Annotated in this window: 32 protein-coding genes and 2 pseudogenes (2 of these 34 only partly in view); 20 read left to right on the top strand and 14 right to left on the bottom strand. The window is 38.4% G+C overall.

Features of this window, described 5'->3' with window-relative positions:
• The 3 genes from murJ to csaB all read right to left on the bottom strand — a co-directional run.
• Positions 1 to 459, bottom strand: the 5' portion of a protein-coding gene (gene murJ, locus ACIQZI_RS18770; protein WP_403075893.1) for a murein biosynthesis integral membrane protein MurJ. It extends 1065 nt beyond the left edge of the window; only the first 459 of its 1524 coding nucleotides appear in the window; it begins with the start codon at positions 457 to 459; its stop codon lies beyond the left edge, outside the window.
• A 143-nt stretch (positions 460 to 602) separates the two neighbouring features.
• Positions 603 to 1772 (bottom strand): glycosyltransferase family 4 protein, encoded by a 1170-nt coding sequence (locus tag ACIQZI_RS18765; RefSeq protein WP_403075890.1) that lies wholly within the window; start codon positions 1770 to 1772, stop codon positions 603 to 605.
• Between the two features lie 24 nt (positions 1773 to 1796).
• Positions 1797 to 2897, bottom strand: a complete 1101-nt coding sequence (gene csaB / locus ACIQZI_RS18760; protein ID WP_062185503.1) for a polysaccharide pyruvyl transferase CsaB — start codon at positions 2895 to 2897, stop codon at positions 1797 to 1799.
• Between the two features lie 212 nt (positions 2898 to 3109).
• Between csaB and ACIQZI_RS18755 the strand changes: the two genes are divergently transcribed.
• The 5 genes from ACIQZI_RS18755 (at position 3110) to ACIQZI_RS18735 (ending at position 11636) form a co-directional block, all read left to right on the top strand.
• Complete coding sequence (locus ACIQZI_RS18755; RefSeq protein WP_403075886.1) at positions 3110 to 4405, top strand: nucleotide sugar dehydrogenase; 1296 nt, start codon at positions 3110 to 3112, stop codon at positions 4403 to 4405.
• A 14-nt stretch (positions 4406 to 4419) separates the two neighbouring features.
• Positions 4420 to 5133 (top strand): WecB/TagA/CpsF family glycosyltransferase, encoded by a 714-nt coding sequence (locus ACIQZI_RS18750; RefSeq protein WP_403075883.1) that lies wholly within the window; start codon positions 4420 to 4422, stop codon positions 5131 to 5133.
• Positions 5134 to 5234: 101 nt separating this feature from the next.
• Positions 5235 to 6371 (top strand): glycosyltransferase, encoded by a 1137-nt coding sequence (locus ACIQZI_RS18745; RefSeq protein ID WP_403075880.1) that lies wholly within the window; start codon positions 5235 to 5237, stop codon positions 6369 to 6371.
• 159 nt (positions 6372 to 6530) lie between these two features.
• Positions 6531 to 7925 carry an O-antigen ligase family protein gene (locus ACIQZI_RS18740; RefSeq protein WP_403075877.1) on the top strand — a complete coding sequence of 465 codons (1395 nt, stop codon included), beginning with the start codon at positions 6531 to 6533 and terminating at the stop codon, positions 7923 to 7925.
• Positions 7926 to 8861: 936 nt separating this feature from the next.
• Positions 8862 to 11636: an S-layer homology domain-containing protein gene (locus ACIQZI_RS18735; RefSeq protein WP_403075874.1), complete on the top strand. Its 2775-nt coding sequence runs from the start codon at positions 8862 to 8864 to the stop codon at positions 11634 to 11636.
• A gap of 879 nt (positions 11637 to 12515) precedes the next feature.
• Here the strand turns inward: ACIQZI_RS18735 and ACIQZI_RS18730 are convergent.
• Positions 12516 to 12791 (bottom strand): annotated as a pseudogene (locus ACIQZI_RS18730) (IS3 family transposase); the annotation flags it as partial.
• Between the two features lie 854 nt (positions 12792 to 13645).
• Here ACIQZI_RS18730 and ACIQZI_RS18725 point away from each other — a divergent pair.
• Together ACIQZI_RS18725 and ACIQZI_RS18720 are read left to right on the top strand one after the other, a co-directional pair.
• A complete protein-coding gene (locus ACIQZI_RS18725) occupies positions 13646 to 16288 on the top strand; it encodes a bifunctional metallophosphatase/5'-nucleotidase (RefSeq protein WP_403075872.1) in 2643 nt (880 codons plus the stop codon).
• An 85-nt stretch (positions 16289 to 16373) separates the two neighbouring features.
• Positions 16374 to 21131: an endonuclease gene (locus ACIQZI_RS18720; RefSeq protein WP_403075870.1), complete on the top strand. Its 4758-nt coding sequence runs from the start codon at positions 16374 to 16376 to the stop codon at positions 21129 to 21131.
• A gap of 390 nt (positions 21132 to 21521) precedes the next feature.
• Here the strand turns inward: ACIQZI_RS18720 and ACIQZI_RS18715 are convergent, their stop codons facing one another.
• Positions 21522 to 22220: an SGNH/GDSL hydrolase family protein gene (locus ACIQZI_RS18715; RefSeq protein ID WP_403075867.1), complete on the bottom strand. Its 699-nt coding sequence runs from the start codon at positions 22218 to 22220 to the stop codon at positions 21522 to 21524.
• A gap of 346 nt (positions 22221 to 22566) precedes the next feature.
• On the opposite strand from ACIQZI_RS18715, the gene ACIQZI_RS18710 reads away from it, so the two are divergent.
• The 9 genes and pseudogenes from ACIQZI_RS18710 (at position 22567) to ACIQZI_RS18670 (ending at position 36634) form a co-directional block, all read left to right on the top strand.
• Positions 22567 to 24318, top strand: coding sequence for a sigma 54-interacting transcriptional regulator (locus tag ACIQZI_RS18710; protein WP_403076217.1), 1752 nt, complete (start codon positions 22567 to 22569; stop codon positions 24316 to 24318).
• Positions 24319 to 24473: 155 nt separating this feature from the next.
• Positions 24474 to 25673 carry an iron-containing alcohol dehydrogenase gene (locus ACIQZI_RS18705; RefSeq protein WP_403075865.1) on the top strand — a complete coding sequence of 400 codons (1200 nt, stop codon included), beginning with the start codon at positions 24474 to 24476 and terminating at the stop codon, positions 25671 to 25673.
• A gap of 28 nt (positions 25674 to 25701) precedes the next feature.
• Positions 25702 to 25857, top strand: a pseudogene (locus ACIQZI_RS18700) (GntP family permease); the annotation flags it as partial.
• 30 nt (positions 25858 to 25887) lie between these two features.
• On the top strand, positions 25888 to 27345 hold the full coding sequence (locus ACIQZI_RS18695) for a CoA-acylating methylmalonate-semialdehyde dehydrogenase (protein ID WP_403075863.1): 1458 nt from the start codon (positions 25888 to 25890) through the stop codon (positions 27343 to 27345).
• Positions 27346 to 27712: 367 nt separating this feature from the next.
• Entirely contained in the window at positions 27713 to 28993 is a 1281-nt protein-coding gene (locus tag ACIQZI_RS18690) for an S-layer homology domain-containing protein (RefSeq protein WP_403075861.1), read from the top strand.
• A gap of 324 nt (positions 28994 to 29317) precedes the next feature.
• Complete coding sequence (locus ACIQZI_RS18685) at positions 29318 to 30973, top strand: hypothetical protein (protein ID WP_403075858.1); 1656 nt, start codon at positions 29318 to 29320, stop codon at positions 30971 to 30973.
• Between the two features lie 258 nt (positions 30974 to 31231).
• Complete coding sequence (locus ACIQZI_RS18680; protein ID WP_403075855.1) at positions 31232 to 32497, top strand: polysaccharide deacetylase family protein; 1266 nt, start codon at positions 31232 to 31234, stop codon at positions 32495 to 32497.
• Positions 32498 to 33012: 515 nt separating this feature from the next.
• Positions 33013 to 35436 (top strand): S-layer homology domain-containing protein, encoded by a 2424-nt coding sequence (locus ACIQZI_RS18675; RefSeq protein WP_403075853.1) that lies wholly within the window; start codon positions 33013 to 33015, stop codon positions 35434 to 35436.
• 274 nt (positions 35437 to 35710) lie between these two features.
• Positions 35711 to 36634 (top strand): S-layer homology domain-containing protein, encoded by a 924-nt coding sequence (locus tag ACIQZI_RS18670; protein WP_403075850.1) that lies wholly within the window; start codon positions 35711 to 35713, stop codon positions 36632 to 36634.
• A gap of 186 nt (positions 36635 to 36820) precedes the next feature.
• On the opposite strand, the gene ACIQZI_RS18665 is transcribed toward ACIQZI_RS18670, so the two are convergent.
• From ACIQZI_RS18665 to ACIQZI_RS18655, 3 genes are all read right to left on the bottom strand, one after another.
• Positions 36821 to 37414 (bottom strand): hypothetical protein, encoded by a 594-nt coding sequence (locus ACIQZI_RS18665; RefSeq protein WP_403075848.1) that lies wholly within the window; start codon positions 37412 to 37414, stop codon positions 36821 to 36823.
• A 14-nt stretch (positions 37415 to 37428) separates the two neighbouring features.
• Complete coding sequence (locus ACIQZI_RS18660; RefSeq protein WP_403075846.1) at positions 37429 to 37767, bottom strand: nuclease-related domain-containing protein; 339 nt, start codon at positions 37765 to 37767, stop codon at positions 37429 to 37431.
• Between the two features lie 225 nt (positions 37768 to 37992).
• Complete coding sequence (locus ACIQZI_RS18655) at positions 37993 to 40158, bottom strand: bifunctional metallophosphatase/5'-nucleotidase (RefSeq protein ID WP_403075843.1); 2166 nt, start codon at positions 40156 to 40158, stop codon at positions 37993 to 37995.
• Between the two features lie 276 nt (positions 40159 to 40434).
• On the opposite strand from ACIQZI_RS18655, the gene ACIQZI_RS18650 reads away from it, so the two are divergent.
• Positions 40435 to 43953, top strand: a complete 3519-nt coding sequence (locus tag ACIQZI_RS18650) for a S8 family peptidase (protein WP_403075840.1) — start codon at positions 40435 to 40437, stop codon at positions 43951 to 43953.
• Positions 43954 to 44078: 125 nt separating this feature from the next.
• Here the strand turns inward: ACIQZI_RS18650 and ACIQZI_RS18645 are convergent, their stop codons facing one another.
• Complete coding sequence (locus ACIQZI_RS18645) at positions 44079 to 45134, bottom strand: hypothetical protein (RefSeq protein WP_403075837.1); 1056 nt, start codon at positions 45132 to 45134, stop codon at positions 44079 to 44081.
• Positions 45135 to 45145: 11 nt separating this feature from the next.
• Entirely contained in the window at positions 45146 to 46588 is a 1443-nt protein-coding gene (locus tag ACIQZI_RS18640; protein ID WP_062185540.1) for an MBOAT family O-acyltransferase, read from the bottom strand.
• An 846-nt stretch (positions 46589 to 47434) separates the two neighbouring features.
• Between ACIQZI_RS18640 and ACIQZI_RS18635 the strand changes: the two genes are divergently transcribed.
• Positions 47435 to 48829 carry a phosphodiester glycosidase family protein gene (locus ACIQZI_RS18635; RefSeq protein ID WP_403075834.1) on the top strand — a complete coding sequence of 465 codons (1395 nt, stop codon included), beginning with the start codon at positions 47435 to 47437 and terminating at the stop codon, positions 48827 to 48829.
• Between the two features lie 51 nt (positions 48830 to 48880).
• Here ACIQZI_RS18635 and ACIQZI_RS18630 read toward each other — a convergent pair whose 3' ends face one another.
• Together ACIQZI_RS18630 and secA2 are read right to left on the bottom strand one after the other, a co-directional pair.
• Positions 48881 to 49765, bottom strand: coding sequence for an accessory Sec system S-layer assembly protein (locus ACIQZI_RS18630; protein WP_403075831.1), 885 nt, complete (start codon positions 49763 to 49765; stop codon positions 48881 to 48883).
• Between the two features lie 117 nt (positions 49766 to 49882).
• Complete coding sequence (gene secA2 / locus ACIQZI_RS18625; protein ID WP_403075828.1) at positions 49883 to 52249, bottom strand: accessory Sec system translocase SecA2; 2367 nt, start codon at positions 52247 to 52249, stop codon at positions 49883 to 49885.
• A 340-nt stretch (positions 52250 to 52589) separates the two neighbouring features.
• Here secA2 and ACIQZI_RS18620 point away from each other — a divergent pair, with 340 nt between their 5' ends.
• Positions 52590 to 53654 (top strand): glycosyltransferase family 4 protein, encoded by a 1065-nt coding sequence (locus ACIQZI_RS18620; protein WP_062185549.1) that lies wholly within the window; start codon positions 52590 to 52592, stop codon positions 53652 to 53654.
• Between the two features lie 258 nt (positions 53655 to 53912).
• Here ACIQZI_RS18620 and ACIQZI_RS18615 read toward each other — a convergent pair whose 3' ends face one another.
• Both ACIQZI_RS18615 and ACIQZI_RS18610 read right to left on the bottom strand, forming a co-directional pair.
• Entirely contained in the window at positions 53913 to 54929 is a 1017-nt protein-coding gene (locus ACIQZI_RS18615) for an LCP family protein (protein ID WP_403075825.1), read from the bottom strand.
• 136 nt (positions 54930 to 55065) lie between these two features.
• Positions 55066 to 55698, bottom strand: a complete 633-nt coding sequence (locus tag ACIQZI_RS18610) for a YigZ family protein (protein ID WP_403075823.1) — start codon at positions 55696 to 55698, stop codon at positions 55066 to 55068.
• Between the two features lie 863 nt (positions 55699 to 56561).
• Here ACIQZI_RS18610 and ACIQZI_RS18605 point away from each other — a divergent pair.
• Positions 56562 to 57671 carry the 5' portion of a sensor histidine kinase gene (locus ACIQZI_RS18605; RefSeq protein WP_403075821.1) on the top strand. 45 nt of this gene lie beyond the right edge of the window, so 1110 of the gene's 1155 nt are visible here — the first part of the coding sequence; the start codon lies at positions 56562 to 56564; its stop codon lies beyond the right edge, outside the window.

Genomic DNA, 57671 nt, shown 5'->3' with positions numbered 1-57671 from the left:
GATTCGACGCCCTTGCAAATAGGACTCAAGAATTCCATTTAACGCAATCAAACTTATGAATATGAAGAATAGTTGCGAGAGTTTAATCGTAATAACTTCAGCAGCGGGATTCATATTTGGAAAAATAAGTGGAACGAAATAAGGAGCCAGCCAAACTGCAAATGCTGAAATTACTAGGAAAATCAGGACGGTTGAGTTCATGATGCCATTGGCGGCTTTTTCCGCTACTTGTGATTCTGTCTTTTTATATTTCACATAAAGCGGTAGGAAGACATTATTAAATCCGCCTGAAATCATCGCCAAAACTAGCGTAATGAATCCAAATGCGGCGAAGTAAGCGTCTGTGTCAATGCCAGCGCCGAATTGCCTGGAGATAATACTTTCCCTCAAAAAGCCAGATAGCTTCAAGAAAATCGCAAGCAAAGTAAGCCAGACAGCCGTTTTTTTTAGTGATGTCATTATGAAACCCCTTTTTGTAAACAGAATGATAAAAAAAGTAAGGCAAAAGTAGCCGCCTTACTTCAATAACCCGCTTTGACGGACAGTCATAATCAAATTGTTACCACAAAGTGAAGTGGAAACGATTTGATTGAAGGCTCACTTTAACGCAATGCGCTTTCATATACCTCTAAATACTTTTTAGCTGCGGCGATATGAGAGTAGTCCTTTTCGATCTTTGCACGAGCCTTATCTGCCATTTCTTGGCCTTTGTCAGGATTTTGCAATAGATAAGCCGTTGCTTCTGCGAGTTCTTCTACATTTTTTTCTTCTACTAATATACCGTCTTCACCGTTAATGACGATTTCTTTCAAGCCGCCGACAGCGCAAGCGACAAGTGGGGAACCAGAGCCCATAGCTTCCAATGCGGAAATAGAAGTGGCTTCCTCCACGCCTGCTGAATGAACACTTGGAACGAGCACGACATCTGATAGCGCATAATAATCCTTCACTGTATCGTGGGATACTGCACCAAGTAAAGTCACATGTTTTTCCAGTTTATGTTCAGCGACGATTTCTTTAATATTGGCTAAAGCTTCTCCACTGCCAGCATAAATAAGTTGAGCATTTGGCACGCTCTTTAATACTTGTGGCAAAGCAAGTGCCGGGTAGATAACACCGTTTTTCTTTGTTAATCTTCTTGGAACAAAAATGACAGGAGCGTTAACGTCGACATTGTACGTCTTACGCAATTCAGCCTTTTTTGTCTTCTTAGGTTCGAACCCGTGGATATCAATAAAATTACTGACTGCAGTACCCTGGACACCTGACAAATCCTTCACATAATCACGAAGACGTTGATCAACCGTAATGATTTTTCTAGTGCCTTGATAGGCTTGGATTTCGATATCCTGCATGATTTTCGCTTCAGTACTGCCTTCATCCATGGAACCTTTACTAACAGATTCAAATGTCATATAGCCATGCACGGTTGAAACGGTTGGAATGCCACTTTCGATCGCAGCAAGCGTTGTAAATGGATCTTGGGCATTCACGACGTCATATTGCTTGTCTTTATTTTTTTCAATGAGTGCTTTAAGGAATCTTTGGCGCATCTTATGGCTCCAGATGATGCCTTTCCCTTTTTTAAATTTATTTAACAGAAAGCTTGGACCTTGGGCCAATAATTTTCTTGATACTGGCGATACATCAGAAAACGACAGCACATCCACTTCATGGCCAAGTGCCTCAAGGCCTGCTTGAAGGGTTGCAACATGTGTCGATAGTCCTCCTGCATGAGGGTAATCATAGGCAGTAGCAATTAAAATTTTCATGAATAGACTCCTCTAACGTTAGACTTAGAATTTCTCTTTCAGTAAATCAATATTGCGTAATGCATCTGTACGCATCGCTTTGGCGTTCGTTGTAACAATCTCGCTGTAATGAGCACGCTCATCTAATAGCATGAGTGCGTTCGTTGTTAATTGCGGGACATCAATTTCATGTAAATCAGCCGAGTATTCCCACATCCCACTTCGTTTCAATAGGCTTTCTACCTTTTTATCATAGCTAAAGCCGATATGTGGAACCCCCATCAAGGTTGAGAAAATTAACGCATGAAGTCTCATCCCAATTGTCATCGAACATTCGCCGATAAAATTCAAATACTGATTGGGCGTGAAATCAGTTCCGAGCATCAAGCATTGATCCGCAGACTTCATATGAGCCATGACTTGCTCGCTTGCGTTTTTATCATGATGACCTTCCATCGGTACGAATACAGGTGTAATCCCGCGCTCTGCAATCAGTGTATCAAGAATGGCAGCCATTTGCTCGAATTGCTTCACATGCTCGAACCAAGGCCGGACCGAAACAGCTACTAATTTCTCAGATCCCTTTAAAGGAAGAGACTCGATGCAACTGTTGTCTTCTTTCTTTTTAAATGCAAACACAATATCTGATGTCACAACGGTTTCCGGCTTCTTGATGCCTAAATTCTCTAAATAATCCTTTGAATACTGATCACGGACGGTAATGAAGTCAGCGAGGTTGGACAGCTTCATTAAGATCTTGCCCCAGCGTGAAGTAACAGGACCAATTCCTTGTGAAAAAAACATGACCTTTGTCCCGCAGAGCTTAGCTAGCAAAACAATGAGTAAATAATAAGGAAGCGGACCGAACAGGAATTTAGTCGGATAAGCATCCTGGAGTAAACCGCCGCCGCCTGAAATCAATAAATCTGCGTCCTTCAGTGCTCGTACTTTTTCCTTAAATTCATGACGCCAGCCGCGATACACACTTTTTACTTGGAAAGTATTGGACGTTTGCTCGGGTGAAAGCGAAAAGACAGTGAGATCTGGCTTGTCTAATCCGTCACGTAAGTTATCTATAATCGATTCAAGAATGGCCTCGTCACCCGTGTTGCCAAGCCCATAGAATCCTGATATAACAATTTTCAAAAATATTTTCCTCCTCTATAGAGAGCTGCATGAAGTATGTAAAGAACCGGGTTAATAGGAAACATACTTCCAGTAAACCACCCATGTATTTTACCATTCATACGCACACCTATCAATCTTATTAATGCAAGCGCTCTGTACTTCTGATATACTATTTTAGAAATAAAAAGAAGTTTGACATGAATTACTAAAATAAGTGAGGTCCTTGTCACATGGAAAAAATTTGTGTTATCGGATTAGGATATATTGGTTTACCAACTGCATCCGTATTTGCCAAGGCAGGATATGAAGTCGTTGGAATTGATGTAAATGAAAAAGTCGTAGATTCTTTAAATAAAGGAAACATACACATTGAAGAAGTGGGTCTTCCAGAATTAGTGAAAGAAGTTGTAGCAACAGGAAAGCTTAGAGCTTCTGTGACAGCTGAGAAAGCAGATGTCTTCATCATTGCGGTGCCAACACCGATTCATGAGGATTTTTCAGCGAATGTGGATTATGTGATCCATGCAACAAAAGGGATCGTGCCGTTTTTGGAAAAAGGAAGCGTCGTAATTGTTGAATCCACGATCCCACCGCGTACGATGGATGATGTGGTGGCACCGATCATTAAAGAAGCTGGATTCGATCCATTAAAGGATGTGTATCTTGCTCATTGTCCAGAACGCGTTCTTCCTGGCCGAATTTTAATCGAATTAATCGAGAATACACGTATTGTCGGCGGTCTTACGCCAATTGCTGCGAAAAAAGCGGCTGACGTATACCGTGCTGTCGTTACAGGTGATGTCATTGAAACAGAAGCCGTTACAGCAGAAATGTCTAAGTTGATGGAGAATACATTCCGTGACGTAAACATTGCCTTAGCCAATGAGCTGGCGAAGATTTCTGCGCGTCTGGGCGTGAATGCACATAACGTAATTGAACTAGCGAATCGACATCCCCGCGTAAACATTCACCTACCAGGACCTGGTGTTGGTGGTCATTGTTTAGCAGTGGATCCCTATTTCATTATTGAAAAGGCAAAAGAAGAATCACCGCTTATTACGGAAAGCCGACGCATCAACAATTCGATGCCAGACTTCGTTGTCGAACAAATTGACAGAATGACTGCTGAATTGGACAACCCTGTCCTTGCGGTATGCGGTTTAACGTATAAAGGAAACATCGATGATATTCGTGAAAGTCCAGCGATCGAAATTGCTGAGAAATTACTTGGAAATTCAAGATACGATGTCAGAGTTCATGATCCACATGTGAGAGATGAACAAGTGTCATTCCCACTCGTCTCTCTAGAAGAAGCGACAAAAGATGCTCATTTACTCGTAATTCTCGTGGACCATAATGAATTCAAAACGGTGGATGAAAAAGCCTTGCTAGAAAATATGAAAACACCAGTGGTTTTCGATACAAGAAATTGCTTGAAAGTTTCTGATCGTACAGATTTAATGGTGTACCGTATTGGAGACTTAACGAAATTATCAGCGATTCAGGAAGAGTCTGTAGCTGAATAATAAGGAAGATGAATATGAAAAAAGAATCATACTTCGGAGTTGACGTTTCACCATTAAGCTACGAAGAAATTATCGCCGACCTCCAAATGAGAATGGAACAAAATGAGAAATCGACAATCATCGCCGTAAATCCGGAGAAAGTGATGAAAGCGGAGAAAAATACAGAATTAAGAGAGTTGATTAATTCGTCTACGTACCAGATCCCTGATGGAATTGGTGTGCTACTCGCCTCAAAATTAAAAGGCGGCAGCATTACATCACGGGTGACAGGTGTCGATATGATGGATCGATTACTCCAGTTTGCCGCAGAATCCGGATACCGAGTGTTTTTATATGGAGCAAAGGAAGAAGTAGTGTCCCAAGCAAAACAGAATATCGAGGCAAAATATCCGAACATCCACATTTCTGGCTACGAAAATGGCTATGTCCAGGATGCGAAGCTTGTCGTTGATAAAATCAATCAAGCAAACGCTGATTTATTATTTGTGGCGATGGGGAGCCCGAAGCAAGAGCTTTGGATTCAAGAAAATATGAATAAGACGAATGTACGCGTCTTTCAAGGCGTTGGTGGTAGCTTTGACGTATTCGCAGGCCATGTGAAGCGTGCGCCATTATTTTTTAGAAAATTAGGGATCGAATGGTTATACCGATTACTGAAAGAGCCCAAGCGTCTCAAACGCCAGCTCGCCTTACCAAAGTTCTTGATGAGAGTGTTGTTTTCTAAATAAGTTGAATCCACCCTTTGGTGCAAAAACGTGCCAGAGGGGTTTTCTTGGGCTTAGACTGTTTCTTTCTTAATAGTAGGGAAAGCTATATCGGAGGTTTTTAAATGAAAGTATTGCATGTAATCAGCGGTGGAGAAACAGGTGGCTCCCGTAAGCACGTGAATACATTGCTTAAGAAATTTCCAGCCGGACAAGTTTGTCTGCTTGTTTTTCAGGAAGGAATCTTAGCTGAAGAAGCGAGACTTGCGGGCATTCGAGTCGAATTGATAAACCAGTCATCCCGTTATGATCTCTCTGTCTTAAAGAAATTGACTCGCTTCATTCATGAAGAAGCATTTGATATTGTTCATTCACATGGTCCAAGAGCAAACCTGTATCTTTCTCTAATTAAAAAGAACATGAAGGCAGCCTGGGTGACAACGATACATAGTGATCCAAAGCTTGATTTCATGAAGGGTGGAGTCAAAGGGTTTCTGTTTACGAAGCTGAATTTGTCTACTCTTAAAAAGATTGATTACTTTTTCGCTGTGTCCGATCGTTTTAAAGCAAATTTGATGGAACTCGGAATTAACGGAGATAAGATTCAATCGATCTATAATGGAATAGATTTCACGGAGCCACTTCAGAAACAGTTGGAAATGCGACACAAGTTAAACCTGAACAAGGATGATATGGTTCTCACAATGGTTGCGCGTCTGCACCCGATTAAAGGGCATGATCTCGTCTTACAAGCACTTAAGAAGCTCAATAACCCGAAGATCCATCTTCTGTTAGTTGGCGACGGTCCAATTAAATTGGAGATTGAACGCATGGTTTCTGACCTAGGTTTGGAAAAGCAAGTTCAATTCTTAGGCTTCAGGAAAGATGTGGACGAGCTTTATAGCCTATCGGATATTGCGTTACTGGCATCACATAGTGAGAGCTTTCCACTCGCTTTATTGGAAGCCGCGAATCAACAAATCCCAATCCTGACAACAGATGTTGGCGGAGTACGACAGCTTGTAACGGATAAGCGGTACGGCTGGGTGACGGATGTTAATGATGTCGATGCGTATTATGAAGCGATAAAGGAAGCGTATCAGCTACATACAGAGAACAAGCTACAAGAACGTGGTTTGAATCTATATGAGCATGCCAAAGTAAATTTTTCACTCGACCAATTGTTTGAATTAACAAGTCAAACCTATGAAAAAGTCGTGGGGAAAAAGGATTCACATAAAAAAAGTAATTGCAAGAAATAAGCTCAGAAATCGAATAGTTACTATTGTTATTTACAGTCTCATCATGTAATGTATAGTAGGATAATTTGTTAACAAATTTACTTAAAAAAAAAGGTTACTCAGCGGATGTGAAAATGGGCCTAAAGCGGACCATCAGCGAGTAAATGAGGGGAGACGAAGATGAATCAGAAGCACAGTCTAACGTATATTCTGGTGTTATTACACCTGTTTCTAATACCACTCGTATATTTCAAAACAGATGTAGGGCCTTTGCCTTTATCCATAGAGATTATTTTAATTCCATTATTGGTCATCATAGCAGCTTGGGAATATATGAAGGGAACCATTAAACTAAATAATGTCCCAGCTAAGCCATTTGTGATTACCTTTGCCTTGTTTGTACTGGCATCACTTATTTCATTAGTAAAAGCAGAATCGCTCACACCGGCGATTATGGAAATTGCACGATTCTTATCGTATGTGTTCTTATTCCTAATTGTCGTGAAAGTTGATTTCACAAAAAAGCAATATATCAACTTCGCAAAAGTGTTTGCTCTAGCTGCTCTATTAGTTGGTGTATACGGACTCTTCACATATGTATTTAACTTCAAGCTGAACGTAGCTGGGTTATATGCATTGAAAGAAGCGAAGGGCCGAGTGTATTCGACGATCACGAATCCGAACTACTACTCAGCTTTCCTTAACTTTATTATCCCATCGCTACTACTATTTGCAGTGGTCTATTTCAAAGATAAGAAAGTACAGTTGTTTTTCTTTGCCTTCTATGGCATATATGTCATTAACCTAATCTTAACGTATACAAGAGCTGCATGGGTAACGATGGCATGTGCGCTCGTGTTAGTCATTATTATTATGCCAAAGAAATTTATTAAGAATATTCTAAAGCCACATCTTTTAATCGCGACTGTCGTGCTTTTTGCTATCGTGTATTTCTTGCCTGATTTCCAATCAAGAACAAACTCAGCAATCTACGCAATTCAGACGCTTGTCTTCCCGAATTCGCCGAACTTAATACCTGGTGGTACGGATACGGATATAGATCTGGCTGGGGACGAACCATTAGATGATGCTGATATTGATAAGATAAAAGATGATGCGACAACGAATCGTGCAGTCGTATCACGGACGACGCTTTGGAAAACTGGCTGGGTGATGTTTAAGGATAATCCTATTATCGGTGTCGGTACAGGGAACTACTTAGTCCGCTACAAGGAATTCGTCACGAAATATCCAGATCTGGATATCGGACATGATGAATATTCTGTTCATAATTCCTATTTGAAAGTAATGGCTGAATCAGGGATCATCGGGATCCTCACATTCCTAAGTATCTACATTACCTACTTCTTATATCTTGCTCGTTTGTATTTTAAACAAGATTTACTTGGACAGGTTGTAGCACTTGGTGTTTTCGCAGGCAGCGTAACATTTATGGTACAAAATCTATCTAACAACTTGATCTTCATCCCGCAGCTTAACATTATTTTCTGGCTAATCGCCGGACTTGCGATTGCCTTCTTATATAAGAATGGCGAGAAGAACAGTTCATATTGATTAAATGAAATGGCTTCAGAGGCAATTTGCCTTTGAGGCCATTTTTGTTTACTGAAAGTATAGGTTCTTTCAATGGGTTTTGATATTTAGCACAAGCAGCTAACTCCTCAAAGTCAGAGTCAAAAGAGGACCATTCCTCATACAGTTTGTTTGTCGTCTTATGCTAGGCTTAAGATTGAACAGGGATCTTGGGCTATTCTTATCTTCCATAAGGTTTTGTAGGGAAAAAACTTATGAGAAAATTCAGTGATATTTTATCTTGAACAGAGTGGTACAGTGAACTTAATAGCTCCTAAATAATAAAACGCCTAAAGTGATGCTTGCTTAACTGAAACTACATATCGAAATTCAGGAGTTTGGGTGATAGCGATAAGAATAACTTAAGATGAAATACAGGAAAGTCTAGTGAATTTTCAAGGAATTAGAATGATAGCCCTTCTTGAAAATTATCAGGTCTTATCTACTAGTGTAAGAGAATGACAAAATGGTATATGTTTATAAAAATGGAAATTAAAAATGATTAATTCTGGTAATAATTATATGTAATTGAGTGTGATTCACGCTTTTCTTAAAAGGAAAATAGAATAAAAGGTGTTAAAAGCACTATAGAATTGGATAAATTTAAAATACTATAAATGAACACTACCATTTTTTCTTTTTAGTAGGTATAATGTAAAAGTGTGGTAATTAAATCGTGTTACATAGGTTTTATTCTTCACATATTTACCAAAGCGAGGATTTTGTAATAAATAGTTGAAAAAATTGTTAGTTTTGGTAAAATAGAATATAAGATTGTTTTTCCTCTTAAACCATATAATTATTTGATTGACAAGTTTTTCTATGGTAGATTAAGAGCTGGACATTCATTTTGTTTATTTCGATGGTTAAACATCGTTAATATTAAATTTTTTTTCAAAACGGGGAGGATTTTATTACATGGCTTACCAACCAAAGTCTTATCGTAAATTCGTTGCTACTGCAGCAACAGCTACTTTAGTAGCAGGAGCAATTGCTCCAATAGCATCTGCAGCATCATTCACAGATGTATCGGCTAAATACAAAGAAGCTGTAGATTTCGTAGTATCTAAAGGTGCTAACGGTCTTACTTCTACAACATTTGGCGTAGGTAGCGACATCAAACGTGTTGATGCAGCTGTTCTACTTGTAAACGTATTAGGTCTTGATATTGAAAAAGCACCAGCTTCAGGCTTCACAGATGTACCTGCTCGTGCTGCTAAACATGTTAATGCACTTAAAGCAGCTGGTATTACTAATGGTAAATCGGCTACAAAATTTGATGCAGAAAGCAAAATCACTCGTGGTGAATTAGCTCTTTGGATCCAAAAAGGTTTCGAACTTAAAGGTGAAGGAAACGTTACATTCACAGACGTATCTGATCGTTATAAAGAAGCAGTATCTGCTTTGGTAGCTAATGAGATTACTAACGGAATTTCAGCTACACAATTCGGAACAGATAAAACTGCGAAACGTGGCGATTATGCAATCTTCTTGCAAAAAGCTGCAGCTCCTGTTTCTCCTGTTTCTATTGCTAGTGTAAGTGCGATTAACGCTAAAACAATTGAAGTTAAATTCAATAAAGCAGTAGACACAGATAAAGCACAATTAGAGCTTTTACGTGGTACTTTTAAACAAAACTTTACTGCTACATGGTCTGAAGACAAAAAATCAGTTCAATTAGCAGGTGCTACAAACTTCCAAGCTGCTGATTATACAGTTAATATAACTGGTCTAGGTAAAGATGTATTAACTGGAACAGTTAAAATCGAAGCTCAAAAAGTAGCTTCTATCCAAATTTTAGATGAAGTAGCTGTAGTTGATAAAGCAGTTGATGCTAATGGTGTACTCCCAGCTTTAACTACTGCAACAGTTGGCTATGTGGTTAAAGACCAATATGGTACAGACATTACAAAAACAACTACTTTAACAACAAATGATGCAGCTAATATCACTGCTGCTAATGGTGTAGTTAAACTATCATCTGGGTTAGTAGTTGGTAAAAAAGTAAATGACTTAGTACCAGTTGTATTAATCGACCAAGCTACAGGTACATCAGCAGCTAAAACTGTAAAATTATCAGCTGAATCAACAGTATCTTCTATTGAAGTAGCTGGTATTTATAATGCTAAAGGTGAAGCAGTAGCACTAACTGATAAATCTAAAGCAAATGAAGCATTTATCGTGTTAAACCTTAAAGATCAGTACGGTAAAGAAATTACAGACGCTGCTAAAGCAACTGGATTAGTAATTACAAATACTAACCCAACAAATTTAACAATCGCTTCAAGTGCTACTAAAGTTAAAATTGGCGACAAGGATAAGTTAGTAATTGCATTGTCAGCTATTTTAAAAGCTGGTGATACTGATGTATTATTAATTTCTACAACAAACGGCCAATCAGCTAAATATACTGTGAAAGTTTCTGAAACTTCAACAACTGATGCCATTTCTGTTTCTCAACCAGAGATTGCTGTAGCTGGAGAAAGTACATTAATTCCATTAACAGTTACTGATAAAGAAGGCAATGTAATTACAGATAAAAAATTATTAGCTGATGCTAACAAAGGTATCAAAGTTGGTAATACAACAGTATCTGAATCTGAGCTAGAAGTAAAAGATGGACAAGTGTACTATAAAAAGTCACTTTCAGCAGGAACACAGGCGCTAGTATTCCAAACTTCAACTTACAAAGTAGCTACTATTACTATTAATGTAAAAGCTGCTGCAGTACCAACTGTTGTTCGTGGAGTAAAAAATCCATTAGTTATTTCAACTGCTCAAAACCCTGTTACAATTACAGCGAAAGATCACTTAATCATTGAAGACCAATATGGTCGCGTAATGAAAGATTCTACTGCTCCTGTAACAGTTTCATTAGTAGGTACATCTGATGTAGTATCTTTAACTGGAAATGTAGTTTCTCCTGCTAAAAAAGGAACAGCAACATTACAAGTAGCACTTGCAACTCAAAACGGAACAATTGATTCAGCAGTAGAAGTGAAAGTGCAAGTAACTGATGGTACTGAATATAATGGATATGAAATTGCTGAAATCGGTAAGACTAAAGTAGCAACCGCTAAAGCAATTAAAGTTAATGGTTTACTAAATGGTGGAAAAGTAGCACTTGAATCAGGTGAATATACAGCTACAATTTCTGGTGGTAAATTAGCTTCTCCACAAGCAGTAACTGGAGGATCATTTACTCTTGCTGATGGAGCATTAAATACTGATAGTTCTTCAAACAAAGTAGATACTGAATTTACTTTAACAGTTACAATTAACGCAACAGGTAAAGTTTTAGAACAAAAATTTGTTGTTTCTGCGCAAGCTGAGAAAGTACAAGATTTCTTCTTCACATCAACAGCTGTAAATGGTGATTATAATTCTGCAAAAGCTATTACTGAAGCAACGTTAGCAGCAGGTAGTACAGTAGCAGATTTAAAAACAGGTGAAACTCCTGTAGCTGTTAACGTGGCAACTGTAGATCAATATGGTAACAAAGCTGTTACAGCAATCGTAGCTGAAACAGTAACAATTGTACCTGAGAAAGTAGCAGATGTTACAATTTCTAACAATGGTACACCTGCTGCTTCTGTAACATTAAAAAATGGCGTTACTGAGTCAAATGTTACTTTAAATATTAAGATTGGTAACACTACTAAAGAATTGAAAGTAAAAGTAGTAACTCCTTAATAAAACTAAACGAAACGTTACTTTATAAGCTAGTTATCTAGTGAAAAAAGTGAAAGAAATATCTCATGCTTTGACTTCATGGTTAGACCCATGAGGTATTTCCTTTAACTATTGTTATCTTATTGTAGGTGAAATTCCTACACTTGCTAAATAGTCAGGAGCAAGTACCTAATCCTCCTGCATCCAGTAAGGTTCTAACACAACCGAAGGGGTGAAGTCAGGTGAAGTCGTACTCATGAAGTTGAGGCGGGGTTCCATAAAAGGTGACTATGGTTAGGAGACGAATCCATGCTTAGGCAGGGTGAGGTAGTGAATACTAAGAATTGCTAGGAGTTTAGTATTCATCCTTAAATCTGAAATGATTTAATGGAGATCAGTAAATTGACTATTAAACTGGTCTTTCTCATACCTGAATAGTGGAGACCTACGGTCATCAAAAAGAGGGATGGTAACAATGGAACGTTTGAAGTCTTGCTAGAAGAGGTGGGTTAGCACCAATGAGACTAGTAAGATGGCTGCGGGTTCATAGTAGTGTGGATCGCTGGCCGTTTGGACTTGTATGGTAACATACGAGAAGGATAAAACCAGCAGGAGCGAAGGAACCCAGTCAGTAGTAGAATTCTATGAAAAGCTTATTTCCCCAAAATAATGCTTTTACACTTAATAGGTCCAATCATGTAATGTGATTGGACCTATTTTTAGATAGTATATAGGTATAATGATTCATGTTGTATTACTTATAGAATGTCTATTGATAGCACACCGTATGCACTGAAAGGTGCTCGTACGGTGTAGGATCGAAACGAAAGCCATGATATGTGGTATAAGATGATCTGTCCCAATAAAGTTAGACATAAAATTTTATGCAACTTCCAAGACCTAAGTTCGGTATTCTACTGGACTTAGGTCTTTTAATTTTACCCTCATTCGTTTGTGATTGTAATAATAGATATAGTCCTCCAACTCCTGCTCGAAATGCTTCATACTTTCAAACTCTTGCAGGTAGAGTAGCTCAGATTTTAATAAGCCAAAGAAATTTTCCATGACCGCATTATCCAAACAATTGCCTTTCCGTGACATACTTTGCTTAATATTGTGTTGCTCTAATGATTTTTGATACCTCTTCATCTGATAATGCGATCCTTGATCCGGGTGATAGCTGGTATAGTAAAGATCGATTTAACAGTGAACTGTGGCCACGAGATGAATGGTCACAGTTTTTTTCATTGTATTGGTAGAAGTATTTAGGAATTAGAGTGGGTTTTCTAGGCTGAATAGAATGGATGAAAATGCGGTGCCGGATATTTATATTAGGCACTACATATATAAGTTACGACTGGTTTCTCATGTTGAATAAGAGTTTTATCGTGTTTAGACAAATTCCCCATTATTGCGACTGATTTAGCTAATATTTACAAAACGTAAACAATTTCTATACATTGGATTAATATACCAATGATTAAATAGGAGTGGGGAAATAAGTTGCGGGATTATAGTACTACTGATGGCACGCCGTATGCGATGAAAGTCGCCCGTACGGTGTAGGCCCGAACCGAAAGCCACAGGATTGTGGTATAAGACGGGAATAGCTTAACAACTGTAACAAATGTAACTGATTTTAATGCTGCTATTGCACAAGGAGTAGATGCTATTACGATTTCTGGGGATATTGCTTCAAATTCAACATTTAATCTTACAGCAAAAACGGTGACTAATTTAACCATTGATTTAACAGGTATGGTTAATGGGGAAAAGCTGACTTTAACAAATGGAACTGTAAAGAATCTAATAGTTAAAGATAAACAGGGTGTTCTATTAGACATTAATGGTATAACAGTCGAAAACACTACGAAACTTAACTAAGTTTGATAGATGGAGAAATGGGAGAAGTCTAAACTTCTCCCGATTCTTAAGTTTATATTTCCATGTTCGGAAGATATGCTATGTGAAATGTTGCTTTATGAATTCTTTATCTTTAAATAGTATAGACATTGAAGGAGCGAGAATGTATGGAAAATAAAAAAAGACTTTCTTTTAAGAAACCTGCAGCTTATGCAGCTTTATCTACAGCAGCGTTTGCAGCACTAATAACCATACCAGCAGCAGTAGCTCACGCTGATGTGAAATTTTCTGGGACAACTACTTTTAAAGGCGAAGTGGTTATTACAACACAAGTTCAGCTTAATGATGCAACTGCAGATGGTTCATTAAAAAATGCTAAAGTAATCATTGATCCCGCTACTCCAGGAATGGAAATTGATTTAGGATCAGTAAAAGCTAATGATATTGAAATAAAAAAATCAGTTAAGCTAAAAGGCGACAATCTTCACGATGCAAAGATTGTATTGAATCCTGACAATGGCAATAGCAACATCGATTTAAGTGGTGTTAATGCAACTAATATCATTATTGGGAACGACAATGTAAAAGAAATTACAGTTGCAGATGATGTAACGAATATCACAGTTGCGGATGGGGTAACAGCAGAATCGCCAATAATTTTGGATAAAAAAGGCGAGGTTAAAGGAGATGTAACAGTAACTCCAGAAACTCCAGCAGTAGATAAGAACGTACTAAAAGGAAAAATTGCAAATGCTAAAACAGCTCTTGAAGGTGCAGTAGAGGGAACTGAAGTTGGACAGTATAAAATAGGTTCTATCAAAATACTTCAAGATGCGATTACAGCAGCAGAAGCAATAGTAGCGGATACAAAAGCGAATCAGAAGACTGTAAATACAGCAATCGTAACATTAAACACTGCAGTAGAGAATTTCCAAGCAGGTAAAGTTAGCAATGGGAATTTTAATCTATCCATCATGCACGTAAATGATATACATGCGAATACGGACAAAGCACCAAAGCTTGTTACAGCAGTTAAAGAAGTGCGTAATCAAAAACCGGATGCACTGTTACTAAATGCAGGGGATGTTTTCTCTGGTACTTTATATTTTAATGAATTCCTAGGCCAAGCAGACTTGGAATTTATGAATTTAATGAAAGTTGACGCTATGACATTCGGTAACCATGAGTTTGACCTTGGTTCATCACCTGAAGGTCATAAAGCATTAGTTGATTTCATTAAAGCAGCAAAATTCCCGTTTGTATCCGCAAACGTAGATTTTTCAAAAGATGACAAATTCACTGGTTTATTTAATACGAAAATACCTACAACTCCTGACAATGGGAATATTTACACAGGAATTGTCAAAGAAGTGAATGGAGAAAAAGTAGGGATTTTTGGTCTTACGACAGCTGAAACAGAAGGTATTTCAAGTCCAGGGAAAATTACATTCTCTAACTATATTGAAGATGCAAAAAAAATGGTTGCTGAATTTGAAGCAATGGGAATTAACAAGGTCGTAGCACTTACACATATTGGGTACGATGATAATGCAGCTGTAGACAATGATCTAGAACTAGCTGCAAACGTACCTGGAATTGACGTAATTGTTGGAGGACACAGCCATACACAATTAAATGCACCTGTAGTTATAGACAAAGATAAAAAAGGTGAAGCGAAAGATAAAACAATTATTGTACAAGCTTATCAGTATTCCGATTATCTTGGTACTTTAGATGTTGAGTTTGATAAAAATGGTGTAGTAGTAGGACATGCAGGAGAGTTAATTAAGACTGCTGATAAAGCCGAGGATGCTGAGGCAGTTGAGCTATTAAAACCTTATAAAGATCAAATCAAAGCTGTAAATGAAGAAGAAATTGGAGTAACACTTGATCATGCACTTTTAAATCCAAGAACAACTGATGTAGGTTATGTACCGGGCACAAGTGTAAGAGCTAGTGAAACTATTCTAGGGAACTTAATTACTGATGGCATGCTTGCAAAAGCGCAAGAATATGTAAAAGATAAACAAGTAATTATGTCATTCCAAAATGGTGGAGGAATTCGCGCTGCTATTGGAGCGGGCCCAATCACAGTAGGTGAAGTAATCACAGTGCTTCCATTTGGTAACACACTAGCGACTATGGATGTTACTGGTGCGGAATTAAAAGCGGCATTTGAAATTAGCTTTAAAGAGTATCCAAAAGAAAATGGTGGTTTCCTCCATGTATCTGGAGCGAAAGTAGAATTCGATTCTTCAAAACCTGCCGGAGAGCGTGTAGTTTCAATTTCATATAAAAATGCAGATGGTACTTACACTAAAATCGAAGACGCTAAGACTTATACAGTAGCAACAAACGCATTCACTGCTAAAGGTGGAGACGGCTATACCGTTCTTGAAAAAGCTTATAAAGAAGGTCGTGTAACGGATCTTGGTCTTTCGGATTGGGAGAACTTAAGAGAACATTTAGGATCATTAGACAAAATTCCAACTAAAATTGAAGGTCGTATTGTAGACGTTGCAGGTGAAGAATCTGATACTGAACTACCAGGAGGTAGTGTAGCAGCTGGTGAATTCTCAGGAACAGCTGAAAATCCAAAAGTTTACAAAGGTGACGTAACCATTTCTGTAACAGACGTAGCTTCTTTTAAACATGCGGTTGTCAAAGGTAATCTGATTCTTACAGGAACTCTGACAGAAGATGTATCTTTTACAAACATTAAAGTTGAAGGTAATTTAGATATTTCAGGTCTTGAAGGAGATAACTATGGTTTCGACGGAATCACAGTAACAGGAGAAACAACTCTTTAATTCTTTTTGCCAAGCCGTTTGCTAATCGGCTGAATGCTTAGCGTTTTTTTGTCAAAAACCGTATATAAAAAGGAGAATTGTTTAGATGAGGAAAAGGAATTGGAAGAAGCCTGTAAATACTTTTTTATCTGCTAGTTTAGTAGCAAGTTTAGTAGCACCTGTGATCCCGACAGTGACTCATGCTGCTACGAATCCCACGGATTTAATTATTTCTGAGTATATCGAGGGAAGTAGTTTTAACAAGGCAATTGAGCTTTACAATGGGACAGGGAAATCGATTAATTTAAGTGAGTATTCATTAGAAATGCACACAAATGGAGCAGATACAGCTAGTAATAAATTGACATTAAATGGTATATTGGAAAGTGGCAAGACGTTTGTGGTTCATCATAAAGACGCGAGTGCAGCGATTCAAAGCAAAGGTAATTTAGTGAATACTACTGTCATTAATTTTAATGGTGATGATCCAATCGTTCTAAAGAAATCAGGTGAAGTCATCGATTCTATTGGACAAGCTGGTGTAAAGGTAAACTTTGGGGCAGACGTCACTTTAGTTCGTAACAGCTCTATTACATCTGGTGACAAAGTGATAAATGACCCCTTTGACCCTAATAAAGAGTGGACGACTCACCCAAAAGATACATTTACAAACCTAGGCTCGCATGAAATGGATGGTGGCGAAACGACACCAGTAGAAAGTAAAGTCGAAGCAGTAACGGTTTCTACTCCATCATCGAATGTCCAAGCGGGTACAGAAATCACATTATCAACAGCCACTGAGGGAGCAACAATCTATTATACAACTAATGGATCAGAACCAACGATGTCTAGTACGAAATATACAGCACCAATCGTTATTGACAAAGATATGACAATCAAAGCTTTTGCTGTCGCTGATGGTCTCACTAATAGTGACATTAAATCGTTTGATTACAAACTAGTAAGTGAATCTGGAATCCTTTCAATTGCAGATGCACGTGCGCAGAAAACTGGTGAAGTAACAGTGAAAGGAATCGTAACAGCAAAATTAAAAAATACGATTCATATCCAAGATGGAACGGCTGCAATTGCGGTTCGTCCAGCCTCTCTGAATGTTCAACTTGGTGATGAAATTACTGTTGATGGTTCATTAAGTGAGTATAATGGATTATTACAATTAACTGGAACACTTGTAGGTACACCTGTCTCTAAAGTAGTACCAAGTCCAGAAGTACTTACAGGTGCACAACTGAACGAAACGAACGAATCAAAATTAGCAACAGTAAATAATGTAACGATCTCTGGAGCTGCTCAGAACTATACAGGTACGGATGAAGCTGGGACAAAATTTACTGTTCGTGATGAGAATAATAACTTAGGCTTAATAGCTGGTTCAACATACGAGTCAATCACAGGTATCATTCAAGAGTTTAATGGGACTTATCAAATCATTCCACGCTCTGAACAAGATGTAATTACTGATAGCTCTATTATTCAACCCGTGTTTGCGAATCCAGGCAGTGGAACATTTGTTGGAAACAAAACAGTAGAACTATCTACAACTACAGAAAAAGCGGAGATTTATTACACTTTAGATGATAAAGATCCAAAAGTAGATGGTCAAAAATATGTAACTCCGATTGAAATTACTAAAGATACAACACTAAAAGCAGTTGTAAAAGCAGAAAACGGTGACTTTAGTGAAGTAAAGACTTTCGAATATAAAATTACAGATGGTCTACAAATTCATGATATTCAAGGAGCAGGTCATACAACTTCCTTTAATAATCAAACAGTGGAAGGTATCGAAGGTGTAGTTACATATGCTTTCACATTGAATGGTTCATACTATTATCACATTCAAACTCCTGACGAGTTAGCGGATAATAATCCAAATACTTCAGAAGCAATTTTACTTTATAGCGGTAATAAAGCGTTGAATATCAAAGTTGGTAATCTAGTATCAGTTACTGGTAAAGTAAATGAATACGCATATGATGGTTATTCTGATGCGAATACAACAGACTTGAAAACTACACAAATCAATGTTCGTGATGATCAAGGTGGCAAAGTAAACGTAATTAAGAGTGGCGTTGCTTTACCAGCTCCAATCATCATTGATGAAGAAAAAATGTCATTAAAGAAAATCGACAGCGATAATTTAACCATTTTCAATCCAACAGTAGACGCGATTGATTTCTGGGAAAGTATTGAAGGAATGCGCGTAGAAGTTGGAAATGTGAAAGCAGTAGCACCGCAAGAGCATGGCGATCTTATTACGGTTCTTGAAAATGCACCAACAAATTCTCTACATGGTGGACTATTGTATGAAGAAGGTAACCAAAATCCAAATCGTGTCCAATTTCGGATGGAGCCAAACGGTCCCGCAAGAGATTTTGAAGTAGCGACAGGTGATACATTTAAAGGCCCGATTACCGGCGTTGTCGGTTATTCATTCCAAAATTACAAAATCTATGCATCTCTAGATGATATGAAATCAGCTCATTCAAAAGGAACTGCAAAACCAGAAAAAACAACGATTGTAAAAGCAGATGATAAGTTAACAATTGCTTCTTATAACTTAGAGAACTTCTCTAACAATACAAAGTCAACCTCCAATGATAAAGCTAAAAAACTAGCAAGAGCAATTGGTACAGATATGGAAAGTCCTGATATCGTTGGTGTTACAGAAGTACAAGATAATAATGGTGAAGACACAGGAAATTCCGCAGCAGACCAAAGTTACGGAAGATTGATTGCAGCAATTAAAGCTGAAAGCGGAGTCCAATATAAATATGTAAATATCGACCCTGTAAACAATCAAGACGGCGGTGCACCAAATGCGAATATCCGAGTTGGATTCTTATACAATCCAGAACGTGTTAAATTAACGGAAGGTGCTACACCAGGTTCCCCTACAACTGCTGTTGGGTATGAAGATGGCAAGTTAACACTTAACCCAGGTCGTATTGATCCGAACAATACTGCATTTAACAGTAGCCGTAAACCATTAGCAGCACAATTTGATTTCCAAGGGGAAAGCGTCGTTGTTATTGCGAACCACTGGAATTCAAAAACTGGGGATACTCCATTATTCGGATCTATCCAACCACCAAAATATGATAGCGAAAAACAACGTCATAAAATTGCACAAATCGTATATAACTTTGTAGACGATATTAAAACAAAAAATCCGGGTGCAAATGTTGTTTCTCTAGGAGACTTTAACGATTATCAATTCTCTGAGTCTCTTAAAATTCATGAAGGTAACCTGATGACAAATATGATCAACAAAGTAGATCCTAAAGATCGCTACACGTATTTATACCAAGGTAACTCACAAGTATTAGATCATATTTTAGTGACTAAAAACCTAGAAAGCAAAACGAAAATCGACATTCTTCACATCAATGCAGACTTTACGGACATGGCAGGACGAGCAAGTGACCATGACCCTGTGCTCGTTCAAATTGATTTATCAAAAGAAGAGGTAGTAGCACCGATTGAGGCTGAGAAATTCTACAATTTCAAAAACCTTAATACGAAGAAATTGATAATTACTAAACCAAGCGTATCCATTACACTTGATGATCAATCTGTGATCACAGAAGGCATCTTATTCACAGGAGCGTATGCAGAATTCCACGGTGCTGGATTTGAGAAAACGAAAGTGACCATCAAGCCAGAAAAAGATGGTGCAATTATTGATTTGAAAGGTATAAAAGCTATTGAAGTTACGATTGACGGAACACATGTAAAAGAAATTAGAGGCGCTGAAAATATTCAAACGATTAAATATGAAAACGGTGCAAAAGAAAATGACATTAAGATTACAAATAAGGAAGGGGAGCCAATTGGCTCTCCTTCTTCCCCTGATGAAAATAGGGCACCTATTCTAAAGAAAAACTTTTCGAATCAAACTGTCAAAGCAGGAGAAGGGCTATCGCTTCTGCTAACAGATTATTTTTCTGATCCTGATAACGATCCACTAAACTACACAGCAACAAAAGGAACGATTAACCAGAATTCATCTATACTCACACTTAATCTAGAAGAAGGTAGCCATATCGTAGCAGTAACGGCAACTGACGGAAAGAAGAGTGTGACAAGCAGCTTCACTGTTACTGTTAAGGCACCTGACGCAACACCTACTGATACTTATTATAAAGATGCAATTGGCAAAGAAGGACAAGCATTAAAAGCTGCACTTCATGAAATTATCGATGACCACAAGGAACTTTCTTATGATCAAGCATGGGAAGCTTTGAAAGAAACAGATGAAGATCCTAATAACCCGAACAATGTTATTTTGTTTTACTCCGGAATTTCACGTTCTAAAAGCAGTAATGGTGGAAATGTTGGTCAATGGAATCGTGAACACACATGGGCAAAATCTCACGGAAACTTCGGTACAAGTAAGGGACCAGGTACAGACATCCATCATTTGCGCCCAACAGATGTACAAGTGAATAGTTCTAGAGGCAACCTAGACTTTGATAACGGCGGAAGTCCAGTTAGTGGATGTAATGGATGCTTAAAATCAGCAACTTCTTTTGAACCACCAGATCGTGTAAAAGGTGATGTTGCACGAATTCTATTCTACATGGCAACACGCTATGAACAAGGTGACAAAGTAGATTTAGAATTAAACGAAAAATTGAATAATGGAAGTGCACCATACCATGGCAAACTTTCAGTACTCCTAAAATGGAATGAGCAAGACCCAGTAGATGAATTTGAACTTAATAGAAACAACATCATTCAAAAATGGCAAGGCAACCGTAATCCTTTCATCGATCATCCAGAGTGGGTCAACCTAATTTGGAACAACTCAAGCTCGGCCAATATTCAAAAAGCTTCATAAAAGGGACGGGAAAGCAAGCTAAGAAAACGTAGCGCTTTTCATTGGACGAGTACCCCAAAACCTACTAATAGAAACAAATGCTTGTAAGACCATCGTGTATATAATGACCAATAGCCCTAGTACCTTTCAATCCAAGGTGTTAGGGCTATTGCTATTTGAGGATATATAAAATGAGCATAGCTCCTGATTCAGTACAAGTATGCGAATATCAAATACCTTTTCATTATGTATGAAAGGAGCCTTTTCTATTGTTAACACCATTAAATATGACAAGAACATGTAGCGAGTATGTTCGAGTTAAGTGATGCTTTTTTAGATCTATTATTTAATTGAAGAAGCCAAAGCCCATCAACCTTCTTAGAAGAATCGGACAAGGAACCTGTCCCCTAATTATCTTAAATAATAATTAATAGAGTAAGTCATCATATTATGCCCTTTTGGAGTCCAATGAAATCCATCCGGTGCAATTAAGCCACTTGCCGAAAGTTGAGCGTCTGAACCTGCTCCCCCGCCTGCTTTAATCCAAGTGTTCGCATAATGGTCTACTAGTTGGACCTTTTGTGTCTTAGCGACTTTGCGAATAATCTCGTTATAGCTGTTCAGCCATAATCGTATTCCGCCTTTATCAGTATACAAGTGTTTTTTTTCTGGATATCTACTGTAGTAAAGTGTTTGTTGTACCGGTAGGCTAGTCATTAGCAAGACTTTAATATTTTTACTTTTTAATTGAGTGACCATGCGCGTGATGTTTTGTTCAAATGTCACTTTATCAACCTGTGGTTTACCGTTGTCCAGTAACAAACCATCATTTTGACCGAACATAATCGACACGCTTGTGGGTTTCTTTTCCAATACATCAGTATTGAAACGTTTCATTGCTTGACTTGTGTCGTTGCCACTTATTCCTGCATTCATCGCACCAGTTTGAATGACCCATCGTGTATTTAAGTCGTATCCATATTGTGAGAAATACGTCCCAGCAGTATTGCTGTCCCCAAACCCAACAAATCCAGACGCATCAGCCTTTACAGAACCAACCGAGAATAAAAAAATAGATGCAACAACAAGACACATCACCACTTTTTTCATTTTTCCACCCCTTATTCTACTCTTTACCTTTTCAATTGAAGGAATAATCCAATCTGCATGGTACTTTTAGTATATATGAAAAATGAAGGCTCTGTGGAGAAAACCTAAGGGTTTTTTCCTTTTTATCCTAATAAGGAGCAGGTTGTTAGATCCCCTCCGGAAATATACAAAGTAGGCTGGTCCCCTTTACTCTATTCACTATAGCGGGTATGCTTTTTATATATCTGATTATTAAGAGTATTTAAATGAATTTGGTTAGGGGAGGTTTCTTGTGTCTATAGAAGAGTTGGTTAACAGAAACGTTAACGAGTTTCAGATAGAAGAGTTTCTCGAAGTGAAAAATTGGATGACGCCGAATCCTTCTTGTATTCGACTGGGGCAGACACTGAAAGAGGCGAGTGAGATGATCGTTAAGCTTCGGGTGGATATTTTACCAGTTGTCGATGAAAAGGAGAAGCTGGTTGGCATGTTGACGGTAAGGAAATTGCTTTCTCATTTTACTCAAGGAAATCATGGTGAAGCATTGATTAGTAGGATCACACAACGGAATTTTGCAACAGTCCGTCCAAACGAATCCATTTTACATGTTTATACGTTGCCTTATGATCAGTTGGTAGTTGTGGATGATCAAGAAAAAGTGGTGGGCATTTTAACACTAAGAGATATGGTGGATGGCATCTCCAAGTTCATTCATAAGCTGGAACAGAGAGAAAATACAGCCGATGTTTTGTCGGTTATTTTAGAGAGTGCCTATGAGGGGATCGCTGTCGTTGATGAGTATGGGACTTTATTAGAATTTAACGACGCATATAGTCGCTTTACAGGAATCGAGCGGAAGGATGCTATCGGCCGTCACGTTACAGAAGTGATTGATAATACGAATCTTCATGTAACAGTCAAAACTGGGATTCCTGAAAGAGGGGTGGTTCAAAATATTCAAGGCCAGGATATGGTCGTTCACCGAATTCCCATTTGGAAAGAAGGCAAGGTTGCTGGCGCAATCGGGATGCTGATCTTTGAGGGCGTTACAGAAGTATATAAAATTTACGAAACCTTACAAAAGACCCATATGGCCCAACATATAGTAGACCAACCATTGACCGTGAAGCTGGAAGAAGACAGCCGAATGACGCTGGACCAGATTTTAGGGGTGAGCGTGGAAATTACGGATGTTAAACGTGTAGCCCGTAGAGCAGCGAGAACAGCTGCGTCAGTATTGATTACTGGAGAGAGCGGTACAGGGAAAGAGATGTTCGCGAAAAGTATCCACCATTTAAGTCCTTTTGCAAAAGGTCCGTTTATTAGTGTCAATTGTGGGGCGATTCCAGAGGCATTGTTTGAGTCCGAGTTATTCGGCTATGAAGAAGGAGCATTTACCGGGGCTAAAAAGGGAGGCAAGCCAGGGAAGTTCGAGCTGGCTCATAATGGAACCCTCTTTTTGGACGAGATTGGCGAGATGCCGTTAATTATGCAGACAAAATTGCTGCGTGTTCTTCAGGAAAAAGAAGCAGAGCGAGTCGGTGGGGTAAAGAAGTATCAAATAGAGGCAAGAATTATTGCAGCGACAAACCGAAATCTTAAAGACATGCTAAAGCGAGGAGAATTTCGCGAAGATCTCTATTACCGACTCGATATTATCCAACTCCATATTCCACCACTCCGAGAGCGAAAAAAAGACATTCCGATTCTGCTCTCCTACTATGTGAAAAAAGTGTGTGAAACCTATCATACGCCTATCAAAACCTTTACTGCAGAAGCTGTTTCTTGCTTTATTCAATACGAATGGAAGGGAAATATCCGTGAACTGGTTAATACGATTGAACGATTAGTTACTCTTATGGACGGATCAACCATTGAAATTTATCATCTGCCTGAATCTATGAAAATAAAAGACTATGGCCCTACATCTGAAAAGGTACTGACAAGCGCTGATAAACGGTTCTTCATTCAAGAAGCTAAGAAAATAGGAGATGAAAAAGAAAAAGAGCTGATCCTTCAGATTTTAGGAGAAACTGGTGGAAACAAGACAAAGGCAGCCAAGCTCTTAGGCATTCATCGGACGACTCTTTATCAGAAATTAAAAAAGTATCAAATCTAATAATCGATGATATGTAGCGGTATCACTACAAATAATCTACACTTGTCGTGTTATGCCTACACAAACAGATTGTTCCTTGCTGATATACCGCATTTCAAAGCTTGGCATACTTCTTGCATCGTATCTATAGTATAAATACAAGAGGAGTGGTCTAAGTGGAGGGATTTGCGGTATTTAGAACGCCACAAACGATGATTTATGGAAGACAATCCTTCGAGAAAGTGGGCGAGGAAGCGGCGGCATTACGAGGTAAGAAAGCGCTCGTTATCAGCGATCAGGTAATGGAGGGCATCGGATATGTCCGTCAATGTTGTCAGTATCTCGAAGATTCTGGAGTTGAACATGCCATTTATCTCGGCGTAGCTTCAGAGCCTACTGATCAATATGTGTCAGAATCACTTGAGGTTTTTAAAAAAGAGTCATGTGATCTGATCATTTCCCTCGGTGGTGGGAGCTGTATCGATACAGCCAAAGCGATTGCGGTACTTGCAACGAATGGCGGCTATATTGGTGAATATATGGGGGGCAGAAAAGTAGCGGACTATGCGCCAATTCCGCATATTTCCATTCCTACGACCGCTGGAACCGGTTCAGAAGCAACAGATGTTACCGTTATTACAAACACGACGGATGATGTAAAAATGATGATTAAGCAGCCGGCCTTTATGCCTTTAGTAGCGATTGTCGATCCGTTGCTGTCCGTATCATCTCCACCACATATAACAGCTGCAACAGGTGTGGATGCTTTAAGTCATGCAATTGAGGCCTATTTGTCCAAGCGGTCACATCCGATGACAGACATGATGGCATTGTCGGCGATGAAATGGATTGTGGAGAATATTGAAATCGCATACAATGATGGCGAGAACATTGATGCCCGTGAAGCGATGTCATTAGGAGCCCTACAAGCAGGAATCGCTTTCTCGAATGCTTCCGTTTGTTTAGTTCATGGCATGTCAAGGCCAATTGGAGCGTTGTTCCATGTGCCTCACGGGTATTCAAATGCGATGCTATTGCCAGCCGTATTGGAATTCAGCAAGGAAGCTTGTATCGAGAGGCTAGCGGATTTGGGAAGAATTTTTCATGATAAAAATGAAAGCCTTTCCAATGGAGAAGCTGCTGAAGTTGCGGTAAGGTCTGTCAAGGCACTTTGCCTCACGTTAAACATTCCAAATCTCAAACAATGGGGAATTGATGAAGGAGCGTTTAATCAGGCCGTTCAGAAAATGACAAAGGACGCGATTGCGAGTGGTAGCCCGGCCAATAACCCTAGAGTACCAAGCGAACAAGAGTTAGCAGAGCTGTATCACACTTGCTATCAGTATCAGTTTGCGACGGAAGAGAGGGTACAGTGAAGCATGTAAGTATGGGAAAAAGGGATGATTGGATTCACTTCGGCATAATGGCTATGTCGTAACAACAATCCGAGCGATATGTGGAGAAACACATAAGCGCTCATATGGACCGATTTTTCTGCTAAGTGTCGTTTTGCCAACGGCTGTATTATTGCTAGCGGTTATCCTTTATTCCATTTTTTAATAGAATTCTAAATTTGAGAGGAGATTTAACATGACAACAACAATAACGAATGTATTAAAAAACTATATAAACGGTGAATGGGTAGAAGCGAAAACAAATCAATATCAAACGGTACCGAATCCAGCGACAGGAGAAGAATTAGCACAAGTACCGATTTCGTCCAAAGAAGATGTAGAAGCGGCAGTAAAAGCTGCTAAAGAAGCATTTAAAATGTGGAGTAAAATACCAGTGCCAAAGCGCGCCCGGATTTTATTTAAATATCAGCAATTATTAGTAGATAACTGGGAAGATCTAGCGAAATTGATTACGCAAGAAAACGGAAAGAGCTACAAAGAAGCATACGGCGAAGTACTACGTGGGATTGAATGTGTCGAGTTTGCTGCTGGTGCTCCTTCATTAATGATGGGAAAACAGCTTCCAGACATTGCATCAAACATCGAGTCAGGCATGTATCGTTATCCAGTTGGCGTAATTGGTGGGATTACCCCATTTAATTTCCCAATGATGGTTCCGTGCTGGATGTTCCCACTTGCGATTGCAGTCGGCAATACATTTGTCCTAAAGCCTTCAGAAAGAACGCCACTGTTAGCCAATCGTCTGGTAGAGCTGTTTAAAGAAGCAGGACTACCGGATGGCGTCTTGAATATCGTTCATGGTGCACATGATGTAGTAAATGGCCTTCTTGAACATAAAGACGTACCAGCGATTTCATTCGTTGGCTCTCAACCTGTAGCAGAGTATATCTATAAAACTGCTTCTGCGCATGGTAAACGTGTTCAGGCATTAGCAGGTGCCAAAAACCATTCCATCGTTATGCCTGGTGCTGACTTAGATGTGGCTGTGAAAGAGATTATCGGAGCAGCTTACGGTTCAGCTGGGGAAAGATGTATGGCTTGTTCTGTTGTCGTTGCGGTAGATGAAGTCGTAGAACCTCTAATCAAAAGGCTAACAGAAGCAGCAGACGAAATTAAGATTGGTAATGGACTAGAAGAAGATGTTTTTTTAGGACCTGTCATTCGCAAGGAACATAAAGAACGAACTGCCGGTTATATCGAGAGTGGGATCGAAGAAGGAGCTATCCTCATTCGAGATGGCCGTAAAGATGAATTGTATCATGAAAGTGGCTACTTCATTGGACCTACTATTTTTGATCAAGTAACAACATCGATGAAAATTTGGAAGGATGAGATCTTCGCTCCTGTTCTCTCAATTGTAAGAGTTAACAGTTTAGAAGAAGCCATTGAATTAACGAACCAATCTGATTTTGGCAATGGTGCATGCCTATTTACCCAAAACGGAAGCGATGTCCGCTATTTCAGAGAAAATATCGAAGTGGGGATGCTCGGTGTCAATGTCGGCGTTCCAGCACCAATGGCCTTCTTCCCATTCTCAGGTTGGAAAAACTCCTTCTATGGAGATTTGCATGCGAATGGATCTGATGGAGTCGAATTTTATACAAGACGAAAAATGCTAACATCACGTTGGTAATGTTTTTTTAGGATAGCATTCAGCGTATGTGCCATTATGACTTGAGGAGTCATTGTTCATGACAAAAAGAAAAGTTGAAAAGAAACAGGTAGCTAGCTTTTTGGTTGCCTGTTTCTTCTGTATCATCCGATGTTCAGGCACTCTCTAGGAATCTAGAAAGTCAATGTCCTATACTCATTCATTGGCTTGAAATAGTCGAAAAAGCATACATATACTGGTCATTATAGTGGATTTAATAGGTACTTAGATATGATTGTTCTGAAAATTTATAAAATTATTAATTTACAACTAGTTGATTTATGTATAAAATTGAGTCCTGGATCTACATATAATTTTTTCAGACAAGATGAAAAGGAGAGTGAGCAAGTTGATTAATAATTGTAAAAAAGGTACATGGAGTTTGGTGTTTATGTTTGCCTTACTATTGGGTTTAATTCCCCCTTCTGCATCAGCAAATGATCTTGAACCCGTCCGCTACTTGGCGTTAGGGGATTCACTTTCGGCGGGTATGACGCCTGAGGCAGGAATTAGTAGTGGATATGCTGATTTGACTGCTGAATATTTGAAAGGGAAAAATTCGCTGGCTGCATACTCTAAAGAATTTGCTATTCCTGGTTACACTACGCAAAACGTTTTGGCTGATTTAACAGTGAAGTCAGAATTAAGGGAAGCAGTTAGACAGGCCAATTTAATCACCATTTCTGCTGGTGCGAATGATTTATTGAAAATTGCAAAGACTGACCCAGAGAAAAATATCCTCATTCTAGATCCTGCTACTGTAAAGTCTACTCTTGGAACCCTTGCTAAAAACTACACGATGATTCTACAAACGATTAAAGAACTTAATCCAAATGCATCTGTTTATGTCATGGGTTATTACTTTCCATTCCCATACCTTTCTGATGAGCAAAAACCGCAGCTTATTGAATTGACGAAAACACTTAATCAAACGATCCAACTAGCAACCGACCAAGGTGCTACATTTGTACCGGTCTATGATAAATTTGGCGATGATACGAAGAAATATCTTCCGAACCCTGAGAATATTCACCCGAATCAAGAAGGATACCAATTAATGAGTGATGCATTAATTGCTACGATGACCAAAGCGAAGCCAACGGCCAATGATCTTCCTAAGGGACATTGGGCTGAAAAGGAATTAAATATGCTTTTGGCTAGTAAAATACTGCAACTAGATAAAAAAGGAAACATCTATCCTGAACAGGCGATTACAAGAGCAGAAGTGGCGGGAATTCTGTATAACAGCATCCCAATGACTAAATCAATCCCTGCTAATCCTGGATACAAGGATGTACCAGAAACTCATCCAGCTTATATGGCCATTGCAAAGCTTACGGAAGCAGGGGTTTTTACAAAAAGTGAATATTTTAACCCAAATGCACCATTAACTCGTATTCAAATGGCAAAGGTTATTACGACTGCATTTCAATTAAAAGGTGACAGCTCATTTCCTTCGTACAAGGATATTACTGCAACCTATTGGGGAACACCGTATATCAATGCCATGACATCGAACAAAATTATGGTAGGGTATAAAAATGGAAGGTTCGGTGTGAATGATTCAACTAATCGAGCTCAGTTTGCGGTTGTACTGGCAAGAGTGCAAGCAATGCTAGCTAATCAATAACTTTGATTTATGCAACTGTCACCATCCGAAAGAAACAGTAAAAAAATCCCCTGCCGAGATGCCTCAGCGGGGGATTTTCGCGGTTTCCTTTAAACTTCTCTATTTTTTTCAGTGGAGAAAACTAAAAAAGGGACAGACTGAGAGACTCTGATTACTGTGTTAGTAAGTTTAATTAACAGATCTGCGAAACCCGTCGAAGACGGTTAATGTATTAGATGTTATGAAAAAAACGAATAATCATAGCTCTTTTTCAGTGGATAGTGCCTGACCACCTGTTTCGGTTATAATATGTATGAATGTCTTGCAATTGAACAGGAGGGTATAATGAAAAAAAAGGTTATTCTTATCTTTATCGTTCTTATTTTATTAATTCTACTAGTAAGCATATATTTCGGAAATATCGGCCAAAAAGCCGGTGATCCAACTAACTCAGTAGAAGTGAACGTACCAAATGGGACAAGTTCTGTGAAAATTAGTTCAAATGAAACAGATTTGGGGATTACATATAACAAAAAGACGGAGATTTCACATATTCAGTCTACCGATCATCAGTACGTATATGATGTGAGCAATCAAAACCAATCTATTGGCAAATTGAAAGTGACGTTACGAGAATTGGATAATGGAGATGTATTTATTTTTACAAAATTCATCAATACGAGTAAACGTGAATTTACAGCATCGGTTCAACTACCATTTACAGATACTCTATCACATCATGAAATTAGATATGACGAATACGGCGAAGTAAAAAGAGAACATAATAACACATTCGGGACGGATCCATCTTCACACCCGATTGGCTTGTTAGAAGTGCAGAAAAACGACAAGTCCACGCAAACGGCTATGATCAGTAAAAATTATACTTCCTATAATAGAGAGAAAGATTATCCGAATGGACAGAAATCGACTGTTAGAGAATTTATTGAAGAACGGGAAAGCTATAAAATTTCAGATAGCAAGAATGAAACCTTTTTAACGACGGATATGAAAGTTCCAGCGCATGCTATTTCTGAAAGTTGGATTCTGTTATCTAATGAAAAGTTGTTTCAAGATCGAAAGAATATCGAGCAATGGTTTACTCGAAGTATTCAAGAATATACGACGATTAATAAATGGCTGACTGCAGATGGAGCATATTCGAAACTGCCATGGTCTGTAGAGCCAGGCTATAAACTGGCATTTGGTAGAAATCTAGGGAATATTCAGGGGAGTAAGTACTTGGATGAGTATAAGAAGACAAACGAAAGATACTTTTATGATTTAGTCATAAATTCTGTGGCAGATTTAGATGTATTTACAGATGGTGCCGTTACGACGGGAAATGTACCTGTGTTTAAAACCGAGTATACGAGTACTTGGTTGAAAAATGCATATGGAACCACTGCACCTTACATCGATACACGTCACAATGAAAACGTGGCCTTATTTTTAAAGAACACAGGTGAATTATTCAAAATCCCGCAACTAGCTTCAGCAAATCAGAAATATGCTGATTTTCTAGTCGAGCAAAAAAAGATAGGGAATGTAATCAAAATCAATGACTCTGGTTATTTAATTGCGGATTACTATGCAAAAGGCAGCAAGAAAACCCATGTTTCTCTGAACCACGCACTTGGTGAAATGCGTTTTCTGATTGAAACGTACAAACAAACGAGCGATAAGCGATACTATGATACAGCTATGGAAATCAAGCATGCTGTTGAAGATTTATATCCCGACTGGATGAGAGAAGATGGAGATATTTGGTATCAGATAAATGGGGAAATGGTCTTTAATGGGCGAGACTATCCCTGGTTGACTTTAGTAGATCTCCTTTTGAGTCAGGAGCTTTTTGAAGAAGTAAACATAGAAAGAAGCGGAATCTTTGATTTGATGATTGAATCGAAATTAAAATACCTCGACAGCATTGAGCAACCGCTTAGAGAGGATATTTTGGAATTGGTTCAAAAGCAAGGGTTTGGTGAATTTGTCAAATAGGAGTAGCGATGGCGTTAACAAGCCTAATCTTATCCTTATATGTTTAAAATAAACGATCAGTTATTCCCACGAGGCATCACCTTATGAACAAGGTGATGCTATTTTTGTGTGCATTTTTACCTAATTCGCGGAGGGATTAACCTGATTTTAGAAAATAATTAATAATATATTCCATTTTGGTGGTATAATTACGCAGGTAATATCTACTAGGTGTAGTCTATTGATAATCTTGTATTTTAGAAGGGACAAAGAATCGTCATGTATAAGTTAGTAAAAAGTATCATTATGGTAGCAATTGTCATGGGGATATGTTGGATGTCTACCCAAGCGGATGCTGCTGGTGTGAGTCATATTAGAGCTGTTAAAGAGGCGCCTGTGTATAGTTTAGTAGGAAATGAGAAGATTGCTGTTGGCTCACTAGTATCTGGGCAGGAGTTTGCGATTGTATCATCAGATGCAAGCTACTATTATATTAAATTTGGCAACGGTATTGGATCGATCAAGAAGGCGGATGCCAAGACCGTCACGCCATCTAACGTACAAAATTCAGGCACTGTCGAACAAATTGCCAATTCAGTCTTGATCACAAAACGAAAAACGGTAATTTACGATAATAAGGATAAAAGCAAGAAATCTATCGGAGTCATCAATACGAATATTCGCTATCCTTATTTTTCAAAAAACAAAGATTGGTATAGAGTTCAAATCGGAGAAAAAGTAGGTTTCGTTCCAGCCTCTAACGTGAAAGAAGATCCCGGAATTCCTGTATTAATGTATCATCATATGCTTGTTCAACCTGAATTAACGGAGTTCAAGGGGAATAATATGGTCGTACGCGTATCAGACTTTGAGCAGCAGATGGATTATTTAAAGAAAAATGGGTATCGAACAATTTCAATGAATGACTTGGAAAATTACTTATTGAATAACATGAATCTAACAGGAAACACAGCAGTGATTACGTTTGATGATGGATACATATCAACGATTACAGACGCCTATCCAATTCTAAAGAAACATGCCTTCAAGGCGACACAGTTCATCATTGGTTGCAGGACGAATGCATATGCGAAACCTTGGGATGAAAATACCCTTCAATATGTGGGCCTTCAAGAAATGAAATCAACTACAGATGTATACGACTACCAACACCATACCTATTGTATGCATCTAAGAGAGCCGGTTTCGCTTATCCCTTTTCTTATAAGTAAAACCTATGATGAAATTTATCAAGATACTGAAAAAGGAAAGAGCCACATTGGACAAGTTTATGATGACCCATCTCATATTCAATATTTGGCCTATCCATGGGGACAATATGATGAAGAAACAATCAGTGCAATAAAAAAAGCAGAAATCAAGCTTGCTTTCACAACAGAAACCGGCAATGTGAAATTGGGGGATAACCCCTTTATATTAAAAAGACAAGGTGTCGCACCAAGACACAGTTTGAATGATTTCATCAATAAATTAAATGGAACGTATAAAGATCCTTTAGTAAACCCGATTCAATCATGGGATTGATTGAAGGATAGCGGAACTAGTAATAAGTGTAAATTGAATAAGACTATTAAGAAAACAGAACTGCGGAGAGAAATTTCCGCAGCTCCGTTAAGATAATTGGGAAATATCCAAAATGGCAGGTATGGTTAAATGTACCAAATTTGGATAGCTCATTAAGACACATAAAGTAGCCTCGTTAGTTTCTCCTCTCCTATAGCGTGTAAATTCTCAAGAAAGCCTTATGTACCAAGAGATTTAGAGTTTAATAATCCATGTTTCACTCGTTGAATTGTATTGTTATAATTGGCTAATCGTTCATGGATTGGTATAAGTTGCCGTTGAAAATAATGTGATATTTGGTAAACTAAATATCGAGATGAAGAGATTACCAAAGTAATATAATCCATTTATCTCTAAAATATACTTACTTACCAAATGGAGTGTTGCTAAATGAGACACACCAACTTATTAAGTTACATTCGGTAAATATACCGAGACATAATTAAAGGTTTTATAAAACAGGAGGATTTCACCATATGGCTTACAAACAAAATTCTTATCTTAAATTCGTGGCAACTGCAGCAACGGCTACTCTAGTAGTAGGAGCGGTAGCGCCATTAGCGTCTGCAGCATCTTTCACAGATGTGTCAGGCAAATATAAAGAAGCAGTAGACTTCGTAGTTTCTAAAGGAGCTAACGGTTTCTCTGAAACTTCATTCGGAGTTAGCCAAGATATTAAACGTGTTGACGCTGCGGTTTTACTTGTAAAAGTATTAGATCTTGATATCGAAGCTGCGCCAGCTTCTGGATTCACGGATGTGCCTAATCGTGCAGTGAAATATGTTAACGCACTTAAAGCTGCTGGAATCACTAACGGTAAATCAGCTACTAAATTTGACGCAGACAGCAAAATTACTCGTGGTGAATTAGCAATTTGGATCCAAAAAGGATTTGAACTAAAAGGTGACGGAACTACTGGATTCACAGATGTAAGCGACCGTTACAAACAAGCGGTATCTGCTCTAGTAACAAACAAAATCACTAGCGGGACAACTCCTACACAATTTGGTACTGATTCACACGCAAAACGCGGTGACTATGCAATGTTCTTATACAAAGCAGCAAACATGAATCCTGAAGTTGCTGAAGTAACTGGAGTAAACGCAATCAATGCAAAAGAAATTGAAGTGAAATTTGGTGCGGAAGTAAATATTGACGCTGCTAAATTTACAGTTACTGAAGGTACTAAAGATGTACCTGTAACAAAAAAATTAAGCGATGATAAAAAGTCTGTAATTTTAACTGTAAGCCCGCTTACGAACAAAGCAGTGTATGTTGTAACTGTTGAAGATGTGAAAACAGTTACTGGAAAAGATGTTGCTAAAGCTGTAGAACTTCTTTTATTCAATGATGAAGTAAATCCAACAGTTTCAAGCATTTCTACTCCAAAAGGTACACTTAAAGTAACTTTCAGTGAAAAATTAGATGAGACAAAAGATGTAAAAGTAGTGGTTAACGGAGCTGAGCTAACTAAAAAACCTGTTGGAAACTCTGTTACGTTTACAAAGTCTGAATTAACTGCACTAAATTTAGAAACTGGAAAATCATTTAGTGTAATTGTAGATGGAGCTTCTGACTTAGTAGGAAATTCTATGGCTCTATATCAAGGTAATGCTGTATATTCAGTAGAGAAAGATGTTACAGCACCTATTGTTTCAGAAGTGAAATTTGATACACTAACAGTTAATGAGTCTGATTCTAAGGCGACTATTCAAGTTAATTTCTCTGAAGAATTGTCTAACGCAGGTTCTGTTGTAGTTAAAAAAGGCACAAAAACTTTAGATGCTACAATTAGCTTAGATTCTACAGATAAAACAAAAGCAACTATTGTAGTTGAGAAAGCACTTGAAGGATCAGAAACTACTGCTGACTTATCTGTTGAATTTGTGGGCTACAAAGATTTAGAGAACAATGTTGGTGAAAAGTCTGTTAAAACGGTAACAGTTTCTAAAGATGTTGTAGCTTCAAACTTTGTAAAAGCAACTACAAAAGATTTAACAGCTACTCTTGAATTTGATAAAAAGGCAGCTTCTACTGTTGCAGGTAATCTACGTGTAATAGATGTAACTTCATCAAAAATTGTGACTCCTGAAAAAATCACGGTGAACAATGGTAAAGTTGAAGTTAAATTCGCTAAAGCTGGAACTTACAAGCTAATTGCTCAAGAAGGTTTTGTTTTAGATGCTGCTTCTAATAAATCTACAGCATTCTCTACAGAAGTTACTGTAAATGAGGGCGAAGTAGTAGGAACTGTAAAACCATCTCTTGTTGGAGCTCCAGTCTATGACGTTGCTAAAAATACTATTACTTTAACATTTAGTAAAGAAGTAAAAGGTGGTACAGGTTCTACATCCGCTACGAATACTGCAAACTATAAAGTAGCAGGAGGTTCATTACCACAAGGTACATTGATTACATTGGATACTACTGAAAAAGTTGCTACGATTGAATTACCATCTACTTTCAAATTTGAAAAAGATGAAACGGTTGTATTTACGGCAGCAAATGTTGAGAGTACAGATCATGTAAAAATGAATTCAGCTGATGTACTATTTGCAGTTCAAGATACGAAGACTCCTGAATTCACAGCAGCTAAAATTGTTGGAAACAACATTGTACTTACCTTCTCTGAAGCTATTGGTACTTTTGATACAGCTGATTTCGCTATTGATTTAAATGGTGTTGAATTAACTGCAACAAAAGCAGATGATCAAAAAGTTGATGGCAAAGTAAATGCTAACCAAGTTGTTGTAACAGTAAGCAACAATGATGTCTCTCTAGCAACTGGCACAATTACAGTTAAGCCAAAAACGACTGCAAATTATACAAATAAAACGACTGACGCAAGTGCAAATAAAAATGTTTTATCTGTATTCAATGCAGTACAAGCAACACGCTAATTCATAAATAAGATATACCGAAAAAAAACACGGGGACAGGTACCTCGGCCCATTATAGGAAAGCTCTGTAGAGAGTGAAAATTCTCTACGGAGCTTTTCTTTTTTTGTTTATCACTATCATTCAACATCTACATTAAATGGTAATATATCCCCTCTATCCCAATTCGAAATTTACTGTTAAAATCACATTACAAACATATTACAAGATCATATTAAATCAAGTAGAGTTTGTGGAAATGATATAATAATAGAATTATAAAGGGGAGTATTTTTCATGTTTAAGTCTTTCAAGCAATACATAGCAACAGCTGCAACTATTGTTTTATTGGCAACAGCTGCAGTACCTGCCTATGCAGAATCGGATTATGAGCCGAGCTACTCGTTTACAGATGTTGGTTCTCGTTATGCAGAAGCAGTAGACTTTTTGTATGCAACAGGAATCATTAATGGGATTTCTAAGACTAAATTTGGTACAGATCAAAATTTAACTCGCGGTGATGCGGCAGTGATCCTTGCTGATACGTTAGGGTTAGATACAAAGAATGCGAAAAATGCAGGTTTTAAAGATACCTTTCCGCGTATTGCAGGTTCGGTTAACGCACTTGTAGAAGCTGGAATTGTTTCTGGAGTGACTGCAGATCGTTATGAACCAAAAGAACCATTAACACGTGGTGCAATGGCGAAGTTTTTGAATCTTAGTTTTGAACTTTCTGATTATGCAACCGAGACTCCTTTTTCGGATGTAGGTGGAGTATTTAAGGAACATATTGAAGCTCTTTACGGTTCTGGAATCGCATCTGGTAAGACCGCTACAAGCTATGGTACAAAACAAAATATCAGTCGCGGTGACTTTGCTAATCTCTTATACAATTCAATAATGTTTAGCATAGATGATGAGTTTAGTAGCATCGTATCAGCGGATTTGATTGATTCAAAAACAATGCGTATCCATTTTGCAGAAGCAGTACCTGAAGACTATACGGCAGAGGATATGACTGAATATATGCTAATTATCGCGGAATTAGAAGATGGGCAATATATAACGTCTGCCGCGAAAAATGGAGTACTTTCTAGCGATCGTATGTCATTAACCTTCACACACACGGATTTAGCTGGGAAGGCAGGTACTCTCTATATCGACGATCTGGAGTTGCCGTTTAATTATAAAACGACTCAAGAAGTAACAGAAACTAATTAATAGTAAAATCAAGCATTTCAGGCTCTGTATAGAGTTTGTCATGCTTTTTTTTTGCGTAATTTGTAGTAGATTTCCTGCAGCGTTTTTTACTTTTCCGGCAGTATTAATCTGAAATGAAATTAATTAATCCTAATCAGCAGGTAATTAATCCGAAACTCAGCTATTTAATCCAAACCCCATATTGAACTATTCCTCGTCAAACGAAAGGTCATATATCCGTCCCTTCGTAGTTCCGCAATGAGAGAGAGTCATGGCAACGAGTAGTTTGGAAGCGATGGATGTGGATGGGAGACTAAGGAATTCACGAAATGCATAATTCGTAATTGTAGGATGAATGAGGAGGGTGTAATCTTTTAAAGCGGCATAATGTGCATTTTTAGATGAATAAGAACACTTCATACAAGTCCACTTTCCACGAATTCGATTCATGGGCAGTGTAGAACAATGCGGGCAATGACAGCCCTTGTTAAGCGCAGAAGTATGAATCCCAAAGCGATTAAGAACAGTAGAATCGTACGGTTCATTGTGTTTAATCAGCAAGCGAGAAATTTTACGGAGATCTTTGTTTGTGAAAATTACTTGTCGGTTTTTATGATAAAACTGATCGACTCTACTAGGAATTTGGATGCTGTACATGACGACATTTCTCGTGCGTTGGTCGGTAGGGGCTGTTTTTATTAATGCGTATGAATTCGTAATGGCTATTATACTTTCAATAGGTATTGCGGCGAGTTTATTTCTTTTTAGCCAGGACACTAGCTGAAGATATTGTCTTTCCATTTGAGAGATTGGATCTAGGAAAACGTCATCTTTTTAAAGGATGGGTCAAAACTTAAGGTTCCTGAGTAGTTCTTTGCATCAATGATAAGAAAAAAGGTGAGTGTAAGAATGAGGGGATCGAGCTGGAAATGGTGGTGTTTGCCCATAATTCTCAAATCATGGAGAATTAGACAATCTGTATCTGGTAGAAAACTTAAATGATAATCCAGAGACTGCTCACCTTTGTGTCCAGCTGTTTTTCTTGCTAATTCGGCTTGTACCTCGCCTTTCTTGGGGTGATCAGGGGATAACCGTCTATTTAGAGCTTGAAGCTTTGGCAAATAAAGGGGAGTGCTACGCTTTTTAATAATCATGAACTGAGCTCCTTTGAATTCTCTATTAAAACTAAAACTCCTGCTCGTTTTGAAAAAATCCAGTCCAAACGAACAAAGAATTGATCCGAAAAGTAAATAATTGATCCAATTTACGAATAATTAATCCAAACGGGAACTGAATTAATCCAACCATCCAACTACCACGCCAATATCAAAAAACACCTCCCAGGATTACAAATTACCGGGAGATGCAAACTAAACAGGTTATTTCGTTGCAGCTACATCAACAATTCGGTCTTCTATCTTAGGTTCTACTTTTTCAAATGTCTTCAAGTAATCGATAAACATTTGGTAATCTGTGAAGCCGGGCTCACTCACACGGCCATCAGCATAGGCTTTAGCGAATGTATCGAAGCCGTCTCCTCCTTTGGCTGTGAAAATGTTTGTTGCAACGATGTAAGACTCATCGTTAGTAAGAGCAGTTAGTGTGCCATCTTCACCTTTTACGTTTACTTCGATCACACGGCTACCAGTATCTTTGCTGCTATCATACGTAAATGTCATGCCGGAAATGTGAAGGAATCCGCCTGATGCCTTAGGTGCTTGGCTGACACTATGTTCTAGAGCTTCCTTAATTTCAGAGCCTTTAAGGTTCATGATACCTAGCGTGTTACCAAATGGCATAACAGTTAGGACTTCTCCAACTGTAATATCGCCAGCATCAATCGACTCGCGGATTCCGCCGCCATTTGTTAAGGCAATGACTGTTTTAGGGTTAATGGTTTTGGCGGTGCTAAGCATGCCATCTGTAATCAAGTTACCAAGATTCGTTTCACCCGTTCTGACAGATTCACGCGCCCCATTTAATGCCTCGACAGCTTCGACTCCAATTGATTCCTTTTGGATATCGGCAATTTTATCAGCATATGGCTTCAGGATGGCTGCTGTCTTCGCGTCTTCAGCCCGTTCTTTCACATCTAATAATTTGCCTACTTGTCCGATTACTTTCCCATTTTTATCAAATTTCACATCAAGGGTACCGACATAGTTATTGTACTCATTCGCTTGTACGATTAATGTCGGTTCCGATTTGTTTTCTGATACGACAGTCGGCTCTTTCAATGTCGTGTGTGTATGTCCGCCAACGATCACATCGATTCCTTCAACTTGCTTTGCCAGCTCTAAATCATTATCGAATGTCAAATTGTCGTCATATCCTATATGTGTAACGGCAATAATTTTATTAATCCCCAGATCTTCAAAAGCCTTTACTGAATTCTTAGCTTCTTCAATATAGTTTTTAAAGGTAATCGCTTTAGGGCTTGAAATTTCTACGGTTTCAGCTGTTGTTAATCCGAAAATACCGACCTTTTCACCATTTACTTCTTTAATAATTCCATTGTAGATTTTTCCGTTTTCCGGTTTATCAGAATAGGTTCCGATGTGCTGAAGGCCTTCAAACAATGTATCAGCGGTGAAATCTACGTTAGACGTTATGAATGGGAAATTGGCGCCTTTAATGAAATTAGCTAATGCTTGATGTCCATTTTCGCCAGAGCCTTGGTCAAATTCGTGATTCCCGAACGTCATAACATCATAGCCGAGAAGGTTCATGAAGTTACGTTCAGCTTCACCTTGGAATTCATTGTAGTATAAGGTTCCAGTCACTGCATCCCCGGCATCGATCAACAAGGGTTCCGATTTTCTGATACGAACTTCATTAACTACTGTCGCTCTCTTCGCAACTAATTCAACATGGGAGTGCGTATCATTTGTATGCATGAGGGAAAGCTTGTAGCCTTTTTCATCCACGCCTGTCGCAGCAGCGGCTTTTTGAAGGAAAATTGAAAAGTCACCGCGCTGTGCCAACTGGTTAACTCCAAATGTAACCTTTGATGTACCGTTAGCGATCTTATTGGACAGTAAAGCCTCGACTGCAACTTGGTAGCGTTCCGTTAAATCTGTAAATGAAAGTTCTGTTTTTCCAGTCAATTCAAATCCCTTTTGGATCCAAATGGCTAATTCTCCACGAGTGATCTGGCTATCTGATCCAAAGCTTGTTGCCGTTTTTCCTGCTGTCACCCCGATTGCTTTCAAAGCATTGACTGCCTGGACTGCACGAGCTGGAACATCAGTAAACCCTGAATTTGGGGCAATCTCTGTGTTCAGATTAAGAACATTTGATAGCAGAACGGCTGCATCTGCCCGTGTAATGAATTCATGGGTACCGAAGGAAGTCTCTGTTAGTCCTTTAGCGCCTTTAGATACAATGTAATCAATCGCTGCTTGATATCGATTAGAGACATCTGTGAATTTGGATGTTGCAGCATCAGCTGTTGGCGCAAAAGCTACAGTCATCAGTGTAGCTACCGCTGCCGTCGCTATAAAATGACGATATGATTTTGTTTTGTAGCGCATGTTTCGATCCACTCTCTTCCTAATAATATTTGCAACTCCACACTGAAGAGCGAGTTATGAGTCGATTATAACAAAATTCGATATAATCACCTCGTTTTTTTCGAAATTTAATAAAGATTTACAATTAATAGCATAAAAGAATTATAAGTTGGACTCTATCAAATCTGTAATTGTTTGGATGTTAAATGGTAATGTCGAAATTTTATGTATTTTCGTAGTAGGATTATATTTCCAAAATAGGGTAAATCATATATAATAATAGAGAGTACATACAAAGGGGGAAATAGATTGAGGTCATTTTATAAAAAACTAGCGGCGGTGGGCTTGAGTGCCATTTTGCTAGCTTCTTTTGCCACGCCTGCTGCATTTGCAGTGGAAAGAAACTCTATTAAACCAGCAAGTATAACATCTATTGGAAAAAATAAAACGTCTATTGATAAAGAGAAGCAAAATTCTTTCAGTGAGGATCAGTTAATTATTAAATACACAAAGCCATTAACGGCCACTGAACATCGAAATGCTGGAGCGACTGTTATTCAACAATTTTCGAATTTGAACTATGCAGTTGTGAAAGTGAAAGATAAGAAAAACATCCATAAGGTTATTCAACATTATCAAAAAAATAGTAAAGTTCAATTAGTTACCGCAAGTGTATTGTACAAATCATTTGGTACAGTTGACCCGAAAGCAAACGAGCAATACCATTTGTCTATGTTAGATGTCAATAAAGCGCAAGCGCTTGCAGGGAAGAATCCGATAACTGTTGCTGTTATTGATACGGGGATTGATCGGAAGCATCCTGATTTGAAAAATACCTTATTACCGGGCTACAATACCGTCGATCCATTAAGTCAGCCTGTTGTGGACTCGCATGGTACTCACGTAGCAGGAATTATTGCGGCGAATAAAGACAACGGAATTGGCGGCTATGGCATTGCGCCAAATGCGAAAGTGTTACCAATTGATGTGTTTGATGGGATGTATGCAAGTGATTATTCAATTGCACAAGGCATTCTTTACGCAGTAGAACACGGAGCTAAGGTTATCAATATGAGCCTTGGTGGTGCCTTTCCTTCCCCGTTGATTGAAGAAGCGGTGAACAAGGCAATTGAAAAAGGTGTAGTCATTGTCGCTGCTGCGGGGAATGACGGAGCAGACTATGTGAATTATCCAGCAGCCTATGAGGGCGTAATTAGCGTTGGAGCGGTTGATAAAAACGCGAAATTAACCTATTACTCTACATACGGAGCTTCCGTTGACATCGTAGCGCCGGGAGATAAAGTCTACAGTACAGTCTATGATTATAGTAAACATTCAAGTTTCACTAAAATGAGCGGAACGTCCATGGCTTCCCCAGTTGTTGCAGGAGCTGCTGCTTTGCTACTCTCTAAATATCCTCATTTAACTCCAACGCAGGTTGAATATATTTTAGAACAAACTGCAACTGACCTTGGAGATAAAGGATATGATCTAAAGTATGGAAATGGCTTGGTGAATATTGTTTCAGCACTGCAGTTCAACACGAAGAAAATCCCGCAATTTGTGAAAGAAAATTGGACAAAGGCTGAAATTATTCAATCAGCAAAAACAGTAGATGTGACTCAACCACGAGTAATAAAAGGTGCAATCACAAAGCCGTTTGAACAAAAATGGATTCAATTCAAAGTTGAAAAAGGGGACTACATCCAGACTGTTCTAGAAGCAGCGACGCTTTATGATTATAAAATGATGATTCATTTTTATGACGATAAAAATAAAGCGCAACAAACGGATGTGAATACAGTAGGTGCAGGAAAAACGGAAGGGAAGCTAGTACAAGCTCCATTTAGCGGCACCGTGGCCATCGGAGTAAAGGATGTAAATGGCAACTATGATTCATCTACTTCTAAGCGATCGAACTATTCATTATCTATTGAAACAGCCAAAACATTGCCTGAGGATGATTCGTCTATTGATAATATGTTGAAGATTGATGGTTTACCTTACCAATCAACGGGTCATCATACATTCACTGGTGAAAAGGAAGATAATGATTACTTTACCTTTGAAATCGATAGCGAAAAAGCAGTGAAAATTAACCTGTCAGGCATTCCTGGAATCAAACCGAATCTTAGTGTGTACAAAGTGGATGATATCTTGCCTCTAGATGAAGAACATCCACTGACTGAGGAAGAAAAGGCTGAGATGTTGAAGGTTTTATTGGAAGGCGAAGAATATAACGATCCATATGCGTATTCGAATGGTGGAGCAACAGGTGAACAAGTAGAACTTAGTTTTGCTGCGCAACCTGGTACGTATATTCTAAAAGCAAGCAACAAATCGACGAATTACTTTGGAATCTTAGAGTTGATTTCCATGCTATTAATGGGTGGTTCTTTTGATGACTCTGTAACGATTGAGCAATCTCTGATTCCATATCTAGTGGAAATCGATACGAAGGTACTTCCTCTGGATGAGGATAATTATCCATCATTTGAAGAAGAAGGGCTAGTTAGTGGGGGGATTCCAGATTCACAAGAAACTGTAGCTAGTATCCGTGCAGCCGTGCAATCAGCTGGAGATCCATACATTGAAGAGCAAAATGCATATGTCCAAAGCCAATTGGACGCAGCGGTTCCATATGGACTTGGAACATCAACATCTGCTTATTTACAGAATGCTAGTGATGTAGACTTATACCTAGTGAAGCCGGAACAAACAGCGGTTATTGAACTAGGCCTTAAAAATAATGAAAATAAAACTCCGTTAATTGAAATTTATCAAGTGGTGGAAGATAAAACAAATAAGGAAGAACCAGTGCTTAATTTGAATTATCTAGGGGATAATTTAGATTGGAGCGGTTATACGATTTCTGCTAGTGAAAAAAGCTATACCGGCTTTAAAAAGGGAGAAACGTATCTCTTAGCTGTTCAGAATAATTACTTCAATGACATACCAGGGATTTCATTTGAACCATACGAGCTGAGCACAAAGGTTATTGGTAACGATCCACAAGATCAATATGAAGACAACGATTCATTTACGGAAAATGTAAAAGATCTACCAGGTGCTACTTTTACTGGGAATTTTGCAATGCCAAACGATATGGATGTATTTTATTATCAAGCCACTCAATCTGGAATAAAGGGTGTATCAGTAAAAACAAAACCAATTACAGATGCAATGAAGAAGGCATATCCAAACGAATTATTGGGCCAATATGCTGGAGTTGTCACGATTATTGAAGACCGAAACTATAACAGAAAACTGGATACTGAAGAGTTTAATAATGCTACCTATATTCAAAAAGGGGATTACGGCTCTATTTATGGCTCCGTTAATTTGCAAAAAGGCCATAACTACTTTATCATCACTGAAGGTTATTTTATGGGAATGGTTCCATTCTCAATGGTTCCATACACATTCACCTTTATCGATGCACCAATAAAGGATGAAGATGCAGGTTCAATTGTGAAGAATCATGTTCCTTCAAAACCTTTGAAATTGACAAAAGATAAGAAATCCTTGCTTCGAAGTGCAAAAGGTTACTTCAATGCCGGCGTTCCGAACGGTGATTCGGACTGGTACGAACATACCCTTAATAAAGATAGCACAGGTGTTATTAAATTGGCCGGCGGTCATACGACGGATGGAGTGATATCTGTCTATCAAAATGGCAAATTAGTCGCACAAGCGGATTTCTATGGTGCTGGTGACGAAGAAGTCTTAAACCTATCCTTGAAAAAAGGTAAATACCATATTGAAGTAAAAGATAGTTACGGAAATGCAAGTACTGACCCGTACACGCTTAAAGTGTATATGAATTAATGGGTAGAAAAATAGACCTGACTTAAAAAATGAGTCAGGTCTGTTTTTCACTTTATCCCGTAAAAGTCCGATTGGTTCAACTAACAATCAGTGGGGGATGAAGAAAACCCCCATTGATTGCAGTTTCACTTTATGCGGTTCTTCAGTTTGGCTTCTGCAGATTTAACAAAGTCTAGATGAGTGTCTAGATTGTCCGTCGTGATGTACTGGCCAAAATCTTCAGGGACGCCAGCATTTGTGCCATCGATTCGATGAGCAATTAATGTTCCAACCTCAGGATAAAAGTGATGACCATCAAAATAATTGGTAATGTCATTTGTCACGGAATTAGGGTACATAAAATTATAAACCCCACCAAACACATCAATTACTTCAGTGAGCCATCGTTCGTAATAAGGGTAGAGATCTTGGTTCACTAATTCCTGAAATAAAGGAGTCGAAATAGGTGTCGTGAAAATAATAAACTCCGTATTTGGATACTTCTCCTTTAAATTTAGCAAGATCTGTTTGTAATTCGGATTATAATCGTACTTCTCACCATAGAACTCTTCACGAAACTTTTCGATTTTTTCCTCTGTTTGCATGGCTGTTACTTCAGAATCTACTCGCATTGCATCGGCAACATTATAGCGGTTATAAGTTCTTTCCTTTGCAGACACATCTTTTTTGGACATTTGATAATTACTGATCGAAAAGACAAGTAAATTAAAGGATAAGAGACTTTTTATATGGTAAAAACGTTCATCCATGGGTTTAATATAACTATCCAAGTTCAAAATGGTCGAACTCTCACTTTTACTAGTTTTAAAAAAATCAAGACCGATAATCACCCGGTCAAAGTCTTTCCCATTTTCCTTCTGCGCAAATTCAATGAACGGATCATATTCTCGAACAGAAAGATTACTAGCTGAGAAGTTAAACACATTCATTCCATTAAAATCATTTTGATTAATATAAGTGGAACGGCTGCTGCCAACTAGAAGGGTATCATAATTAAAAGGTTGAAAGTGCATAGCATTTGGCTTCTGCTGTCTTTCGTCTATAACATTTTGAACATCATTATATGTATGATTATGACCATACATCCACATTGGATCCTCGTAATAAATAAAAGAAGTTCCACCTACTACAAATAGGATTACAATCGTCATAACAGTGATTACGAATTTTTTGTGAGACATAGGCATTCACCCTAAAAGTTAAAATATAGAAACGCTGAAACCTGCTGTAATTGAAAGATTGAATAGGTAAGTAATAAAGCAATAAAAATAGCCGATCCCAAGTTTGGCTTCAGATGATCCTTAACATACATCGAATTCTTTGCGAAGACGGCAATGAGAAAAGCAAAAAGTAACCATCCAATGACATAATAGAAACTTTCATTCATCGTAAATTCATAATAAGGAGGATTGAAATTGCTAAAGAATTTGGGGTGGAAATTTTCAGGAAGCCTAATACCATTCCAACCAATCATGCTTTTGAATACCATGATCGCTGCATCAATTGAAGGAGCTCGGAAGAACACCCAGGCCGCGTTAACAAATTGAAAGGTAATGAACCAGGCTAGAAGTTTTGGTAGTTTAAAGCCTGCTTGACTCCATAGTCTATTGATAACACTAGCAATGCCGTGCATCAATCCCCAGATAATAAATGTCCACCCTGCACCGTGCCAGATGCCACTGACGAGAAAGATAATCATAATATTAATATAAGTTCGTATCGGCCCTTTGCGATTACCACCGAGTGGAATATAGATATAACGTGTCAAGAAATTGGAAAGAGTGATATGCCATCTTCTCCAGAAATCTTGAATACTTAATGCTTTATAAGGAGAATTAAAGTTCATTGGGAGTCTGATGTTAAATAGTAAAGCCGCGCCAATAGCCATATCCGAATATCCACTAAAATCAAAATAAAGCTGAAACGTATAAGATAAAGATGTAATCCACGAATCTAAAAAAGTAAGGACACTGGGATCTCGATAGCCGCTATTCGCTAATTTAGCAAAAGTATCAGCGATTCCTACTTTTTTAAACAGGCCAATACTAAAAACGCTTAACCCGATTGCTATATTTCTGTAATTGATTTTGCGATTTACTTTGTTTTCAAATTGCGACATCACATCGCCGTGTTGAACGATCGGACCCGCGATTAATTGTGGGAAAAATGTGACAAATAAACCGTAGTTGAGAGGATGATAGCCTCTTGTTTCACCGTGATAAGAATCGACTAAGTACGGGATTTTTTGAAACGTGTAAAAACTAATAGCAAGCGGAAGGATAAGATTCATAACTCGATAATCCGTATCAAATGCAGCATTTATATTCGTGATAAAGAAGTCATAATACTTAAAGTAGCCCAATAAGCATACATTAAATAAAATACCAATTGTCAGCAGTATCTTTTTCTTTAAAGGATGCTTCACTTTACCAAGAATGGTCCCAATGATGTAGTTCACGACTAGGGAAAAGAGAAGCAATGGCAGATAAATTGGATTCCACCAACCGTAAAAGAACAAGGAAGAGAGAAAAAGCCAAACCTTTGCAAACGTAAAGCTTATTTTATTTAAAATGAAATAACCGAGAAAAACGATTGGTAAAAACAAAAAAATAAATTCGAACGAATTAAATATCAAGGGATACTTCACCTCGCTAGACACCTGAAATAAATTGTAAAATCCTTATAAATGATACTATATATACGTCTTAGACACAACTAGGCATACTCTTTGGAGAAGAACATAAAGGTAAAAAGAGGTCATTTCTGATAATATATACATTGTAAGAAAAATTTTCATATTTCTCTTGAAATATATTCCTAATGTGATAATCTATATATAAGTAATAAAATTCCGTTTTGTGTTGATAATAAAGGGTTATGGTTGGTTTTTGGCTAAAGAGCTACCTGCTAAATTTATTTAGCAGGTAGCTTTTTTTTGTATGAAGGACATGGGGACGGGTCTCCGCGACTTACTAATATAGCCAATCTATTTATCAAGTATATTGATTTTACCTTAGAAAGCATCCAAAATTCCGGCTCCGCACCGCCACCATTATGATTAGGTGAGTGTAGCGTGCTTCATGATCGATCCTTCATAGTAAATGGTGGCGCTTTAACGTCATATTCGTTTTGTATAGAAAAACGGAATGAGTTGGAGTTATGTTAATGGATCTAAAGTGGGGGAGCCTTGAAGGAACCCTTGTACGGATGAAAAGGGGAAGTAGGACCGGCATAAAGCAAATCCTGCGCCATCTTACTCTCTTAAATACGTAGAAAAAGTACAATCTTCCATAATAATGTATATGACTTGGAAAAAATATGTATTGGTATATAATAGGATATAGTATTTACTAGATTCGTGTAATTCTAGAGAGAAAGGTTGTTTATTTTGAAGAGTTATAAGAAAATATTTATTTTGTTTACTCCTCTGTTCCTCATCATGTTGTTCCTCGGCGTTTCTAGTAGCTACGCAAAGACTGCTATGTTAACACCGGGTGCCCAGATGAGGTACGAAACGACGACGATAGCTAAGAAGAAACAAGCGGTTAATGTTCTTAATTTAAACCTGACTAACCCAAATATCACGATTGAGATGGGATATAATAGCCCTCTTAATACGTGGAAAACCGTTCCGGCGTTTGCTAAAGCAAATACATATGATAAACATCATGTAATAGGTGCTGTGAATGCCTCTCTGTTCCATACGAGAGATAACAAGCTCCCGATGTATCTATTAGCTCAAAATAAGCAAATTCTTAATTTCGGCGCGGAAAGAGAGATGGAAGATACAGGATTCATGTCTGTTCCAGCGGCGTTTGGAATGGATGAAAGCGGCAAAGCAATCATTGATCGCTACAAGATCCAAGCATCCTTCAGCTATCAAGGAAACACATATCTATTAAGTGGATTTAATCGGGCACGGGAAGAAAACGAGAGTGTGTTGTTCACATCCTCATTCCGTTATCCAAATACGAGAACGAACTCAACCGGATATGAAGTCATTGTTGCGAAACTTTCAAAGGATATCGACAAGAGTGTTGGTTTTGGCGAGACCGTAACAGGTCAAATTGTTGGAACAAGACCATATGGTGAAAAGTCCAGTGCGATGATTCCTAAAGATGGTTTTGTTATTTCGACACAAGGGATGTCCGTAGAGCAAGTGCGGAATATGAAGATAGGTGATGAGATTTCTCTAACCATTGATATCGATGAAAAGTGGCAGAATTCAAAGTTCATGCTTGCTAGCGGCCCCCTATTAGTCCAAGAAGGTAAAACAAATCTTACCATTGATACGTCAACAGCGAAAGCGAAAGCAAGAAGGGCAAGAACAGCGATCACTGTCGACGCTGCAGGTACTAGAGTATATATGGTTACAGTAGACAATACGAAGGGCAACCCAGGGATGACGCTTGAAGAATTTGCTGATTATTTAGTAAGTCTCGGTGCCTATCAAGCAATTAATCTAGATGGCGGCGGCTCCACTACTATGGCAATAAGAAACCCAGGCAGCCGTTATGCGGGTCTCATTAACAGCCCATCCGATGGAAGGATGCGCCCAGTTTCAACTGTTTTACAGGCTATTAGTAAAGCACCCTATGGACCACCTGCAAAAGTTTCAGCTAAACGAACAAAGGCGGGTACATTGAAACCAGGAGATTCTACAAGTTTTACTGTCACATCAGTGCTTGATTCATACAATAACCTGCTACCAATCTACAAAACGGGTGTTAAAGTAGTACCGGATCCTTCTATAAATAAGATTGGCAAGATGTCCGGTAATAAATTTATTGCCACTAAACCTGGGACTGGATTTGTTACAGTGAATTATGCCAGTGTTTCCGTTAAGGTTCCTGTGAAAGTAGCAAAGAAAAAATAGCATAAAGAAAGAGCCTGTGCAAATTTTAGCGCAGGCTCTTTCTTTACCTTATTATTGAACAGGTTTAGCAGACCATGTTGATAAGTCTATGTCTTCTTTTAAAACCATCGTTGCCGGGAAAATAAACGTCCAAGGCTTTGATGTGTTTGCTTTAATTTCTAAATCGTCTAATGAAAAGCCGCCTTTTGCAACTACTTCTTTAGAAGCATCAATAATTTCTAAAGGAAGCTTTTCAATTTTAACGTTTTTGTCGTGACCGTTACGAATTAGAATGGTGACATTGAGGTCGCCTTTCTCCGTCTTTTTCGCTTGTAAGCCTAGGAAATTTACTTCACCTTCGCGTGGTGGGTCAATTTGTTCCACGTACTTTTCTAAGTTTTTGCGTTCTGCTTCTGGCAGACTTTTTTCCCAAGATTCAGCAAGATCAAGTCTATGCTTTGCTTTCAGTTCAAAAGCGATGGTCCAGTCCTTTGTAGAGAACTCCTTCTTCGAAACGGTATCAGCAGGGAAGACGAACATCCAAGGGCGGCTGCTTCTAGCAGGAAGTTCTCCTAGCACACTCATATCAAAAGAATGTCTAGCAATTGTTTCTTTGTTTTCATCCAAAAGCAATAGTTTTACTTCTTGGAAGGTGATGTCTTTCTTTAAGCTGTTACGAACAAAGGCAATCGCAACTACTTCATTTTTTTCTGGTCGCAATTCAATACCTGCTAGTGAGATCTGATTCGGTTTCAATGGGTCAAGCTCATTGTTTAGAAATCGGTACACGTAATTTTGTTCACTTGAAAGATTCCACTGCGGGTGAATCGATAATTCAGTGATAATATCTTCGTCTGTTTGATTTTCTGTTTCATTTAATAGATCGCCAGAAGAAATGACTGAATCCTTACCTTCTTTTTTAAGCTTATTTTTGTTTTTTTTGAAAATAGAGGCCATTTATCGCCAACTCCTTTAAAATTGTGAAAAACATGGGCAAGATTAATTAATAAGGGTCTGACCTCGTACTCTACTAGTCAATATTTAGTAGAGACAAGGTCTGATCTTATAGACTTTTTATTCTTCTACTTGGCTGTTAACAGCTTGTATGAAACGCCCGATTTGTACGGCCATTTCCGTTTCAATTGTATTAAATGTATGGGTAAATAACTCAAGTCCTTCTTTTTGATAAAGCCGTAACGGATCTTCTTGCTGATATTGACGCAAGCCAATCCCTTCTTTAAGTCTTGCCATGTTCTCCAAATGTTGGACCCATTGGGTATCGATGACGTTCAATAGCCAGATTTTCAAAGTCTGAAGATACGCTGGGTTTGCGCCTAGCTGTTCTTCAATGCTTTCGATGTATGATTCCATCTTAGGTGTGATTACTTCTTCTATTTCTTTGTTACTTTGAAGAGGTGATGAAAGTGTAATCGGGTAGCCAGGCAGAATTTCGTTTATCTTCGAATTGAGAGCATCTAGATTCCATTCTTCAAAAGGAACGTCTTCTGGGCAATGCAGTTCCATCACATTACTTATCGCATTGCGTATCTTCGAAGCTATTTGACTATCATTATTTTCTGCTTCCATAATTCGGTCTCGCACTTGGTAAATGATGTTTCGTTGTTCATTGCTTACATCATCTAATTTTAAATTGTATTCTCGCATGGAATAGTGAGATCCTTCGACAATTCGTTGGACGCGATCGACGAATTCATCAACTTTTTTATAGGTGATAAGGCCTGTAGTATCTGATGTCAGCTTTTTTGCAAGCTTTTCTAAGTCCTCCACGGCAAATCGTTTAATCATATCATCTTCTAGTGAAATATAGAATTGTGAAGAACCAGGGTCTCCTTGACGTCCAGCACGTCCACGTAATTGGTTATCTACCCGTCTGCTTTCATGCTTCTCTGTGCCGATTACGTGTAAGCCACCAAGATCGGCGACGCCTTCTCCAAGTAAAATGTCCGTTCCCCGACCTGCCATATTGGTAGCAATCGTAATTTGACCTCGTTGTCCAGCCGTAGCAATCAGCTCTACTTCTTGTTCCACACTTTTCGCGTTTAGTAAATTAAAAGATAGGTTCTCTTTCTTTAAATAGGAAGCAACCTTTTCAGATTGTAGGATAGAAGTCGTCCCAATTAAGATCGGTTGTCCAGTAGCATGCACTCGTTTTACTGCTTCGGCAACTTTTTTATATTTATGGTCCAGTGTCTTAAAGATTACATCTTGATGATCTACGCGGATTTTGTCTCGATTGGTTGGAATTTGAATAACGTCCATGCCATAAACATTTTGAAATTCTTTTTCCTCAGTTTTAGCTGTACCTGTCATTCCTGATAGCTTAGCATACATTCTAAAGTAGTTCTGAATCGTAACAGAAGCCTGCGTTTTATTTTCTTCTGTAATCTCAATACCTTCTTTTGCCTCGATCGCTTGGTGCAATCCATCGCTTAGTGATCGACCATCCATCACTCGGCCTGTAAAGATATCAACTAACAGAATCTTCCCGTCTTTAATAATATAATCGACATCTTTTTCAAACATGACATGGGCACGAACTGCTTGAATGACATAGTGAAAGAGTGTCTGATGCTCAAGGTCATAAAGGTTATCAATCCCAAATGCTTTCTCCACTTTCTCCACACCATCATCGGTCAAGCTTGTTGCTTTCGTTTCCGGATCAAATGTATAATCCTCTTCTTGTTTAAAACGTTTCGCAAGACGAGAAGCGATATGCTGCAGATCACTGTTCGATTGCGTTTTACCAGCGATAATTAGTGGCGTTTTTGCTTCGTCCACAAGTACGCTGTCCACTTCGTCAATAATGGCATAGTGAAGGGGTCTTTGACTTTTATCGGCGACAGTGACAGCCATGTTATCACGTAAGTAGTCAAAGCCAAATTCCGTTCCCACCCCGTACGTGATGTCAGCAAGATAGGCATCTTTCTTTTCATAAGGCTGCATATTTGGAACGTTTAAACCGACCGTTAATCCAAGGAACTCATGAATTTGACCAATTTTTTCCCGATCCCGTGTGGCTAAGTAATCATTGACGGTAATAACATGTACACCTTTACCTTCAAGGGCACGCAAATAGCTTGGTAGAGAAGCAACTAGTGTTTTCCCTTCTCCTGTAGCCATCTCTGCAATATTTCCTTCTGTTAAGACAAGCCCACCGATCATTTGAACATCAAAGTGTCTCATACCAAGTACACGCTTGGAAGCTTCTCTGACAACAGCAAAGGCATCCAATTTTATATCATCAATTGTTTGTCCGTTTGTTAAATCAGCTTTAAATTGGGTTGTCATGTCTTTAAGCTGCTCATCGGAATATTGAATATATTTTGGTTCTAATGCATTAATTTCATCCACCATTTTATAATATTTAGTAAGCCTTTTTTGATTAGTATCTCCAAAGGTGTTTTTCAGAAACGATAGCATGTAAAACGCCCCTTAATTAGCATATATTCTGTCTTTCAAGTAATAATCTTACCAAAAATAACAGGTATTTGCTATAAATAGTGGAAGACTGTGAAATTTATACAATAACCTAGTTGTTTTCGTCAGGAAAAAGTGAGGAAATGGCATATTTAATAAAAATAGTTTGTAAGTTTATTAGAATTCTAGTAATATATTTGATGATATCAGTTTTTGTTGATTAGACCGGGAAAAAAGAGAATGACGTCAGATGAAAATTTTGTGACTACCAAATAAATGAAATGTTTCTTTATACTCATTCTTTAATCTTAAATTGGATATGATATTTCTAAGGAGGTACTCCATGGTTTACCTTGCCTTGTTACTATGCTTTGTGGCATCCATTATTATTACGCCGCTTGTTAAGAAATTTGCCATCAAGATTGGTGCAACTGACAAGCCCAACTATCGTAAAGTTCATCAGAAAGTTATGCCCCGTCTAGGCGGATTGGCAATCTATATCAGTTTTCTCATCGGCTGGGTTTTCTTAAGACCAAATGATGACTTAACAAACATAACGATCCCGCTTCTAATTGGCGGTTTTATTATAATAATTACTGGATTTTTCGATGATTTATTCGAACTTTCAGCTAAAATTAAATTTATGGCACAAATTGTTGCGGCAGGCGTTGTTGTCATTGGTGGCGTCCAAGTCGATTATATTAACTTACCGTTCGGAGGAGAGCTTCATTTTGGCATACTGGCCATTCCGTTAACGATCCTTTGGGTGGTAGGCATTACGAATGCCATTAATTTAATTGATGGTCTTGACGGACTAGCTGCAGGTGTTTCATCGATTGCCTTAATTACCATCTCGGGAATGGCCATTTTAAAAGGTGACCTATTCGTAATGAGTATGGCATTGATCCTTTTAGGAAGTACACTTGGTTTCTTGTTTTACAATTTCCATCCGGCAAAAATCTTTATGGGAGATACAGGAGCATTATTCCTAGGATACATGATTGCGGTTCTTTCCCTGATGGGGTTCAAGAATATCACAATGATTTCTTTGATTGTACCGGTTATTATCCTCGGAGTTCCAATTTCTGATACATTCTTTGCGATTATTCGCCGGATTAAGCACAAAAAACCATTATCAGCACCGGATAAATCCCATTTGCATCACTGCTTACTTGAAGTAGGATTTTCACATAGGCAGACGGTTTTACTCATCTATGCAATGGCCGCATGCTGTGGATTATCTGCTTTCATTTTCTCGATGGCTACGTCATGGGGGGCAATTTTCATGGGAATCATCCTCTTGCTAGCTGTTGAGGTAATTGTAGAAAAAATAGGTTTAATCGGTAAGGAATACCAACCGTTATTACGTTTTATCAATGCGAAAAACGATCAAATGAAAGATCGTTAATTAAAACCTCTCTGATAAAGAGAGGTTTTTTTGTATGCTTTTTTAAGGAATGGGGTAGTTTAAATAGGAGAAGTCGTGCATGGGTTTGGATTAATTATTACTTTTCTTGGACAGATTCTTTGTTTGTTAGGATTAATTCATCGCATTTTCGATTAAATAGTCCCATAATTGGATTAAAACAGCATGGTTAAGCTAAGATTTTCCGGCTTTTGATCAAAAAACAGCTGTACCTCATTTGGTACAACTGTAATTTATTCATTATTCAGCATCATATGAGAGGCTGCCTACGTTTTTCTCGCTTGTTAAGCCTAAATGCTTTTTCAATAAGTTTTGTGTTTCTGTCAGCTTGTCCTGATCAAGGTTGAAGACGTATGAGTTATTTTCTCTACCGTCTGTACCTTCGAGTTGAAGGGTATCGATTGTCAGGTCATTTCTAGCAGTGGCGTATTCAACAAATGTCTTCATTTCAGTAAAGGTTAAGTTCGTTTTCATATTCCCGCCGACCGCTTCGATTATATCAGGATATTTCGCAACAGCGTGAACTGTAGTTGCTTTTTTTATCATCGCTTGAATAATTTCTTGTTGTCGCTGTCCTCGAAAAAGATCACTATCTTGTTTACGTGTACGTGCAAGTGCTAATGCTTCTTCGCCGTTGACGGTCTGCAAGCCAGGTTCAAGGTGAATCGCGTTATTTTGATCTTCTGCGTTTTTCTCATTCAATTCATAGGGAACTTCGACTTCGATTCCGTCAAGCGCATTTACAACGTCTATGAACGCGTAGAAGTTCATACGTACATAATAATCGACTGGAATATCAAGGAGATTTTCAACGGTTTCAACGGTGACCTGGGGTCCTCCGTATGCATGTGCATGCGTGATTTTCGTGTAACGATCTTTTTTAGGAACGTACACATAAGAATCTCGTGGAATACTTAATAATTTAATCGATTTATTTTTCCGATTGAAGGTAGCTAGTATCAAAGCATCTGATCGTGTGGCCTCGTTATACTTCCTAGACTCACTATCATCCACACCAATAAATAGAATGGATGTATTGTCTACCTTTGGATTGACCTTCGCTTCACGTTTAGAGGAGAGGCCAATTGACTCAAAAGAATTATCAAGAGTAGAAGCGGCTTTATTGTACAAATATGCGCCATAGGCAGTGCCAGTGATAGTTAGTAATAAAATTGGAACCAAGAACCATGCAACAAGTTTTTTACGTTTCCGCTTGCGCCTTCTTTTGGTAACCCTGTATAAGCGTTGGTTTGACATATTACTTTCTCCTTCGTGGGTAGTATCCAGACTAAAGTATATCTAGGAAACTATACTCTACAACATTCTACAATTTTTTTACTGTTTCGTAAATTGAATTATAGCAGGAAATAGGAAGGGATTAAAAAATAAAGTGTTATTTTTCTCGCTCAAGGTACAGTTGTTCCCCTTCTTCTATCCGGCTCTGGCCATTGGTCAATTCTGTCATCCAGGATATAAATGACTCTTTACCAGTCTCTTCTACATATGTTTCAATCATTACATTCTCAAGATAATGAATTTCCTTTACTTCATAAATAGACGAACGGAGCTCATTTTCCAGTTTACCAAGCCATGTATAGTCAATATATGTGCCAATGACCCGCATCAGCTTTCGTTCGACAACTCCAGTTGCATCAATTCCTTCAGATGTTGATTTACTGTAGGCACGAATCAGACCGCCTGCGCCAAGCTTGATTCCACCAAAATAACGAGTAACAACGACTGTGGTGTCTTTTAGGCCCTTTTTCTTCAATACTTCAAGAATAGGAACGCCAGCTGTACCACTTGGTTCGCCATCGTCGAGTGCCTTCTGGATTTGATCATGCTCACCGATTAAATAGGCAGAACAGTTATGTGTGGCATCTTTGTGCAATTTTTTTATATGTTGAATGAAGACTTGAGCTTCTTCTTCTGATTCGGTACGCGCAATATGAGAAATGAAGCGGGATTTTTCAATGATGATCTCATGTTTTCCGTTTCCTTTTACAGTAAGGTAGGATTGTAGCATAATAGCTCCTTTCTTTGCTAAAAAATAGTAGAGGATGTTCAAAAAGTCCAATAAAAATAGCTGTCGAATTGTATCAAAGCTCTGTCTCTTTGGCCCTCACGTATTACTGCATACGTTCCGGTCCTCTCGAGATGCGCTCCTCGAACTTCTCGGCTCTTTTTATCCTCCTTTTTGAACACGCACTAGTAGTTTGTTTTTCCTTCATTATAAGGCTTTCGCTATGGGGCTGCAATTTTCGATAGGCATGGATTGCACGATAATATGAAGGAAGTCGTTCCTTTTTCTTAAAAGTCATGGGATAGTAAGGTATGTAAAGAAACTTTAATATTAGGCCGTTTTCTTCATGGTATAATAAGGTCTAATGTTCTATAGCTTTTTCTATATCTAGATAATAGGGATATGCTTAAAAGAATATTATGTATGAAAAAGCAAGCTTGGATTTTTTAAAGGCAAGCTTGTGGTGTTTGAAACTTAGAGCTGCAAGGGTTTCTGTTACAATACCTTATCCGGCTATCCTATTTTTAGGTATAATGGAGTCATTCATGGTTTGCTTCTATTGTATAGGATGGATTAGGATAATAGATATAGTAAATCGGCGTATTTCTTTGTTACAATGGGAAAGTCAAAATGGCTTCTAGCTACAAGGACGTATATAGGGTAAGAATAATATTGCGTGCTTAATGATCGATCCTTCATAGTAACGGGTGGTGTTTTAACGCCATTTAGGTTTTGCATGACAATCGACCTTGGTAATTACTACTAAGTATTAGATACCTATTATTTAATGAAGTGAAAGTCTGTCAATTGGCGTTATAGTAAAGGATAAACCAACCAAAAGGCTGGATGTAATCGGAGGAATCTAAATGTCCTTGAAAAAAATGGATGTAAAAGCTTTGGACATGATAGTTGAAACGATGATCACGACTGTTGGAGACAGCAAAGTTGAGATATTTGAAATACAAGAGCAATGCCTTCGTGAGTTTGAGGAGATAACGAAGGAGCTTGAAGAAGTGAAGATCCAGGTTGCCATCGTGATAGAAGAATGCGATATTCTCGAAAAAAAAGCCCGATTATCAAGAAAGCGTCTTTCGGAAGTGAGCGAGTATTTCAATGATTTTTCTGAACAACAAGTTCGTGATGCTTATGAGGTTGCGCATAAGCTTCAAGCGGATTTACAGATGAACAGTCAAATCGAGAAACAATTGCGGCTGCGTAGGGATGATTTAGAGAGAAGGTTGCGCGGACTTGAACAGACGATTGATCGGGCCGAGCATCTTGTTTCACAAATTTCAGTTGTCTTGAATTACTTAACAAGTGATTTGAAACAAGTGGCTCCAGCGCTTGAAGATGCGAAACGCAAACAGGACTTTGGCTTAAAAATCATTGAGGCTCAGGAAGAAGAGCGTAAGAAGCTTTCCCGTGAAATTCATGATGGACCGGCACAGATGCTGGCAAACGTCATGATGCGATCCGATTTAATTGACCGTATTTATCGGGAAAGAGGCGGCGACGAGGCCATCATCGAAATTCGAAACTTGAAGGTGATGGTTAGAAATGCACTGTATGAGGTGCGCCGAATTATTTATGATTTACGTCCAATGGCACTTGATGATTTAGGGTTAATACCTACCCTAAGAAAATACCTACAAACGACTGAAGACTACAACTACGGTATACAAATGACGTTTATAAATTTAGGCGAAGAAAAAAGACTGCCATCTGATATGGAAGTCGCGCTATTTCGCCTCGTGCAAGAATCCATTCAAAATGCGTTGAAGCATGCGGAACCGAAAAGCATCCAAGTCAAGCTATCGATGACGAAAGAAATGGTCATTGTTATGGTGAGGGATGATGGAATTGGCTTCGATTCTGATGTTCAAAAAGCAGGCTCATTTGGATTAATGGGGATGAAGGAACGTGTCGAGCTGCTGGAAGGTGAAATGACGATTGATTCGCATCAAGGAATAGGGACA

The sequence above is a fragment of the Peribacillus sp. NPDC096379 genome, assembly GCF_044762875.1.
Lineage (GTDB): Bacteria > Bacillota > Bacilli > Bacillales > DSM-1321 > Peribacillus.
This window is presented reverse-complemented; position numbering and strand designations above follow the sequence as displayed.

What these genes read in the sequence shown, in the direction of transcription:
- ACIQZI_RS18765 (WP_403075890.1), bottom strand. Translation starts at nt 1,772, where the DNA reads ATGAAAATTTTAATTGCTACTGCCTATGATTACCCTCATGCAGGAGGA.
- ACIQZI_RS18755 (WP_403075886.1), top strand. Translation starts at nt 3,110, where the DNA reads ATGGAAAAAATTTGTGTTATCGGATTAGGATATATTGGTTTACCAACT.
- ACIQZI_RS18750 (WP_403075883.1), top strand. Translation starts at nt 4,420, where the DNA reads ATGAAAAAAGAATCATACTTCGGAGTTGACGTTTCACCATTAAGCTAC.
- ACIQZI_RS18745 (WP_403075880.1), top strand. Translation starts at nt 5,235, where the DNA reads ATGAAAGTATTGCATGTAATCAGCGGTGGAGAAACAGGTGGCTCCCGT.
- ACIQZI_RS18740 (WP_403075877.1), top strand. Translation starts at nt 6,531, where the DNA reads ATGAATCAGAAGCACAGTCTAACGTATATTCTGGTGTTATTACACCTG.
- ACIQZI_RS18735 (WP_403075874.1), top strand. Translation starts at nt 8,862, where the DNA reads ATGGCTTACCAACCAAAGTCTTATCGTAAATTCGTTGCTACTGCAGCA.
- ACIQZI_RS18725 (WP_403075872.1), top strand. Translation starts at nt 13,646, where the DNA reads ATGGAAAATAAAAAAAGACTTTCTTTTAAGAAACCTGCAGCTTATGCA.
- ACIQZI_RS18720 (WP_403075870.1), top strand. Translation starts at nt 16,374, where the DNA reads ATGAGGAAAAGGAATTGGAAGAAGCCTGTAAATACTTTTTTATCTGCT.
- ACIQZI_RS18715 (WP_403075867.1), bottom strand. Translation starts at nt 22,220, where the DNA reads ATGAAAAAAGTGGTGATGTGTCTTGTTGTTGCATCTATTTTTTTATTC.
- ACIQZI_RS18710 (WP_403076217.1), top strand. Translation starts at nt 22,567, where the DNA reads ATGACGCCGAATCCTTCTTGTATTCGACTGGGGCAGACACTGAAAGAG.
- ACIQZI_RS18695 (WP_403075863.1), top strand. Translation starts at nt 25,888, where the DNA reads ATGACAACAACAATAACGAATGTATTAAAAAACTATATAAACGGTGAA.
- ACIQZI_RS18685 (WP_403075858.1), top strand. Translation starts at nt 29,318, where the DNA reads ATGAAAAAAAAGGTTATTCTTATCTTTATCGTTCTTATTTTATTAATT.
- ACIQZI_RS18680 (WP_403075855.1), top strand. Translation starts at nt 31,232, where the DNA reads ATGTATAAGTTAGTAAAAAGTATCATTATGGTAGCAATTGTCATGGGG.
- ACIQZI_RS18675 (WP_403075853.1), top strand. Translation starts at nt 33,013, where the DNA reads ATGGCTTACAAACAAAATTCTTATCTTAAATTCGTGGCAACTGCAGCA.
- ACIQZI_RS18670 (WP_403075850.1), top strand. Translation starts at nt 35,711, where the DNA reads ATGTTTAAGTCTTTCAAGCAATACATAGCAACAGCTGCAACTATTGTT.
- ACIQZI_RS18665 (WP_403075848.1), bottom strand. Translation starts at nt 37,414, where the DNA reads ATGGAAAGACAATATCTTCAGCTAGTGTCCTGGCTAAAAAGAAATAAA.
- ACIQZI_RS18660 (WP_403075846.1), bottom strand. Translation starts at nt 37,767, where the DNA reads ATGATTATTAAAAAGCGTAGCACTCCCCTTTATTTGCCAAAGCTTCAA.
- ACIQZI_RS18645 (WP_403075837.1), bottom strand. Translation starts at nt 45,134, where the DNA reads ATGTCTCACAAAAAATTCGTAATCACTGTTATGACGATTGTAATCCTA.
- ACIQZI_RS18635 (WP_403075834.1), top strand. Translation starts at nt 47,435, where the DNA reads ATGTTAACACCGGGTGCCCAGATGAGGTACGAAACGACGACGATAGCT.
- ACIQZI_RS18630 (WP_403075831.1), bottom strand. Translation starts at nt 49,765, where the DNA reads ATGGCCTCTATTTTCAAAAAAAACAAAAATAAGCTTAAAAAAGAAGGT.
- secA2 (WP_403075828.1), bottom strand. Translation starts at nt 52,249, where the DNA reads ATGCTATCGTTTCTGAAAAACACCTTTGGAGATACTAATCAAAAAAGG.
- ACIQZI_RS18620 (WP_062185549.1), top strand. Translation starts at nt 52,590, where the DNA reads ATGGTTTACCTTGCCTTGTTACTATGCTTTGTGGCATCCATTATTATT.
- ACIQZI_RS18615 (WP_403075825.1), bottom strand. Translation starts at nt 54,929, where the DNA reads ATGTCAAACCAACGCTTATACAGGGTTACCAAAAGAAGGCGCAAGCGG.
- ACIQZI_RS18610 (WP_403075823.1), bottom strand. Translation starts at nt 55,698, where the DNA reads ATGCTACAATCCTACCTTACTGTAAAAGGAAACGGAAAACATGAGATC.